The sequence below is a fragment of the Paenibacillus sp. 01T442 genome (assembly GCF_056398345.1).
Genome location: NZ_JBFTPF010000017.1, coordinates 57672 through 107814, shown reverse-complemented (window position 1 = coordinate 107814; position 50143 = coordinate 57672). Strand labels below are relative to the sequence as shown.

At 46.0% G+C, this 50143-nt stretch carries 34 protein-coding genes and 1 pseudogene (1 of these 35 running past the window's edge); 31 read left to right on the top strand and 4 right to left on the bottom strand.

Annotated features, from left to right (window positions below):
• Positions 1-16 precede the first annotated feature (16 nt).
• Positions 17-127: a YjcZ family sporulation protein gene (locus tag AC1DLM_RS16320; protein ID WP_171628410.1), complete on the bottom strand. Its 111-nt coding sequence runs from the start codon at positions 125-127 to the stop codon at positions 17-19.
• 955 nt (positions 128-1082) lie between these two features.
• On the opposite strand from AC1DLM_RS16320, the gene AC1DLM_RS16315 reads away from it, so the two are divergent.
• Entirely contained in the window at positions 1083-2348 is a 1266-nt protein-coding gene (locus AC1DLM_RS16315; protein ID WP_477570583.1) for an erythromycin esterase family protein, read from the top strand.
• 102 nt (positions 2349-2450) lie between these two features.
• Here AC1DLM_RS16315 and AC1DLM_RS16310 read toward each other — a convergent pair whose 3' ends face one another.
• A complete protein-coding gene (locus AC1DLM_RS16310) occupies positions 2451-2630 on the bottom strand; it encodes a VOC family protein (RefSeq protein ID WP_441987481.1) in 180 nt (59 codons plus the stop codon).
• Here AC1DLM_RS16310 and AC1DLM_RS16305 point away from each other — a divergent pair.
• The 21 genes and pseudogenes from AC1DLM_RS16305 to AC1DLM_RS16205 form a co-directional block, all read left to right on the top strand.
• Positions 2619-2855 (top strand): annotated as a pseudogene (locus AC1DLM_RS16305) (helix-turn-helix domain-containing protein); the annotation flags it as partial. The gene AC1DLM_RS16310 and the pseudogene AC1DLM_RS16305 overlap by 12 nt on opposite strands.
• Positions 2856-3064: 209 nt before the next feature.
• A complete protein-coding gene (locus AC1DLM_RS16300; protein ID WP_477570582.1) occupies positions 3065-4888 on the top strand; it encodes a sensor histidine kinase in 1824 nt (607 codons plus the stop codon).
• Positions 4881-6401, top strand: coding sequence for a response regulator (locus AC1DLM_RS16295; protein ID WP_477570581.1), 1521 nt, complete (start codon positions 4881-4883; stop codon positions 6399-6401). Before AC1DLM_RS16300 ends, AC1DLM_RS16295 begins: the two co-directional genes overlap by 8 nt.
• 172 nt (positions 6402-6573) lie before the next feature.
• Positions 6574-8052 carry an ABC transporter substrate-binding protein gene (locus tag AC1DLM_RS16290; RefSeq protein ID WP_477570580.1) on the top strand — a complete coding sequence of 493 codons (1479 nt, stop codon included), beginning with the start codon at positions 6574-6576 and terminating at the stop codon, positions 8050-8052.
• Between the two features lie 75 nt (positions 8053-8127).
• Complete coding sequence (locus AC1DLM_RS16285) at positions 8128-9066, top strand: ABC transporter permease (RefSeq protein ID WP_028553304.1); 939 nt, start codon at positions 8128-8130, stop codon at positions 9064-9066.
• A 29-nt stretch (positions 9067-9095) separates the two neighbouring features.
• Positions 9096-10016, top strand: coding sequence for a carbohydrate ABC transporter permease (locus AC1DLM_RS16280; protein WP_441987380.1), 921 nt, complete (start codon positions 9096-9098; stop codon positions 10014-10016).
• Positions 10017-10061: 45 nt separating this feature from the next.
• Positions 10062-11381, top strand: a complete 1320-nt coding sequence (locus AC1DLM_RS16275; RefSeq protein WP_477570579.1) for a glycoside hydrolase family 125 protein — start codon at positions 10062-10064, stop codon at positions 11379-11381.
• Positions 11378-14497 (top strand): beta-galactosidase, encoded by a 3120-nt coding sequence (locus AC1DLM_RS16270; protein WP_477570578.1) that lies wholly within the window; start codon positions 11378-11380, stop codon positions 14495-14497. Before AC1DLM_RS16275 ends, AC1DLM_RS16270 begins: the two co-directional genes overlap by 4 nt.
• 3 nt (positions 14498-14500) lie before the next feature.
• Positions 14501-17230: an alpha-mannosidase gene (locus AC1DLM_RS16265; protein ID WP_477570577.1), complete on the top strand. Its 2730-nt coding sequence runs from the start codon at positions 14501-14503 to the stop codon at positions 17228-17230.
• Between the two features lie 215 nt (positions 17231-17445).
• Positions 17446-19197, top strand: coding sequence for a sensor histidine kinase (locus AC1DLM_RS16260; RefSeq protein ID WP_477570576.1), 1752 nt, complete (start codon positions 17446-17448; stop codon positions 19195-19197).
• Positions 19197-20822 carry a response regulator gene (locus AC1DLM_RS16255; protein WP_477570575.1) on the top strand — a complete coding sequence of 542 codons (1626 nt, stop codon included), beginning with the start codon at positions 19197-19199 and terminating at the stop codon, positions 20820-20822. The genes AC1DLM_RS16260 and AC1DLM_RS16255 overlap by 1 nt, the downstream gene beginning before the upstream one ends.
• A 64-nt stretch (positions 20823-20886) precedes the next feature.
• Positions 20887-22392 (top strand): ABC transporter substrate-binding protein, encoded by a 1506-nt coding sequence (locus AC1DLM_RS16250; protein ID WP_477570574.1) that lies wholly within the window; start codon positions 20887-20889, stop codon positions 22390-22392.
• A gap of 31 nt (positions 22393-22423) precedes the next feature.
• On the top strand, positions 22424-23209 hold the full coding sequence (locus tag AC1DLM_RS16245; protein ID WP_477570573.1) for a tyrosine-protein phosphatase: 786 nt from the start codon (positions 22424-22426) through the stop codon (positions 23207-23209).
• 43 nt (positions 23210-23252) lie between these two features.
• Positions 23253-24953, top strand: coding sequence for a glycoside hydrolase family 3 protein (locus tag AC1DLM_RS16240; protein WP_477570572.1), 1701 nt, complete (start codon positions 23253-23255; stop codon positions 24951-24953).
• A gap of 42 nt (positions 24954-24995) precedes the next feature.
• On the top strand, positions 24996-25640 hold the full coding sequence (gene pgmB, locus AC1DLM_RS16235; RefSeq protein ID WP_477570571.1) for a beta-phosphoglucomutase: 645 nt from the start codon (positions 24996-24998) through the stop codon (positions 25638-25640).
• 230 nt (positions 25641-25870) lie between these two features.
• Complete coding sequence (locus tag AC1DLM_RS16230; protein ID WP_477570570.1) at positions 25871-26818, top strand: ABC transporter permease; 948 nt, start codon at positions 25871-25873, stop codon at positions 26816-26818.
• Between the two features lie 15 nt (positions 26819-26833).
• Positions 26834-27721: a carbohydrate ABC transporter permease gene (locus AC1DLM_RS16225; RefSeq protein ID WP_477570569.1), complete on the top strand. Its 888-nt coding sequence runs from the start codon at positions 26834-26836 to the stop codon at positions 27719-27721.
• Between the two features lie 25 nt (positions 27722-27746).
• A complete protein-coding gene (locus AC1DLM_RS16220; RefSeq protein WP_477570568.1) occupies positions 27747-29507 on the top strand; it encodes a sulfatase in 1761 nt (586 codons plus the stop codon).
• 42 nt (positions 29508-29549) lie between these two features.
• Positions 29550-31184, top strand: a complete 1635-nt coding sequence (locus AC1DLM_RS16215) for a sulfatase family protein (RefSeq protein ID WP_477570567.1) — start codon at positions 29550-29552, stop codon at positions 31182-31184.
• A gap of 330 nt (positions 31185-31514) precedes the next feature.
• Positions 31515-32546, top strand: a complete 1032-nt coding sequence (locus tag AC1DLM_RS16210; protein ID WP_477570566.1) for a LacI family DNA-binding transcriptional regulator — start codon at positions 31515-31517, stop codon at positions 32544-32546.
• A 51-nt stretch (positions 32547-32597) separates the two neighbouring features.
• Positions 32598-35759 (top strand): alpha-mannosidase, encoded by a 3162-nt coding sequence (locus tag AC1DLM_RS16205; protein WP_477570565.1) that lies wholly within the window; start codon positions 32598-32600, stop codon positions 35757-35759.
• 158 nt (positions 35760-35917) lie between these two features.
• On the opposite strand, the gene AC1DLM_RS16200 is transcribed toward AC1DLM_RS16205, so the two are convergent.
• Positions 35918-36478 carry a helix-turn-helix domain-containing protein gene (locus AC1DLM_RS16200; protein ID WP_441987363.1) on the bottom strand — a complete coding sequence of 187 codons (561 nt, stop codon included), beginning with the start codon at positions 36476-36478 and terminating at the stop codon, positions 35918-35920.
• 181 nt (positions 36479-36659) lie between these two features.
• Here AC1DLM_RS16200 and tdh point away from each other — a divergent pair, with 181 nt between their 5' ends.
• On the top strand, positions 36660-37748 hold the full coding sequence (tdh, locus tag AC1DLM_RS16195) for an L-threonine 3-dehydrogenase (protein ID WP_477570564.1): 1089 nt from the start codon (positions 36660-36662) through the stop codon (positions 37746-37748).
• Positions 37741-38922 carry a glycine C-acetyltransferase gene (locus AC1DLM_RS16190; RefSeq protein WP_477570563.1) on the top strand — a complete coding sequence of 394 codons (1182 nt, stop codon included), beginning with the start codon at positions 37741-37743 and terminating at the stop codon, positions 38920-38922. Before tdh ends, AC1DLM_RS16190 begins: the two co-directional genes overlap by 8 nt.
• Positions 38923-39361: 439 nt before the next feature.
• Here the strand turns inward: AC1DLM_RS16190 and AC1DLM_RS16185 are convergent, their stop codons facing one another.
• Positions 39362-39916, bottom strand: a complete 555-nt coding sequence (locus AC1DLM_RS16185; RefSeq protein WP_477570562.1) for a GbsR/MarR family transcriptional regulator — start codon at positions 39914-39916, stop codon at positions 39362-39364.
• A gap of 352 nt (positions 39917-40268) precedes the next feature.
• On the opposite strand from AC1DLM_RS16185, the gene AC1DLM_RS16180 reads away from it, so the two are divergent.
• The 7 genes from AC1DLM_RS16180 to AC1DLM_RS16150 all read left to right on the top strand — a co-directional run.
• On the top strand, positions 40269-41354 hold the full coding sequence (locus AC1DLM_RS16180) for a putative 2-aminoethylphosphonate ABC transporter substrate-binding protein (protein WP_477570561.1): 1086 nt from the start codon (positions 40269-40271) through the stop codon (positions 41352-41354).
• A gap of 89 nt (positions 41355-41443) precedes the next feature.
• On the top strand, positions 41444-42478 hold the full coding sequence (locus tag AC1DLM_RS16175; protein WP_477570560.1) for an ABC transporter ATP-binding protein: 1035 nt from the start codon (positions 41444-41446) through the stop codon (positions 42476-42478).
• Between the two features lie 13 nt (positions 42479-42491).
• The gene (locus AC1DLM_RS16170; RefSeq protein ID WP_441987351.1) at positions 42492-44192 is read left to right on the top strand and encodes a putative 2-aminoethylphosphonate ABC transporter permease subunit; all 1701 of its coding nucleotides are present in this window, start codon (positions 42492-42494) and stop codon (positions 44190-44192) included.
• A gap of 35 nt (positions 44193-44227) precedes the next feature.
• Positions 44228-45022 (top strand): HAD family hydrolase, encoded by a 795-nt coding sequence (locus tag AC1DLM_RS16165; RefSeq protein WP_477570559.1) that lies wholly within the window; start codon positions 44228-44230, stop codon positions 45020-45022.
• Positions 45012-45353: a DMT family transporter gene (locus AC1DLM_RS16160; protein ID WP_477570558.1), complete on the top strand. Its 342-nt coding sequence runs from the start codon at positions 45012-45014 to the stop codon at positions 45351-45353. Before AC1DLM_RS16165 ends, AC1DLM_RS16160 begins: the two co-directional genes overlap by 11 nt.
• Before the next feature lie 118 nt (positions 45354-45471).
• On the top strand, positions 45472-49584 hold the full coding sequence (locus AC1DLM_RS16155; protein ID WP_477570557.1) for an S-layer homology domain-containing protein: 4113 nt from the start codon (positions 45472-45474) through the stop codon (positions 49582-49584).
• 26 nt (positions 49585-49610) lie between these two features.
• Positions 49611-50143, top strand: partial view of an Ig-like domain-containing protein gene (locus AC1DLM_RS16150; RefSeq protein WP_477570556.1) — the 5' portion only. 526 nt of this gene lie beyond the right edge of the window; only the first 533 of its 1059 coding nucleotides appear in the window; its start codon is at positions 49611-49613; its stop codon lies off the right edge, out of view.

Sequence of the window (50143 nt, the reverse complement as noted above, 5' to 3'; positions counted from 1 at the left end):
GTGTAGGATTAAGGAATTACCATACAAAAGCTGACGTGATGATAACCAAAAGAATAAAAAGAACCAAAATAGCTGCTGCGCTTGAACCGTGACCTGCACAACTTCCACCATAACCTACTGCTCCCATGTTTACTCATTCCTCTCTGGTGATTTTTCACTACGGTATAAAATATGTTCGTTTTATAGTCATTGATTGGACGCACGAACCAATTTGTGTGTAGGAATTTCCGCCAACTGAGAATTTCACACAAAAAAACGGTCTTATCGCGAAGTAGATGCGAATACAGACCGTTTTTTTCGTTTTATAAATGAGGGTGACGATTAAGTTGACTGTGCTGGGTGGCAATATCAATATATGGTCAAGTGGATGGTTCCGCACTAGGTTGATACCCATATTTCGTGATTACTTACCTTCTAACCTGTCGTGAAATCTACAACGTCATCCACTTTTTTCTCTTATTTATCGTGTTTTAACAAATTCGATCGATAACGAGCAAAAAAAGCCGGATGTGATTATAGACGGTAACTCCAAAACTGGCTACGATAAACGTAACGACCTCATCGGCATTTGGGAGGAGCACATGCCAATGAAGGCAGCAGCGAAATCAAAATACTTCCATAAGATGATCATCTTCTCGATCTTCCTCATTTCATTCCCCATCGTCCTTATAGAGCAACTTGGATTAAATTGTGCTAATCGTAATTATTCTCAAATCGTATTTTGTGCACTGAGTGTAAACAATTTCAAATGTTTGATATCGCTTTCACTTTGCTAAAAATTTCATAGTTAGCCTGCAAAGCAAGTTGTCCGCGAATGCGTTGGACGATTTCGTGCACCAGGTCAAGGCGCAAAGCGGTAAGCATTTGACAAGCCAGGCGGCGCAATATTTACTGCGTGATGCCAACTATTTGTTATCCCGACCATAAGGTTGAATAGAGTATAGCGTCATTCGGAGCCGGCACAAGGCAGCGTATTGATAATTTTTGGAAAAAAAGCGCTTCCCGTGAAGTGCTTTTTTCTTCGTATTTTTGTGCATACTACGAAAGAAAACTCATTATGAATAGGAGTAACTCAAGTGAACATGGATGAACTCATCGTGGAACAGATCAAGAAACAGGCTGTGCCTTTGAACAGTACAGATGATTTAGATGTATTAATCGAAGCGATTGGCGATAAAAAGTATGTTTTACTTGGTGAGGCCACGCATGGTACTTCCGAATTTTATAAGCTTCGCATGGAGTTGAGCCGTAAATTGATTGAGACGAAGGGATTTTCTTTTATAGCAGTTGAAGGGGATTGGCCTTCCTGCTATGAGGTTAACCGGTATGTCAAGCAGTACAAGGATGCGAAGCCAAACGCCCGTGCTGTTATGGAAGGGTTCAATCGCTGGCCAACATGGATGTGGGCAAATGAAGAAGTTGKGGAATTAATGGATTGGTTAAAAAAGCATAATGAAGACAAATCGATGGCGCAGCGCGTCGGTTTTTATGGACTTGACGTTTATAGTTTATGGGAGTCATTGGAAGAAATCGAACGCTACTTGCACGAAAAAGGCACACCTGAGCAGTTAGCTTTAGCCCGTAAAGCCTTTGAGTGCTTCGATTCCTATGATAAAGAGGGGCAAAACTACGGAGTTTCTGCGGCTTTCTACGGCGAGAGCTGTAAGGACGATGTCGTGAAGTTGCTGAAGGAGCTTCACGTGAAACGAGTGCGGTACGACGAAGACAGCGAAGCCGCCCTTAGTGCAGAAATAAACGCGCTTGTTGCCGTAAATGCGGAGGATTATTACAGCACCATGGTCAAGCATGACGCGGAATCGTGGAACGTCCGCGACCGACACATGGTCGAGGCACTGCGCCGCCTCGCCATCCATCACGGCTCAGACGCCAAAGTTATCGTCTGGGAGCATAACACGCACATTGGCGATGCGCGTGCAACCGATATGCTGAACGACGACATGATCAACGTCGGCCAGCTTGTGCGCGAAGCGCACGGCGAAGCCGATGTGTGTGCCATCGGCTTCGGCACTTACCGCGGCACCGTCATTGCCGCGAAATCTTGGGGCGCGCCGATGGCGACGATGCAAGTGCCCGCTGCACAGCAGGGCAGCTGGGAAGAGCTCATGCATCGCGCTGGCGCATATGATCAGATCCTCCTGCTAAGCAAGGAGGATCCGTTACTCGGGCACGAGGTGCTGGGGCACCGTGCCATCGGTGTCGTGTACCGCCCCACTGCTGAGCGAGGGAACTACGTTCCCTCTGTGATGGCTCGGCGGTACGACGCCTTCGTGCATGTGGACGAAAGCCATGCGCTTCGTCCGTTAACTATAGAAAAAGTGCTTGTGTGAACACAAGCACTTTTTCTTATACACTGGTAACCTTAAGTAGGTGACCGGCGTTTTCATAATTTAGCGTTTCGGCATTGTGCTCTCATCCATGAACAGCAGGTTTCAGTGGCGACCGTCCAGGTCGGCAAATCCTGCGCCGTACATCCAGCCGTCAATTTCACTCGGCTTGCCAAAGATGCTTCCTCCGGCAAACTCTACTTTTTGAATAAAGGTATCTACTTCTTTTCTGCTTTCAGCGCCAATGGAAAATATTACTTCTGAGCTTTGGACTATATCCGGCATGTTTTCTGTAAGGAAGTAGGCATGCTTTTTGACGAATACCTTGCCCAGTACCGGGTACGGATTGCGAAAAAGTGGTTGACGGAGACGAGCATGAAGATTTCGGACATTGCCGAAAAACTTCAATACAATAATTCACAGAACTTTATCCGGTATTTCCGGAAGATGGAGGGTATGACTCCGGGGCAGTATCGCAACTCGGTAGACATTAGCGCAGCGGATCAGTAACTGATCTAGCTGCGTTTTTTTGTCTTTTCGCTTCCCTTACAGAGCTGTCATGGAATATGAAGCAGACGCTCAGGATTGTTGCTTGGGCAGTCACTTAACGGATATAACCGTCTCGACTTTTAGGTTTCTGTGCGAGTGGGCCTGAAATTCATCCCTTCGAGATTTTTATGCTATAATGTACCCGATTAACAGCAGGAGATGATAACTGGATGGTGCTGCGCAAGATATATCGGAATTATTTGCAAAATAATTTGTTTATGAGGCTGCTGCTCCTCTTTTCGATGATTACGGTTCTAACGATTATTTCGTTTTCTTATTTTATGTACTACTCGATGTCTCATGCGGCGATCAATCGAGAGTTGGATATCCAGAAGAAAGCGCTGACGAACGTTAACAATTATTTGGGTGGAAAATATGATTCAGCCCAGTCCATCCTGTTTGGCCTCTATCGGGATAGCTCGCTGGCTTCGGGTGTATCTTTTATGCTCCAGCACCCTTTTCAAGAATATGTCCAGCACGGTTTGGAGCAGTATAATTTAGGCGGCAACAGCATGTGGAGCGATGGGCTGCAATATTTTAAAAATCAGGTGGAAGACAACAAAGATATCCGTAATTTGCTGCTATACAGCGAGGATCAGCAGACGTTATATGTGCTGGGGCAAAATGGGCAGATGAAAATCGTTCCCACCAATCGCGCTCGCTCTTATATCCCGGATGTGATGGCTCTCGAAAGCAAGAGTGTGGAACTGCCAAATATTTGGGTGCGTGAAGCGATCGGTCAATGGGATTCCAACCTTTACGCGATTCGAACGCCAATCACGGACAAGTTAACGCTGAAGACAATTGGCCAGCAGGTCGTTTATTTTAGTACGGATGGGATTTGGAAGATTTTGCAGAACGATAAGGATGAGCTGAAAGGGATGATTCTTGTATTGGCACCGGACGGCGGTGTGCTGTTCGATTCTTCGAATCAATACGTTGGGAAGATCTATCCACATATGGATCAAATCAATGCGTTGTATGAGAATAGTGGTTCCAACCAAGGCGACTATGTGACGAAGCTTACGCAAAGCAAGGGGAATTTCAGCACGGTCAGCATCATCCCCCGCAAAGAGTTGGATGCTTCCTCGAAGAAAATCGGCAGTATGATTTTCCTCATCAGTGCGATATGTATCTTTTTCGCCATCCTGATTCCGTTCCTAGTCGTGATGAGTGTCGCCAAGCGGACCAATCAGATCATCCGATTCACGCGAAAGGTGAAGCAAGGCGATCTTAGTGTACGGATACCCGATGTGCGGGAGGATGAGATCGGGCAAATATCACGGAGCTTTAACGAGATGATTGAGGAATTGAACATCTATATTGATCGGGTGTATAAGGCGAACATTAAGCAAAAACAGACGGAACTTACGGCGCTGCAAGCTAGAGTCAATCCTCATTTCCTCTACAACACGCTGGAAGTGATTCGGATGCGGGCAATCTCGCAAGGCGCACATGACGTTGGGGAAATGATCTACAGCTTATCGGCGCTGTTCCGAAGTTTTGTCCAACAGAAGAAAATCTATACACTCAAACATGAGTTGGAAGCCTGTCGTCTGTATTTGGAACTATTTCAAATTCGATATAAGGATAAATTTACGTATGCCATGGATTGGGATCGACGGCTCGGGTCTGTGCGCGTGATGAAAATGTCGCTGCAACCGATCATTGAGAATTATATTGTGCATGGCTTGCGAAGCGAAAGCTCGGATAATGAGCTTCACATCCGAGTGAAGCAGGTAGAGGCGTTTCTACATGTGCAGATTGAAGACAACGGCAACGGGATTTCACCCCAGCGGCTCAATGAATTGGCGTTATTTCTGCAAGATGAGGAATTGGAAGGGGAGTCTTTTGGGTTGCGAAGCATCAATCAACGGCTTAAACTGCTGTATGGCAGTGAATACGGCTTGAAATTACATAGCCAACCAGGCCAAGGAACGACCATTGATATCTGGTTGCCGATGGACGGTGGAACGGAGGTGGACGATGTTTAGGGTCTTTCTTGCGGACGATGAACCTTTCATTATCGAAGGGTTATATGACATTATTGATTGGGCGGAAGTTGGTTTGGAAATTGTGGGGCATGCCAGCAATGGACAGAAGGCTTTAGACGCTTTGCAGGAAATATCCGTCGATATTTTGGTGACAGACATTTCCATGCCGATTATGAATGGGCTGGATTTGATTCGGCACGCGAGAGTGGTTCACCCGGAATTGAAAGTGATCGTGCTCAGTGGATTCGATGAGTTTGCTTATTTGAAAGAGGGCATGCAGCTAGGGATCGAAAATTACTTGCTCAAGCCCATTAACATCCAAGAACTCAAGTCGTCCCTGCAAAATACCGTTGAGAAGCTGAATACCATGAACGAGACACAGTTGGTTCAGGCATACAGCAAGCAAATTTTGAAGGACAACACGCTGCATCGTTGGTTGACGCAACAGATTGCKCCGCTGGAGTTCTATGAGCGTGCAGAACTTCTAGGCATCAACTTAGCAAGCGCCTATATGGTCGCGGCCGTTCTGCGAATGCCTATTGATGCAGATAAGGGCTTGGAATTTATCACTAGCCGGCTGGATGTCTACGAATGGGTAACCGTTTTCCGCGATCTGGACGGAGATATCTTGCTGCTTGCGTCCATGGATCACATGGAAGAGGGCAAAAAAGAACTGATAGCACTGCTTCATCAGCTTCATACCGCGTTTCAAGACCAATCGGTTCGCATCTCGATAGGGACCGTCGGTCACCTGCCGGATGGCGTCGCGCTAAGCTATGAAGCCGCCAAAAAAGCACAGGAGTATTTCTGGATTTATCCTGAACTGCCAATTATTGATTATCAGGAGCTGGCTATGAATCAAGACAATCCCAAGGTGGATTTCTCGATCATTGATTGGCCGGCCTATGCGAAGCTTATTATTGCCAAAGATATAGAAAATCTGCGTGCATGCATTCATAGCGACTTCAAGCGAATTCAAGCCTTGCCGGGAATTACGCCACACGATTTTCAGAATATCGCCTTTGAGATGGTCATTCATTTCAAGTTGGAAATCAAAGCAATCCGCCATACCGAAGAACTAGAGGTGTATCATCTTGCCTTTGATCAGATTCGCGAGGCGGTCGCGCTGGAAGAACTGGAAGCTGCCATCCTGGAGATTGCCGAGACGACAGTTGGCTTTTTGATTTCGGACGTTCGAAGTCCGATTGTGCAGCAGGTGTTGAAATATGTGCAGCAGTCCTATGCGGAGGAGCTCTCACTCAAAATGCTTGGCGCTCACTACCACATCCATCCTGTTTACTTAGGGCAATTGTTTCAGAAAGAAATCAATGAGACATTCACGGAGTATATGAACCGTTTCCGGGTTGAGAAGGCGAAAGAACTGCTCAAGACAACGCATGCGAAGGTTCATCAGATTGCCAAAGAGGTAGGTTACTCCGAATTGGGTTACTTTTATAAACAATTCAAAAAATATGTCGGTATTTCGCCAACGGATTATCGTGGACTGCTCTAGGGAAACTTAGAAGCAGTCTTTTTTTTGCGAAAATGATTTGATAGCGTTTTTTTCTTTATTTTAGACAGGGTTCATTTAGTTTATCGTCTATTTGTAATTGCTTTCATGCAGTACTGTAAATATAGCCCCTACGGGCGTAGAAAACGAGTATTCACTTGGGAGGACTCAAAAAATGAGAAAAATGAAAAAAAACTTGGTCACTACACTAGGATTAACGTTAGCTRTATCCTTGACGCTTAGCGCTTGTGGCAGCAAAGATGCCGATGATGCGAAAGGGAATGCGGCAGCGAATAAACCCGTTGAATTAATTTGGTATACAATCGGAACGCCACAGAAAGATGTGGAGCGCGTTATGGCTGAAGTCAGCAAGTACACTGCGGAGAAAATCGGTGTTACGGTGAAGATGAATATGACGGATTKGGGTGATTATGCTCAAAAAATGCAAGTAATGACCGCTTCCGGCACACCTATGGATATTATGTTCACGTCTTCATGGGCATTTGATTATGTGCAAAATGCGCGTAAAGGCGCATTCAAGCCAATTGACGAGCTGCTGCAAAAAAATGGACAAGGCATAGTCAAAGCATTGGACCCTGCTTTCCTTAACGGCTCCAAAGTTGATGGACATAATTACGGTGTTCCAGCTAATAAAGAGCTGCCAGCACAAGACGTATGGCGCTTCAACAAAAACCTGGCTGATAAATATAACCTCAGTCTAGATAACGTGAAATCGCTGGAAAGCCTAGAGCCGCTTCTTTCAGTAATTAAAGCCAAAGAGCCGAACACTTACGGATTGGCTGTTGATAAAAACTACATGCCTTATGTGCCATATGACTACATCATTGAGAAAATGCCAATGGCTGTTAGCGTAGACAATAAAGATTTGAAAGTCGTTAACATTCTAGATACACCGGAAATGAAACAAGCATTGAAAACAATGAATAAATATTACAAAGCCGGCTACATTCCAACGGAAGCGTCCACGCTGACATCATTGAATGATGTACAAGTGACGGGCAAGTGGTTCTCCGATAAAGCGACCAATCAACCTTTCGCGGACAACCTTTGGTCAGCAAGCTATGGATACCCCGTTGTATCCAAACCAGCAAGCCCAGCTTTAATTTATAACTGGTCCGTTATGGGCTCCATGCAAGCGATCTCGGCCAACTCCAAATATCCGGAAAAAGCGATGGAATTCCTGAACCTACTCAACACGGATCCTGTACTTCGCAACATGGTCGATTCCGGTATTGAAGGCGAGCACTACAAAAAAGTCGGCAACGACACAATGGAAAACTTACCGGCATCCAAAAACTATGATATGCCTACATTCTCCCTTGGTAATGTGTTGTTGACATACAGAGATGTCAAAGACCCTGAGAACAAATGGGAAGAATTCAAGAAATTTAACGATACAGGCGTACCTGCGCCGCTGCTTGGCTTTAACTTCGATCCTACCAAAGTAATCAACGAAATCGCCGCTGTACAGAACGTGAAAGAAGAGTTCTGGGCAACACTTATGACGGGTACCGTTGATCCAGATAAATACATTCCGCTTGCTAACGAGAAATTCAAAGCAGCCGGACTGGATAAAATTATGGCGGAAGCACAAAGTCAAATTGACGCGTGGAAAGCAGCTAACAAAAAATAGAGGCAAGTTTAAAGATGAGGTGAATGTTCTGCATTCACCTGATCTTTGTCTAAATATCAGCGAAGGGGTGATTGTATGAACAGAATAGGAACTTTTTTCAAGGATGTTAAACAAAGCAGAGTGCTGCTGCTCATGGCATTACCAGCAACACTTTGGTTCCTGTTCTTCTCTTATTTACCGATGGCAGGCATGGTTATTGCTTTCAAGCAGTACCGTTACAGCCGTGATGGTTTTTGGGCAAGTATTGTGGAGAGCAAGTGGGTTGGCTTACAGAACTTCAAATTCCTTTTTAGTACGAACGATGCTTATATCATTACGCGCAACACCTTACTATACAATATTGTGTTTATAATTGCAGGTCTGGTGCTGTCCGTTGGACTCGCCATTGTGTTATCTGAAATTACGAATAAAAAGCTTGCTAAGCTTTATCAAACAGGTATGTTCATGCCCTATTTCTTATCTTGGGTCATCGTTGGCTATTTCGTATTCAGTTTCCTAAGTGTGGATAAAGGAATGCTTAATCATATACTTCCCTGGTTTGGCGTGGATCCGATTCGTTGGTACAACGACAAGACGTATTGGCCGCTTATCATTATTCTCGTTTACCTCTGGAAATCAGTCGGCTACAGCTCTGTTGTGTATTTGGCGGCGATCATGGGAATCGATAAATCGCTTTATGAAGCAGCCATGATTGACGGCGCGAGCAAATGGCAGCAAATCCGCAACATTACCTTCCCGATGTTAAAACCATTAATGACGATTCTGACGCTGCTGGCGATCGGACGAATTTTTTATGCAGACTTTGGCTTGTTCCTGCAAGTGCCTAGAGACTCCGGGACGTTATACTCCGTAACCAATGTTATCGATACGTACGTATACCGCGGCCTTAAATCTACGGGAGAGATCGGGATGAGTACAGCGGCTGGTTTGTATCAGTCCGTGATCGGCTTCATTCTCGTGATGACTTCGAACTATGTCGTTAGAAAATTTGATAAAGACAATGCACTCTTTTAACTGAGGATTGAGGAAAGGAGGAACTGATAATGAATGCTGTCAAAGCGATGAAAAAACAAGACTTTCATAAATTGCCGCCACTTTTGAATGTGTTCGCTCATGTGGCCGCGGGTCTTTTTACCATTGCCTGTGTGTTCCCGTTTCTGTTTGTGACGATTATTTCGTTCACCGATGAGAAATCTCTGAATACGAATGGATATCGCATCATCCCGGAGAAATGGAGCCTGGAAGCTTACCGTTATCTCTTCAAAGCAGGCGATCAATTGCTGATGTCCTATGGGGTCACCATCCTTGTGACGGTCGTAGGTACGCTAGTCAGCTTGATTCTGACCGCTACGTTCGCGTACGCGATTTCCCGAAAAAGCTTTAAATTCCGTAATTTCTTCGGTTTTTTCGCCTTTTTTACGATGCTCTTCAACGGTGGACTTGTGCCGACTTATATTGTCATGACGCAATTGCTCGGGCTCAAGGACTCCCTGTGGGCTTTGGTTCTGCCATTAGCGGGCAACGCCTTCTATATCATGATTATGCGTACTTTCTTTAGTACATCTGTACCGGATGCGATAATTGAATCGGGCAAAATGGATGGAGCCGGCGAATTCGGCATCTTCGTCAAGCTCGTGCTGCCGCTGTCCCTGCCAGGGCTCGCGACGATCGGGTTATTCAGTACCTTGGGGTACTGGAATGATTGGTTCAATGCGCTTCTGTACATCGACACGCCGAGCTTGGTGCCGCTGCAATCGATGCTGATGCGGATTGAGAATAGCATGCAGTTCCTGCTTCAGAACACGAGCAACCCGTCGGTTGGCATTGGCTTGCTGCAATCGCTGCCGCAGGATACGTCGCGGATGGCTATGGTTGTGCTTGCGACTGGACCGATTATATTCGCATATCCGTTCTTCCAGCGTTACTTCATTCAAGGCTTGACGATCGGTGCTGTAAAAGAGTAGTGCCMTAACCAACTTCGTAGATTATAGAAATGTGGAGGATTCACCGTGGAACAATTCAGACTGCCCAAAATTCCGATGCCCAAGCTAGAACTGCCACAAGCCATTCAAGATGTCTTGTTGGAAGCCGAAGAAAAGCTGGCGCATCGTCCTAAACTCCTGCAATTATTTAAAAATTGTTTTCCGAATACATTAGAAACAACAACCAAGTTGATGCCAGATGGCACCACGTTTGTAATCACGGGAGATATTCCGGCGTCCTGGCTGCGTGATTCTGTCGAACAGGTCATGCATTACGTGCCTTTTGCCAAAGAAGATAGGGATCTTCAACGCATCATTAGCGGTTTAATTAAACGTCATATTCAGTATATTCATATTGATCCGTATGCGAATGCGTTTAATGAGTCGGCCAATGATTGGCATTGGAACAAAGCAGACCAAACAGAGATGTCGCCATGGGTATGGGAGCGTAAATTTGAGCTCGATTCCTTGTGTTTCTCGATGCGTCTGGCCTATGCGTATTGGAAGGAAACCGAATTGACGGATATCTTTGATGCTGGCTTTAAAGCAGCGATGGTTAAGATCTATGAGTTGTTCCAAACCGAGCAGCATCATTTTGAAAAGTCGCCTTACCGCTTTACCCGCAATAACGGGATACCAACCGATTCCCTCCGCAATCATGGCTTGGGCATGCCTGTGAATTATACGGGGATGGTGTGGTCAGGCTTCCGTTCCAGTGACGATGCGTGTGACTTTCATTACAACATTCCAGCGAATATGTTCGCGGTAGTCGCCCTTCGCCATATGCAAGAATTCGCGGAATGGGTATTCCGGGACATGGATTTCCTCGCACAACTCAAAGCGCTCGAAGCGGACATTGACCATGGCATTCAATTGTACGGGATTTATCGTCATCCGACATTTGGTCCTATTTATGCGTATGAAACAGACGGCTTCGGCAATTACTGCCTGATGGATGATGCCGGGACGCCGGGTCTTATGTCGATTCCTTACTTGGGCTATGTGACCGCGGACGATCCTATATATCAAAACACAAGACGCTTTGCGCTTAGCAAAGAGAACCCGTTCTATTTTGAAGGCAAGGTGGCTCGAGGCATCGGCAGTCCGCATACGCCGGACGACTACATTTGGCATATGGCTCTGTCCATGCAAGGCATTACGGCATCGACGGCGGAAGAGAAGCTAGAGATGATCGCGATGCTGGAAGCGACAGATGCGGAAACGGGATTCATGCATGAAGGTTTTCATGTCGATGACCCAACCATTTTCACGCGTAAATGGTTTGCATGGTCGAACAGTCTGTTCTCTCAATTGGTTTATCAAGCGATGAAGGATGGTCTTCTATGAGTCGTCCGGTCTTGATATTCCATGAACCCGGATTCCCGAGCAGTTCGTTTAGCGATGTGCAAATCGAGCAATTAACGGCGCAAGGGGCGGTTGTAGTAGGTGCCCATGCACTTGCAGAGGCATTAAGATCAGCAGTTGGCGGATGTTTCGTCAATTTGCATGCGCCGTATTTTCCGAAAGCGGCGTGGCCTGAGATTCTGGCGTTCTTGCAGCGCGGCGGCGGCCTGCTGAGTGTGGGAGGCGCAGCCTTCAAGCGTCCTGTCCGCTGGGAAGATGAGAATTGGCATGTGGAATCTGAGCAGACGGGCTACCACCAGCAGCTGCATATTCATGAAATTCTGCGAGTTGAAGGAACGCCAATCCGTTCCAATATCGCGTTAGAAACGTTACCGCTGCTGCAAGGGCAAGAATCTTTATTCGCGCTTGCGGATACTTGGAATATGGTGCCGCATACGACGCGAGACAGTGATTTGCCTCATCAGATGGGTGCGGCAGGTACGATGAGCACGCAGATTTATCCGCTGCTGAAAAGCATCGGAAAGACAGGCCGCGAAGTAGCGGCTCCTGTCGTCCTATGGGAGAATTCGCGCGGTGCGTTTATCGGTTCGCGTTGGATGTTCGTCAATGTGCCGCTGAGTCCCTCGTTTTGGAGCGAAGGCGGCGCGAAGAAATTGGTCCAATGGGCGAGATTCTGTGCCAGCGGTGTGACCGAGCTGTGGGTTAAGCCGAATTATGCCARCTATGAACCTGGCGAGCACGCGATGCTGACGATTCAGACGCAACGAATCGGGGATAAAGATGCCGCTAAGACGTGGACACTGGATTTTCGAGTCGAGGATGAAAAAGGTACACAAGAAGCTTGGACGCATCGTCTAATCGTTCAAGTCAACAAAGAATTTAATGTGGTGCGCATTCCGGTACCTATGGATATACAGCGTGGCTTGTATCGCGTAACGTGCAAAGCAGTCTCAGAGGACGGCGAGCTCCGCTTGCTTCGTCAAGGATTCTGGGGGCACGATGCTGGGCTCCTCGCAGATGGTCAGCCCATCACTTGCGGACGCGATTATTTCATCAAGGATGGTCGTCCATTACCCGTAGTTGGCATGACGTACATGACGTCGGATGTTGCTCGAAAGTTCTTATTCCTGCCGAATAGCGATGTCTGGGATCAGGATATGGCCCAAATGGCCAAAGCAGGCATTAACTGGATTCGTACGGGCATTTGGACAGCCTACCGCAATATCATGCAGGTGGATGGCCATGCTTCGGAAGAAGTATTGAGAGCCATCGATGCCTTCCTACTGACGGCCAAAAAACATCAACTGCAGGTGACGTTTACCTTCTTCTCCTTCACACCTGAAACTTGGGAAGGGGTTAATCCCTATCTCGATCCGCAAAGTGTGGAAGCTCAAAAGCGGTTTATCCGCTCCATTGTTTCCCGACATCAGGCGACGACCCATGTGGATTGGGACCTGATCAACGAGCCGTCGATGTTCGATCCAGCTCAGATTTTCTCGGATGGACCTCGTTCCAGTCGAGATAAGTATGAGAAAGAAGCTTTCATTGCGTGGCTCAAGCAGCGTCATGAGAGCATCGAACTGCTGCAAGAACGCTGGAATATGACGCCTATGCAGCTTCCGAATTATGAAGCGGCTGTCATTCCGGAGGCGGCTGACATCAATTTCGATGTGCAGGACATGCACCGGGCGAAAAAGGGGACACGCTGGCTGGATTACTGCTTATTCTCGATGGAGATGCACAACCAGTGGGCCAAACAGCTCTATGACACAATCAAAGAAATCGTACCTGGGCATCTCGTTGTGGTAGGCCAGGATGAAGCGCTTGGCGCGCAGCGGCCTTCACCGCTTTTCTACGAAGAAGCGGTAGATTACACAACTGTCCATTCGTGGTGGTTGAACGATAACCTCGTTTGGGATGGCATCTTTGCCAAAACTGCCAATAAACCGAATGTGATTCAAGAGACCGGTATTATGTATGTAGAGACCCCAGATGGACGTGCTAAACGTTCGGAGATCGAGCTGCGCAGCATGTTGGAGCGCAAATATGCTTACGCCTTTGCAACCGGAGGCGCAGGAGCTATTCATTGGATTTGGAACACCAATTTCTATATGGATAACGCGAACGAGTCGCACATCGGAGCGCTTCGTGCCGATGGCACGGAGAAACCGGAAGCGGATGTATCGTATGAATTCGGCCGCTTCATGGCCGAGATCAGAGATTTATTCGAGGAGCGGGAGCTGGAAGATATTGTGGCTGTATTCCCTTATTCGAATGATTTTTCCAATCGGAAACTGGCGTTCGATGCAACGACATCAATGACTCGTGTGCTGTCATACGAGATGAAGCTGCCGTTCCGCGCGGCTTCGGAATATCATTTGGAGGCGCTGGAGCAGCAACCGGCGAAGCTGATTTTACTCCCAAGCGCGCATAATCTGGATGAACAAGCATGGAATAAGCTTATCGATATTGTGAAGCGCACGGGTGCGACATTATTGGCTACAGGTCCAATCAGTCTGGACGCGTATTGGAAGCAAAAGCCGAGGCTCATTGAAGAGCTGGGTGAAGCAGAACTTCACAATGTACGCCGTGAAGAAATGCTTGAGCTGGAAGGCACTTCGCTTCAGGTCTCCTATAGTCGGCGCCGAATTGCTGAAACGTTGAAAGAAGTACGGCGTGGAGGTTTGGGAGCGAAGAAAGGCGCTGCTGGGGATCGTGTTGTCGATCTTCCTTTAGGCAATGGCCGATTGATTTGGAGTCCGCTGCCAGTGGAAGTAAACGACCGGATGGACACGGTAGCGGCACTTTACCGATATGCAGTGAATGCTGCAGGTTGCAACAACAGCAGCGGATTGCAGTGGCTTCAAGGCGATATTGCGGGGATTTACGGAAGGAAGCTGCGTTTCCAGGACGGTTTCTTGTATGTATTTGTCTCCGAATTTGCCTGGGATGTGAATGTTAAAGTTCGGGATACCGATAGTGAGACGACATATGCTTTCACACTGGAGAAAGAGCGTTCCGTGCTCTTTGCCGCAGATAGACAAGGGCAAGTGATTTCCATTTACCGCCCAGATGAAGTCCATATTGAAAGGAGCTAACCCATGAGTACCAAGCGAACGGCTCATATCATTTCCCATACCCATTGGGATCGGGAGTGGTATTTACCTTATGAGAAGCACCATGTGCGTCTAGTTAAACTCGTAGATACGTTATTAGATAAAATGGATCAAGATGCGAATTATCGCAGTTTCTTTCTGGATGGGCAGACGATTATTCTGGAGGATTACTTGCAGGTTAGACCCAAGCAGAAGGATCGCCTAAGCAAATTAATTCGGGATGGGCGTATTCTCATCGGACCTTGGTATATTTTGCAAGATGCCTTCTTGACGAGCGGAGAAGCCAATGTCCGCAATATGCAGATTGGACATCAAGATGTGAAAGCGTATGGCGATGTTTCGAAAATCGGTTATTTTCCCGACACATTCGGCTTAGTCGGGCAGACGCCGCAATTGATGCAGCAGTCCGGTATCACGAATGCCTTATTCGGCAGAGGCGTGAAGCCGACGGGTTTCAATAACACGGTTTCCGACGGTGATTTTGAATCCTCTTTCTCGGAGCTGATCTGGGAGGGGCCAGATGGTTCCCAGGTGCTGGGCATTCTTTTTGCCAACTGGTATTCCAATGGCAATGAGATCCMCGTTGACAAGGAAGAAGCAAAAGCATACTGGGAACGCAAACTTGGAGACGCTGAGAAATATGCTTCCACGGGCGAACTGCTCTTCATGAATGGTTGTGATCATCAGCCTGTTCAGTTGGATCTGCCGGAAGCGATTCAAGCTGCGAGCGAGCTTTTCCCGGATACAGCCTTTGTCCATTCGAATTTTAACGATTATTTGGCGGCGGTTCAGCGCTCAGGGAAGCAGGAACTTTCGACGGTCAAAGGTGAACTTCGCAGCCAGCGGACGGACGGGTGGTCTACGCTCGTCAATACAGCTTCGGCGCGCGTGTATTTGAAACAGATGAATCAGCTCGGACAAGCGATGTTGGAGAAAGTGGCAGAGCCGCTGGCGGCTTTCGCCCATGTCTGTAAAGTCGGGGAGAAGTACCCGCATCATCTGTTCACTTATGCCTGGAAAACCTTAATGCAAAACCATCCGCATGACAGCATCTGCGGCTGCTCCGTGGATGAAGTGCACCGTGAAATGGTCACGCGCTTCGATAAGAGCCGTCATGTTGCTGAAGCCATTATTGATGACAGCAAGCAAGCCATTGCGGACGCGATCGATACGTCTGACTTTACACTGGCGGGTGAAGGTGCACTGCCCGTAGTCGTGTTTAATACGTCGGGTTGGGAACGCACGGGGGTTGTAACTATTGAAATGGATGCTTTACGCCTCTATTTCCGAGATGGCTATACGCTGGAAGAAGCAAGCGCTTTTGCTAAAGCGGTAGATCTCACAGGACGAGTACTCGTGGATGCGTCTTCGCAGCCTCTCCCATGCACAGTCGAGGATCTCGGCTTGCAATTCGGTTACGATTTGCCGGACGACAAGTTCCGTCAGCCGTATATGTGCCGAAAAGTAAGATTGACGTTCGAAGCAGACAAGGTACCAGCACTAGGCTTGAAAACTTACGCTTGGGTGAAGAGGGAAACAGAATTGGCGAATTCCTCGTTGTTCACAGATGAGCGGGTTATGGAAAATGCAGCGATCAAGATTGAAATCGCGGATAACGGTTCATTCACGCTGACGGATAAGAAGAACGKCCGCACGTACCTGGATTTGGGGGTATACGAGAATGTTGGAGATATTGGCAACGAGTACATGTTCCGTCAACCGGATGGCGAAAAGCCGTTGACAACGAGCGGATTGCAAGCTCAAATCCGTGTGCTCCAAGATACGGCCTACCAAGCTTCCGTCGAAATCGTCCATGGTTGGGAAATCCCTGCATCGGGCGACGACATGCTGGACGTTGAACAACGTGATTTGGTTTACTATCCGCATCGCCAAGCACAGCGTTCAACACGCATGATTCCGATGCGGATCCGCACGGTGGTTAGTTTGAGCCGAAGCGGACAAGGGGTAGAGATCGAGTCATCCTTCAACAACCAAGCGAAGGATCATCGTCTGCGGATGTTATTCCCAACCGATCTGACTCCGCAAACGCATCATGTTGATTCGATGTTTGAAGTCGTGCAACGCGATAATACGCCAGCCGCAGAGTGGGAAAACCCAAGTAATACGCAGCATCAACAGGCATTCGTTGATGTCAGAGAAGCGGGGACGGGCTTGGTCGTTGCCAATCTCGGATTAAACGAATACGAAGTTCTACGCGATGGGCGGAATACGATCGCCGTTACGCTTCTACGCGCGGTTGGCGAACTCGGCGATTGGGGCCTATTCCCGACTCCTGAGGCTCAGTGTTTGGGTGAACATACGGTTCGATTGGCGATCTTCCCGCACACTGGTGATGGTGCACAATACGAAGCCTATAGAGCAGCTTACCAGTTCCAAATTCCTTGGACAGTGGCACAAACCGGCATCCATTATGGTCGAATTGCTTCCACATTTGCTCCTTTCCAATGGGAAGGGGAAGGTCTGGCTTTATCCTCGATGAAAATGAATGAAGCATCAGGTGATGTGCTGCTTCGTTGGTATAACATGCGTTCACAGCAAGCGGAGGTTAAGGTCCGTACGCAACTTCCCCAGCAGAATTTCTATAAGAGCACGATCTTGGAAACACAAGGCGAGCGTTTGGCCGTGGAGGCAGACGGCGGCTTGACGTTGCCAGTGGGTTCCTGTGAGATCGTGACGATCGGGATTCAGCGGTAGTCGTTACCAACTTGCAAAGACATGATTAGCTTAGGCTATTCTGGTCGAAATCGTACAAACAGAAAGTCGGAAACGGAGTAGCAAGTGACCAAGCCAAGTCACTATAATTAATATATTCTACTTGTTAAGTTGAGAAGCCAGCAGACTGCTGGCTTCTTTAATTCGTTCATTCAGTCAATAATGATTAGAGAAGAATATRAAAAGGGGGAGCAATTATGACAGGCCGATTTTTTCGAATACCTTTCAATTCCATTCGTTTCAAGCTGATCGTTGGCTTGGTGCTGATCACAGTGCCGTTAAGCTTGCTGCTCATTTATACCAACTACTATGCGATCGGCGTTGTTCGGAGTCAAGTGGCTGATTCCAACAAAAAAATGATGTCTTTGTATATGGGACAAATCGATGAACAATTAAGGTTCGCAGAATCGAATTTAATGGGCCTGACGATCGCCGAAGCTGACTTCACCGGCATTGAGAACAAGGTTTCGGAGAGTGACCGCATCTTCGCTTTAAGCAGATTATCTAAACGAATTACCGAAAATATATTGAATTTCAAATCGGTGGACGGCTTTTTTATTTATTCCTCTCCTAATCAATATTATATGAATGCATTTTCGGAAGTTACGAATTATGCGGAACGAGAATCGGTCAGAAACTTTATTGAGGATGAAACCGGAAAGGCAACGCCCAATTTACCGATCAATCGTTGGTACGTACAGGAAATAGGGGAGAAATATTACTTGCTGCGTACGATCAAGGTGAGCAATACGTATGTGGGTACATGGATATTGATCGACAATTTAATGGTACCGCTAAATCTCATCGGACTTGGAGAAAAAGGGGAGGCCTTATTTACGACGAATGAGGGTGTGCCTTTGGTGAATGCGGAAATTGTTAGAGATAATCGGCTAGATGTAAGTAAAAATATTCAACACTATTATTTAACCGGAGACCATAATCGTTATTTGGTAGTCGGCGAAAAGTCGGCTGTGGGGGATTTCAACCTAATTGCGCTTATACCGGATGAACAAATATTAAAAAATCTTCCTATCCTCCGAAACATTGTCAATTTCATTCTTATCGGAGTTTTCATTCTGTTGCCAGTCTGTTTGCTGCTTCTCCGAAAAACGTTGCTCATTCCGATCAATCGCCTGATTTCAGCGATGAAACGGATAAAGGACGGCAATTTGGACATGCGGATTCCATCGTTCAGGACATCTGATGAGTTTCAGCTTGTTTATGAAACCTTTAATACGATGATGTCACAAATTCAAGAATTACGGATTCATGTCTATGAAGAGCAGATGAACAAACAAAAGGCGGAGCTCCAGCATTTGCAGCTGCAAATCAATCCGCACTTTTATTTGAATTCACTTAATATTATGCACACGCTCGCTCGCGCCAAAAATTATGCGTTGATTGAAGAGATGGCGCTATGCTTAGTTGGCTATTTCCGCTATATGTTCCGAAGCAATCTGACTTTTGTTTCTGTGCAAGAAGAATTACAGCATGTTCGCAATTATTTGCGCATTCAGGAGCTGAGATTTCCTAGTCATTTACAGTGTACGATTCATGTTCCTGACTATTTGCTGCGCACCCCGATCCCGCCGCTCGTCGTCCAAACGTTTGTGGAAAATGCGATCAAGCATGCGGTAACGATGGACGAACCTGTTCTTTTGACAATCGATATGGAACTTGACGATGCGGCTGTAACTCCTACGCTCAAAATAACGATACAAGATACAGGGCCAGGTTTCCCGGAAGAAGTGTTGGTAGGCATTCGCAGCGGAGCCCAGATGACGAATACGCAAGGCGAGCATATCGGAATTTGGAATGTTCAACAAAGGTTGTTACTGCTGTACCAAAGCCGTGCTGACATTTCATTTGCTAATCAAGCTTCTGGAGGTGCTGTCATTGTCATTACGCTGCCATTACAGCCGGATATGGGAAAAGGAGAGCGATTATAATGCAAATGCTCATTGTGGATGATGAAATTCTGTTCGTGGAAGGACTCAAATCAGATTTGCACTGGGAGACATTTGGGGTGGCAACCGTTCACACGGCTTATAATATTAGGCAAGCAAAGGAGATTTTTGAAGCTCATCCCATCGATATCATGCTTTGTGATATTGAAATGCCGCAAGGCAGCGGCCTAGAGCTTTTGACATGGGTACGGGAGCATTATCCGAAAACGGAATCGATCTTCTTAACATGTCATGCCGATTTCAAATTTGCGCAGCAAGCTATTCAGCTTGGCTGCTTCGATTATTTGCTAAAGCCCGTTGCACTTTCACAGTTGGAAGAGGTGATTGTGAAAGCAAAGGCAAAGATCAATAAAGAGAGTGAGCTTCAGCAATACAGTCGTTACGGGCAATTCTGGGTCCAGCATCAGCCGATCCTGATTGAGCGATTTTGGCTCGATATTTTGCATGAAACCATTCCGTCAAATCTAGAAGCTATACGAGAGTCTGCCGCGGAACGCAATATTCCTTTTTCAGAGGAAATGAGGTTTTTACCTGTTCTGATCAGTGTCCAGCGCTTTTATAAAGAGTTGAGTTTGCGCGATGAGAAGATTATGGAGTATGCCATTCAAAATAGCGCTGAGGAAATGATCGTTGAACACAAAGAAAAGGGACAAGTTCTGCTGCTGGGCAGCCGTAATCTGCTAGCGATCGTGTCTTGGGATCAAGAAGCAGAGCCAGAGATGAAGCTATTGAAACAAAAGTGTGAAGCCTTTATCTCATCCTGCAGGCAATTTTTCTATTGCGATATTTCATGTTATATCGGGAATCGGGCGTCTGTACATGAACTGCCGTCCATGGTGCACAAGCTAACTCAGCTCGAGAAAAACAATGTTGCTTATAACAATACGGTGTTCATGCTATCCGGCAAAAAACAATCCTCCAAGCCTGTTACATTGCCCGATCTGCCTGTGTGGTCAGTCATGTTGAAAGAAGGTTCAATGTCAAAAGTATTATCAGAGGTTGAGCGATACTTGGAGAGCCTGATGCAAGCAGGGGAACTAGATGCGAAGGTATTGCATCAGTTTCATCACGATTTTCTGCAAATGTTGTATCACGTCATCATGCTGAAAGGCATTCAGGCACGAGAACTGTTAAGTGATGCTGAATCCATGGAACTTGCACCGCGTGCAACACGCTCCGTAACGGATACGCTTGCATGGATTAAGCACATTATGGAGAGATCCCTTCAATACGTAAACACGGTTGAACAAACGCAATCCGTCGCAGAGCGTGTAAAGAATCATATTGCGATTCACTTGAATGAACAAGAGCTGTCACGCGAAGAAATCGCTAATCATGTCTATTTGAATCCGGATTATTTGGATCGCATCTTCAAGAAAGAAACCGGTATATCCGTTACTGAATATTTGGTTCAGGAGCGAATGGGGATGGCCAAGGAGCTGTTGTCCAAAAGCGGTATGTCGGTCAGCAGCATCGCCGTGCATGTCGGGTACTCGAATCTTGCGCATTTCTCCAAACGATTCAAAAGTGTGACTGGTATGAACCCGAATGATTATCGACAGCTGCATGGTCGGAATGGTACAAGCGGAAAGTCGAAAACGGAGTAGTGACTGTTTTACCGGGTACTTATAATGAAATTGTTCGGATAACAACAAATAAAAGGAGATAACCATGAAGAAAAGAATGAGTTTCTTAAGTTCAGTTATCGCATTGACGGTCGTGATTTCAGGTTGCAGTTCCGATAATGATGCATCAAGCTCCAAGAAACAGGATGAAAAGAAGGCCGAAGCACCAGTTGAGCTCACGGTGGCGATTCCTGTGAAAGGCGCAATTCCGAAAGATATGCAGCTGGTGAATGACGAGATTAACAAAATTGCCAAAGAGAAAATTAATACTACGGTTAAGCTGCTGCCTATCAGTTACAGTGCCTATGTGAATCAAATGAATTTGATGATGACCGGTGGAGAAAAGCTCGATTTGATGGTGGTGTGGGGAGCATTTTACTCCAACTATGTTGCAAAAGGACAAGTACTGGCCCTTGATGATTTGCTTACCAAATATGGAAAAAATGTTTCAGAGTCGCTGGGGCCTGTATTTCTAAATGCACCCAAAGTGAAGGGGAAAATTTACGGCGTTCCGAGCATTCGTGATCTAGCACAAGATTACGGCTTTATCATGAGAAAAGATTTAGTAACCAAATACAACATCGATTTGAGTAATGTGAAAAAATTGGCAGATCTTGAAAGTGTACTAAAGACACTCAAAGAAAACGAGCCGAGCATGGCTCCTATGACGAATAAGGTGAATAGCTCCCTATACGGTACGTTTAGCACGAGAGATTCTTTGGGCGACGATTTAGGGGTGCTTCTGAATAATGGTCAAGGCGAGCTGAAAGTCGTGAACTGGTACGAGACTCCTGAATACGCCGATATGGTGAAGCTCATGAGAAAATGGAATCAAGCGGGATACGCGATTAAAGATGTCGTGACAAACAAAGAAAGTGAAAACACGATTATAAAAGCAGGTAAAGCAGCAGGGAATATCACGCACATGAAACCGGGCTTTGCTGAACAGCAGTCGAAAATAGTCGGAACTGAAATGACCGCGGTCAAACTTGCGCCAGCAGCTGCGAATACAAGTACGGTAAATAGCGTGATGTGGGGCATTTCTCAAGGTTCGAAAAATCCCGAGAAGGCTATGCAGTTCCTTAATCTGATGTACGCTGACAAAGATATTGTTAACTTATTCTCTTGGGGTATCGAAGGCAAGCATTATGTCAAAAAGCAGGATGGTTTTATTGGCTACCCTGCAGGAGTAGATGAGAATAATACAGGTTTCGCTTTGAATCAAGGGTTTATGTTCGGCAATTCGTTCCTTGCCGATGTTTGGGAAGGAAATGACAAGAATGTATGGCAAGAAACGAAGAAGTTCAACGAGAGTGCTACCCGGTCAAAAGCGCTTGGGTTTACGTATGACAACACTTCGGTGAAAACAGAAATTGCCGCGGTTACAAATGTCGTAAATCAGTACCGATTGGGGCTGGAGGACGGTGCCTTCGATCCGGATAAAGAACTGCCTAAGTTCATTTCTGAGTTGAAAGCTGCCGGAATCGACAAAATTATTGCTGAAAAGCAAAAGCAGTTAGATGTTTGGGCCAAAGAAAATAACGTGAAATAAGCGGAATATCAATGAAATTCAGGAGGATATCATGGAAACTGCCTACAAGCAAAGAGCAGAGGAAATAGAGCGCAGAACGAACTTGCGTAATTTAGGTGGATATCGCACGGCAGATGGAAGGACAATCAAGCATAATCTATTGTTCCGCTCCGCAGAGTTGGCGGAAATGAATGAAACGGATATTGCATACCTGCAAGAAAACGGTTTGCGCTATATCTGCGATTTCCGTTCGGAAGGTGAACAAATAGCTAATCCGAACCCAGTTGTCGCGGGTGCAGAAGACATCCGTATTTCCGTACTGGGTGGCGTTGTAAATCCACAGGAAATGTTTGAATTGATTATGAAAATGGACATATCTGAGTTCAAGGGAGATTGGCTGGAAAACGTGTATGTGCAGTTTGTCTCTGATCCAATTGCTAAGGCTGCATATCGTCGATTTTTTGATCTGATACTGCAGGCAGAAGGCAGTCCGCTGCTTTGGCACTGTGCAGCAGGTAAAGACCGAACGGGATTTGCTGGAGCCATCTTGCTTCTTGCACTAGAAGTGCCTATGGAAACCGTTATGGAGGACTTCTTAAGAAGCAACAATAACCGGAAAGAAGCGATTGAGCACGTGCTTAGTTCGATTCAAGAGAAGCTTGGAGATGACAACAAGCTTGCCAAGGTTAGGGAAATGATGGCTGTCAAACAGGAGTACTTGACTACGGCACTAAACGAAATCAAAAAGAACTATGGGACGATGGAATCCTATATGGAAGAAGTGCTCGGCTTGACCTCAGAAGCGCGCGAAAATCTGAAAAGCATTTATTTAGAGTAAAGGTGAGAATGCCAAATAAGTCATATGAGAAGAGGGACGATACATGGTTGATTTGCATGCAAAACCTTTTCATCTAGACGATAATGGGATTGGATGGGTTAAGGACACTTTGGCCGCCATGGATCTTGCCGCCAAGGTAGGACAGCTGTTTTGTCCGATCGGATTCACCGAAGATAAGGAGCATCTAGCGAAGCTGACGCAAAAGATGAGAGTCGGCGGCATGATGTATCGACCTGGTCCCGGGGAGAAAGTTCAGGAAACACATCGCTATTTGCAGGAAACTTCGGAAATTCCGCTTCTTATTGCCGCCAATCTGGAAGCTGGGGGCAACGGCACCGCTGTAGATGGTACTTTTTTCGGCAAGCAACTACAAGTCGCAGCTACGGACAATACGGACATGGCTCGCAGGCTTGGCGTTATTGCTGCTCGAGAAGGCAGCGCAGTAGGTGTAAACTGGGCGTTTGCGCCAGTCGTGGATATCGACGTCAACTTTCGCAATCCAATTACGAATGTAAGAACGTTTGGGTCTGACCCAAAGCGCGTTGCTAGCATGAGCAAAGCTTATACGGCTGCAGTTCAGGGACATGGCGTAGCTGTTTCGATTAAGCATTTCCCAGGCGACGGCGTGGACGAGCGCGATCAGCACTTGTTAACATCGATCAATTCGTTATCGGTCGAAGAGTGGGACGCCACTTTTGGCCATGTGTATCAAGAATGCATTGATGCCGGAGCCATGAGCGTTATGGTTGGCCATATTGCTCATCCTGCTTACAGCAAGCAACTTCGTCCGGAGCTCAAAGATGCGGACATTATGCCGGCGACTTTGGCGCCGGAGCTACTGAACGATCTGCTGCGAGGCAAGCTCGGATTCAATGGACTTATTACGACGGATGCTACGCCTATGGCCGGTTTTATGATAGCGATGAAGCGCGAGACAGCCGTTCCCGCTTCGATCGCTGCAGGTTGTGATATGTTCTTGTTTAATAAGAGTATTGAGGAAGATTTCTTCTTTATGATGAAAGGGATCGAGACGGGCATCTTGACCGTTGAGCGGCTGGATGAAGCGGTGACACGTATTCTCGGTGTTAAGGCTTCGCTTGGTCTGCATACAAAGAAGCGGGAGGGGACTCTTGTGCCTGGCGTAGAGGCGCTATCCGTTCTGAAGTGCAATGAGCATATGAGATGGGCCGGGGAATGTGCGGATCAGTCCGTTACACTCGTGAAGGACACGCAGCAATTACTGCCGATCAATCCAGAACGTCACAAGCGCATTCTACTCTTCTCTCTCGGGGGCGAGGAAGGCTTGTTCAAATCAACAAACATAGCGCCTTACTTTATCTCCAAACTAGAAGCGGAAGGCTTCGAGGTCCATATATTTGATACGAAAAGTTTCGATTTAAGGACGATGTTTGCTGGGGTGAAGGCGATGACGGATCAACATGACGTTGCTATTTACTTCTCCAATTTTGAGACTCACAGCAACCAAACGACTGTCCGGGTCAACTGGGCACCTCCTTTTGGCTTAGATATGCCATGGTTCATTCAGGAGCTGCCAACGATGTTTATTTCCGTAGCTAATCCGTACCACCTGCTGGACGTACCGCGTATACCAACGTTTATTAATGCGTATTCAGCCAGCGAGCATGTCGTGGACGCGATTATCGAGAAGCTGCTGGGACGCTCCGCTTTCAAGGGGATCAATCCTGTAGATCCATTCTGCGGCTTTTGGGATACACGTTTATAAGTATGAGGTGCAAGTTGGACTATGAAAAGGGGAATTTCTAACATGTCGATACTTGCCGTCATTTTTGATTTGGACGGTGTGCTTGTGCACACAGATCAGTATCACTACCAAGCATGGAAGCGAATGGCGGACGAAGAAGGCATTGCATTCGATGAATCCGCGGGCAACAGACTGCGTGGCATTAGCCGGATGGACAGCTTGGAAGTTATCCTTGAAAAGAGCAGCAGAACGTATACAAGTGCGGAAAAAGAAGTTTTGGCTGAGAAGAAGAATGGCTACTATCGTGAACTACTGAATCGATTGACTCCCGCGGATGCGGCCCCTGGTTCTCACGAGATCATCGCTGCCTGCAAGCAGCAGGGGACGAAAGTCGCGATCGGATCATCGAGTCGGAATACGCCGATCATTCTAGAAAGGCTTGGCTTTACGCACTTGTTTGAAGCTGTGGCGGATGGTAATGAGATCGTTAACAGTAAACCGGATCCCGAGGTATTTCTACTCGCGGCGAAAAAGCTTGCCATAGATCCCGAATGTTGTCTCGTCGTAGAAGATGCAGAGGCTGGTCTTATCGCTGCTAAGCGTGCTGGAATGAAGTCGGCCGCCATTGGTACTGTGATAAACAGCCCGACTACTGCTGACTACCGGCTTTATCGTTTGGAAGAGCTGACGGCTGTCATTTGGGGTTAAATAAACATAAAAGGAAGGGGCAGACGGCTCCTTCCTTTTTTATATATACAGCGTCTCGATTTTACCTAAGGAGAGATCTCTCATGATGACAAGCATAGACGTTCATATTACTAGCAGGTCGGAATCGTACAAACGGGAAGTCGAAAACGGAGTAGTGGCGGTTCCGCCTAATTCCTATAATGAAAGTGTAAGCAAACAATAGATGCCATGAAGTGGAGGAAGTGAGTAGTATGACACAAGCAATAACGAATAAATCCTCAACGAGTAAAAGGCTGAGTAGGTGGAAAAATTATTATCCACTTTACCTTTTGATGATCCCAGGCGTGCTTTACTTACTCATTAACAATTATGTACCGATGTTCGGTGTTATCATCGCGTTTAAAGATATCAATTATCAGGCAGGTATACTCGGCAGCGATTGGATCGGGTTTGAAAATTTTGAATACTTGTTCAAGACGAAAGATGCCTTCATCATTACACGCAATACAATTCTGTACAATTCGCTTTTTATCATTGTACACACGGTCATAGCTATTTTTGTAGCAATTTTGCTAAATGAAGTGAAGAAGAAATTTTTATCCCGTTTTTATCAAAGTGTCATTCTGCTTCCCTATCTGATTTCGATGGTCATTGTCAGCTATCTCGTCTATTCCATGTTAAGTGTCGAATCAGGCTTGATGAACAAGGCCATTCTTCCGCTGTTCGGAATTGACGGCATTTCTTGGTACTCGGAGGCGAAATACTGGCCGTACATTCTGACACTGGTGCATATTTGGAAAGGTGTCGGATTCTTATGCGTCGTTTATTTAGCTTCCATCATCAGCATCGACTCGGAGTATTACGAGGCTGCGACACTGGATGGCGCTTCAAGATGGTATCAGATTCGCTCCATTACTATTCCTTTGATCATGCCTGTCATTATTATGATGACCATGCTGGCGATTGGGCGCATTTTTTATTCGGATTTCGGCTTGTTCTATCAAGTGCCAATGGACTCGGGCGCGTTGTCCAAAACGACAAATGTCATTGACACCTACGTCTATAGAGGTCTGATGAACCTCGGGGATATCGGGATGTCATCGGCAGCCGGTGTGTACCAATCGCTTGTCGGATTCGTGTTGGTTATCGTATCCAACTATGCGGTGCGCAAATTTAGCAAAGACAATGCCTTATTTTAGAGGGGGAAAAGATTCATGGCACAAGATAGTAAAGCGCTGCAGTGGACTACTCATATTGTTCTAATCGCATTATCCGCTGCAAGCCTTCTGCCTTTTTTACTGCTCATCATGTCCTCCATTTCGAGTGAGACAAGCATTATTCAACATGGATACTCTCTGTTTCCGCAAGAATTTAGTTCCAAGGCGTATGTGTATTTACTGGATCACTGGGAAGAGTTGGGACGCGCGTATGGGATTACCGTGTTCATTACAGTAATAKGTACCATTGCCAGTTTAGCCATCACGTCGATGCTGGCGTATCCGATTTCTCGCCAAGATCTGCCGTGGAAGAAATTTTGGGCTTTCTTCGTTTTCTTTACACTTTTATTTAACGGTGGCCTTGTCCCGACGTACTTGATTTATACACAGGTTCTACATGTGAAAAATACAATTTGGGCTTTGCTTATTCCTGGGCTGCTCATGAACGGATTTAACGTCCTACTCGTCCGCACCTTCTTCATGACGTCCATTCCGCCAGCGCTTATTGAAGCGGCCAAAATCGATGGGGCGGGTGAGATTAAAACGTTCTACAAAATTGTTCTCCCGCTGTCGGTTCCGATCATGGCGACCATCGGTCTGTTCGAGGCCATCCTGTATTGGAACGATTGGTTTAACGGATTAACTTATGTGACTAACCCGAAGCTGTTTAGCATTCAAAATATTTTAAATCGGCTCATTCAAGATGTCCAATTTTTGAGCAGCAACTCCGACATGGGATCGGGCGCTGGGGCGAAGGTCGCAGAGCTTCCGAGCACATCAGTGAAAATGGCGATTGCTGTTGTCGGTGTACTTCCAATTCTGGTGGCGTATCCGTTCTTCCAAAAGTACTTTATCAAAGGAATTACAATTGGTTCTGTGAAATAGTGGGAAATATCAGGAGGGTACGGCTATGAAAGCAGTCATGATGATGTTCGATTCTTTAAATAAGCATATGCTGCCGAGTTACGGCTGCGACTGGATTCACGCTCCCAACTTTCAAAGACTGTCTGAACGGACAATGACGTTCGACAAATGTTACGCGGGCAGCTTGCCCTGTATGCCGTCACGGCGCGAGATTCATACAGGACGTTACAACTTTTTGCATCGAAGCTGGGGGCCGCTTGAGCCATATGACGATTCGATGATCGATTTGCTTCGAAAAAGCGGCGTGTATACGCATCTAACGACCGATCATAATCATTACTTCGAGGCCGGGGGAGCTACGTATCACACCAAGTACAATTCGTGGGAGTTTGCCCGCGGTCAAGAGGGAGATCCATGGAAAGGAAACGTCGAGGACCCGCACATTCCGGAAAGCTTAAGCGGCCCTAAGCAGGGCGATTTATGGAGACAGGATTGGGTGAACCGACCCTATTTAGATAGCGAAGAGAAGATGCCGCTGGCGGTAACGGTCAATCGGGGCATTGAATTCATCGAGAAAAACCGCGATCAAGACCGTTGGTTTTTGCAAATCGAAGCTTTCGACCCGCACGAGCCGTTTTTTACCCAGCAAAAATATAAGGATTTGTATCCGCATGATTATCAAGGCAAGCATTACGACTGGCCGGATTATTCGAAAGTCACGCAGCAGCCGGAAGAAGTTCAGCATATGAAATACGAATATGCGGCGCTTGTCAGCATGTGCGATGCATATTTGGGTAAAGTGTTGGATGCATTCGATCAGTACGATCTTTGGAAAGATACCCTGTTAATAGTGAATACCGATCATGGATTTTTGCTAGGTGAACATCGCTGGTGGGGGAAAAACATCCAACCGCTCTATCAAGAGATCTCGAATCTCCCCCTTTTTATTTGGGATCCCAGATACGCTGTAAAGAGTAAGAGAACGGAAGCTTTAGTTCAAACGATCGATCTACCTCCAACGCTGCTCGAGTTCTTTGAAGTAGACATTCCTGCCGATATGCAAGGCAGCTCTATCCGACCGATAATCGAATCGAATCGGACCATTCGTGAAGCCGCTTTATTTGGCATACATGGCGGTCACATCAATTGCACGGATGGAAGATATGTCTACATGCGGGGACCGAAGGACATAAGCAACGGGCCGCTGTACGAATATACGCTGATGCCGACGCACATGCATACAATGTTCGATCCGAAAGAGTTTACAGGAATGGAACTCGCCGCTCCATTTTCGTTCACGAAAGGCTGTTCCGTGATGAGGCTCCTGGCTGCAAACTTTTTGAACCCGTATCTTTATGGTGATTTGTTATTTGATCTTGAAGCTGATCCGTCACAAGAGATCGTCATTGCAGATCCGGAAGTAGAGGCGACCATGATCGACCATATCGCCAGGCTGATGCGGGAGCATGATGCGCCAGCCGAGCAGTATGAGCGTATCGGCATTCCGAAGGACGGTATCGTGAAGGCTGAGGAACTCGAACGGGAAAAAGAAACCAAGCGGAAGCAAAACGAAGTTGATTTGGGGCTAGAAGAGCGATGGATCGGGAAATCGAAAGAAGCCTTTTTCACCCTGAGCTGCCTGACGCCGAATCCAATGCGATCGATGCTGAAAGCGAAGCTGGCTACGATGGTGCAAAGCAAACCATCGCTGGAAGTGTGTGAAGATGACATTGTCCAGCTTGCGATGAGCTTGTTTGGCAATCACGCGCCGAGGCTTGTCGGTTTTCTGAAAATGCTTTTGGTGTAAGGGATGGCGGAGCGGTTAATAACATATAAAGGAGTTTGTKGGATGAAGGATGAAGGACGAAAACCTAATTTCTTGTGGATTACGTTGGAGGATACGAGCCCAAGAATGGGCTGCTACGGAGATCCTTTGGCGCGTACACCCCATATAGATCGCTTAGCCCAAGAGGGCACTTTGTATCAGAACGCATTTGCCACGGCGGGAGTATGCGCTCCCAGCCGATCCGCGGTCATTACGGGCATGTATCAAACCGCGATAGGCACGCATCATATGCGAACCGCACATACGAATGTGCACACACCAGAGCTGCCGACACCTTATTATGCAGTTCCCCCTGCTCATGTCAAAACGATTCCCGAAATCATGCGTGCCAACGGATATTATTGTACAAACAATGCTAAAACAGATTATCAGTTTGAGGCGCCTTTAACAGCATGGGACGAAAACGGCAAAGAAGCCCACTTCCGCAACCGGGAAGACGGTCAGCCCTTCTTCGCTGTATTTAATTATGACGCTACACATGAGAGCGGCATGTGGCCCGCTGAGTTTATGAGGCAATTTGCACCTAACTATGAGGAGAGACCGCTCACAACCGACCCGGATCAGGTCGTTCTTCCACCCTACTTGCCGAATACACCGAAATCGCGAGCAGCGCTTGCCAAACACTATGACAATCTGGCCAGTGCTGACGAGTTTGTAGGTCGCATTCTTCAACAGCTTGAGGAGGATGGTTTGACGGACAATACGATCGTCATGTTATGGAGCGACCACGGAGAAGGGCTGCCGCGTGCCAAGCGGTGGACGTATGATGCGGGAATCCGCGTGCCGCTTATCGTCAGGTGCCCCGAAAATGTGAAAAATGGACAAGTCAGTGAACAACTAGTCAGCATGATCGACCTGGGACCAACGGTGCTCTCCTTGGCTGGGATACCCGTTCCTCGGCATATTCAAGGCCAGCCGTTCATGGGAGCGCATGCGGAATCGAGAGACTTTGTATTTGCCACGCGTGACCGGTATGACGAAGCTTATGATAAGGTTCGCGCTGTAAGAGATGCACAATTCAAATACATTCGTAATGATTATCCCGATCAGCCTTACCTTCAGTGGATCCCGTTTAGTCATCTTCATCCCATATTCCAAGAGCTGTGGAGATTACAATTGGCAGGCGACTTAGAAGGCGATAAGCAAGTTCTCATGCAAAATAAGCGCCCTCCTGAGGAATTGTATGACTGCGTGAGCGATCCTCATGAACTTCATAATTTGGCGGACGATCCATCTTATCGGGAACTACGGATACGTCTGCGCAAGGAGCTTGACAATTGGTGCGGGAAATACGACGTTTGGGGGGATATACCAGAGACACAAATGGTTGCGACCATGTGGCCCAATGGCATTCAACCACAAACTGCTAAACCGCTCTTTATCCCGATCAATAGCCAGTTGCCGGGTAAGAATGCAGTGAATGAGGGAATCTTCAAAGAACCGACAGCGGTTATGCTTCATTCAGCAACACAAGGTGCTTCCATAGCATATACGACCAATGAAGATGTGAATCCTCGTTGGAAGCTGTACACAGGCCCGATAATCGTAACCGATTGTATAGCGCGTATTCGAGCGATTGCGGTGCGCATTGGCTATAAGGATAGTGAGGAAGCGCAGGCTACCTTTGTTGTTGAATGAGGACGGGTACGGAAGATTACTTTGGCGGCGCTTGAAATATGTATAGATGGCACATCATGGACATGCAGGTTTAGGGCAGCGTGGGATTATCGACGAACTTTAAGATAAGTAGTGAAGAGCACTGCAGATATTGCCTGTATGATGGGCGAGGTCTGCAGTTTTTTCGAACATGGTCAGATTTGAAGATAACGATTGAAGTTTGGGGCGTTGATAAGAAACTAAACTTCAAAAGGAACGCCAGCAAGCATAGAGTTTGCTGGCTTCTTGCCCATAAACGAATATTGACATGTGTTATAACACGTGTTATTTTGTTCTGGAGAAGGTGATTGAATGGCAAAGCGCGTAACGAGTTTTGACGTCGCTAGACGTGCAGGGGTGTCCAGAAGCATTGTGTCAGCGGTTCTTAACAACACGCCCGGTATCGGAGTCGGTGAAGAGAAGCGAAAAGCGGTTCTGGACGCAATTGAGGAGCTGAACTATCGGGTTGATGCGCAGGCAAAGGGAATGAGAACCGGCCGAAGTTACTGTATCGGTGTGCATGGGGATTTAAGCAACCCGATGTTTACTCAAATGCTGCAGGGGCTTCAGGAAGCCTGCAAAGAGAGGGGGTACCACGTCCTTCTGTGTGGTGTGGAAAACCGAACTGAGCTGATCGAGCTGTTCATGCACAAGCGAATTGACGGCATCGTGACCAAAGACACGACGGGCTACGCGGATGAGAGTTGGGAGAAGGAGCTGAACGATCAGCAAGTTCCCTTCATTTCGGTTGAAGGATACCCAGAGAGTTTGAGAACTTCTTCGATCCTCATGGATTATAAGCAAAGTGTGCATGATGCACTGAACGCCATGTGGGCGCTAACTAAACTGCCTCCAGTTTATCTGGGGGTTTATAGAGGGTCTGAGTATAAGCCGAATTGGGGAGACCGTGAACGACTGCAAGGTTATCGGGAGTGGATGAGCCAACACGGCTGCGAGGCTTCTATAGAATTGCGCCAGGAAGAGTCTTGGCAATCTGCACCTAAGGATTGGGAGAAGTGGCTGGAGATGCTGCCTAAGCCTGTTTCTATCCTTTCCAATTGGTCGAGAGGGGCTATATATATATACCGTGCCGCCAAAAAGCTGGGCTTACTCATCGGTGAAGATGTGCATATTATGGCAGCAGATAACACAGAAAGTGTTAATGCTTTCTTGGTTCCCGCATTAAGTGCTGTAGAGGTTCCCTACTCAGATATGGGCCGAGCAGCTGCAAGCCGAATTATCACGTACATCGAGGGGAAGCAAGCGATAGACAGCAAGGAGAAGCAATGGGTACCAGCAAAGCTATCGATGAGGGATAGTGTAATGACAGGTAGGAGCAGGTAGACCTACCCTTTTTTATTATCTTACATAACACGTGTTATAGGGGGAATAGGCATGTTTTGGATCATGGAAAAGCTGGAGGCAAGACTAAAGGAGTTAAGCGGTTACAGGTATCGTGGGGAAAAAACGCTGACACATATTCGCAAGCAGGTGGATCATGAGGGAATAGTGGGAGCCTACCCTTCATGCGAGGGAAAGTGGGAAGAAGTGAGCCTAGGAGATCGTTGGACCGGACGTGATTACTACGTTTGGCTATCGATCGATGTTGAGATTCCTTCCGCGTGGGAAGGACGTAATGTGCTCGGCCGATTTAATTTCGGTCAGACTGGAGGAGGCAACAACAGCGGTTTTGAGTCCTTGCTATTTGTGAACGGCAAGCCCTATCAAGGTGTGGATTCCAATCACGAGGAAGTGTTCTTCACTCCCGATTTGATTGGAACGAAGGTAAGCCTTCAATTCCGGCTTTGGTCCGGCTTGAATGGCTATGCTCCTGAAGCTCCTATAGAACATACACTGCGCCTAGCGCGTATAGGTTGGTTGGATGAAGGAGCTGATGATCTTTTCTTTACTGCTCGGGCAGCTTTAGATACGGTGAAGGGACTAAAAGAGAATTTGCCGGACTATCACGATTTATCGAAGGCGCTAGATCGTGCCTTTCTGCGGATTGATTGGTCCTATCCGGGCTCTGAGGATTTCTACACCTCAATCTCAGAAGCAAGAGATACATTGCAAAGTGAACTTGCGCAGTTAACGAATCGGCACCCCGTAACAGTGCAATGCATAGGTCACACGCATATTGACGTAGCTTGGCTATGGCGCCTAAAGCATACACGTGAAAAGGCTGCTAGATCGTTCTCGACTGTACTCCGTCTGATGGAGCAATATCCGGAATATGTTTTTTTGCAAACCCAGCCGCAGCTTTATGACTATATAAAAACGGACTATCCAGAAATTTACGAACAAATCCGAATGAGGGTGAAAGAAGGACGCTGGGAGGCCGGAGGCGCGATGTGGCTTGAGGCCGATTGCAACCTAACGTCGGGCGAATCCCTCGTCAGGCAGATGATGTACGGGATGCGTTTCTTCAAAGAAGAATTCGGTGTTGATTGCAAATATTTGTGGCTTCCAGATGTGTTCGGTTATAGCTGGGCGCTGCCACAAATTTTGCGGAAATTTGGGATCGATATGTTCATGACGACCAAAATCAGCTGGAACCAATACAATCGGATGCCCCATGACACCTTCCAATGGAGAGGAATTGATGGCAGCGAGGTACTCACTCATTTCATTACAACACCTGACCCAGGTGGTAGTGAGGGTGCCTTCTTCTATACATACAATGGAAAGGTGACGCCTCATTCTATACAAGGGATTTGGGAAGCTTATCGTAATAAGGAACTTAATCAATCGTTACTGCTTTCCTACGGTTATGGGGATGGTGGAGGCGGCGTGAACCGCGAAATGCTCGAAATGCGACGTAGACTTGAGAACATGCCGGGTGTGCCGAAGGTGACGACAGGGCGGGCGGATGCTTATTTTGAACAATTAAAAGAGACGGTCAATCAGACAGATCAATATGTGCACACATGGGATGGGGAGCTTTACTTGGAGCTGCATCGCGGGACTTACACGAGCCAAGCATACAATAAGCGGGCGAATCGCAAGCTGGAGCTTCTATACCGGGAGACAGAATGGTTAAGTGCTTTGAACAGCGTGCTTCGTTCCGATTGGACCGAATATGGACAATCAGATCTTGCCGAAGGTTGGAAAATTATTTTGCGCAATCAGTTTCATGATATTATTCCAGGATCTTCCATTCGTGAGGTGTATGAAGATTGCAGGCTGGAATATGCGGAAGCATTCGAGCTTGGTCATCGCGTGTGGCATCGTGCAGCAGAAGCCATGGCTGATCCAAAGAGAGAGCTTGACGGTATCAAGAGCTACTTGGTATTCAACAGCGCCATTTGGGATCGTGATGGGGTTGTATCTCTGTCAAGCGATTCATTGCACGCGACGGGATCATGGACTGACCATGAAGGCGTGAAGCTCGACGCAACCCATTCGGGTGATCAGTGGTTGATCCCTGTTAGACAAATTCCGTCTATGGGTTACTCTACCATTTACTATTCGACTAGCCCTGATGCTCTTCAAGATGATCATAAAGATGTTTTCGAACATGGTGATGACTGGATGTCTACTCCTTTTTACAAGCTTGAGTGGAATTCCGCCGGTCATCTCACACGGATTTATGACAAGCGTGAGAACCGTGAAGTGCTCGCTGAAGGCGAAGCCGGCAATGTGTTTCAAGTGTTCGAAGATAAGCCGAAGGGGCGTCATGAAGCTTGGGATATTGATTTGTTTTATCAGCAAAAAATGCGCGTGATCGGAGATCTCCAATCGGTTCGTCTAGTGGAAAGTGGACCGTTTCGCGCGATCCTTCGTTTTGAGTGGCTTTATGGGAGATCGACGATTACACAACAGATGATCGTATATGCCGACAGCCGAAGAATCGACTTCGATACGAAAGTAGATTGGCAGGAGCGTCGTCAATTGCTTAAAGTGGCCTTCCCGGTGAAGGTGCGCAGTACGGAAGCCACCTTTGACATTCAATTTGGTAACGTAAAGCGGCCAACGCATTGGAATACGAGCTGGGATTATGCGCGTTATGAGACAGTTGGCCAACAGTGGGCTGATTTGTCAGAACGTGGTTATGGAGTCAGTTTGCTTAATGATTGCAAATATGGCTATGACATTAAAGACCATGTTATGCGCTTAACGCTTATTAAATCGGCGATGGTTCCAGACCCGACGGCAGATTTAGGTGAACATTTGTTCACCTATGCCTTATTTCCGCATCGAGGAGATTGGCTTGAAGGCGGCACCGCCCAGGCTGCTTGGGATTTAAATAATCCGCTTCGCATCACACCAGGAACTGCTCATACTAGGGAGGCTTTGTCCCTGTTCAAAGCTAAGGGTGGACATGTGCTGGTGGACGCTGTGAAGAAGGCAGAGGACCAAGATGTACTGATCCTGCGTCTTCATGAATATTCAGGTGCGCGCAATGAGATTATTCTGGAAAGCGCAATGAAGATCATTTCTTGGCAAGAATGCGACCTGATGGAGCGGCCTCTAGAGGAGCCTAACTATGGGGAAGCGCTTCGTTTTGAAATTAAACCGTACGAAATTAAAACATTTATTATTGTAATTACCAAATAATCGTTATGCTAATCCTTTGATGAGTATATGTGAGATAAACCCTTAAAACCGAGGGATCGAATAGTAGCCTGTAATAGTGAATACTTACATATGTCAAAGAGCTTCTACACGGCAGAACAATCTGCCTGTAGAAGCTCTTTCTTTTCTCCAGAATCCCCTTACAAAGGATAACAAATGATCGTGTTATACATTGTTTTCTCATCTGCGATGTTCTCATAAACATGGGGCTGATCGGCGGAAAAGTGAATGGCGTCTCCGGCCTTCAACTCGTAGGTTTCATCCTGAATACGGAGTCGAAGCTCACCACTGATCATCAAAATGTATTCTTCAACGCCATCATAGTGAGCTTCCGAGGCATGGGTACAGCCGACTTCAATTTCAACGGTGTAGATTTCAAATTGTTTTTTCTGCTCAAAGGGAACGATGGGAAATGCCCGATATTTCCCATCCTCCTCTAGAAAAGGTTCAATTTCATCGAGGTGGATATGGGTCACCTTGGGGACATTGTCCTCGATGAGCGAAGTAAAGGAGATATGAAGTCCATTTACGATTTTCCACAATATCGAAATCGTTGGATTGGAATCACCGCGCTCGATCTGACCGAGCATCGCCTTGCTGACGCCTGTTAATTCTGCGACCTGATCCAGACTGAGTGATCTTGCTTTGCGTATATTTTGAAGGTTTTTCCCGATCTTCTTATGAATTTGCTCCTGATCCATTGATTTCTCCTCTTCCTACAAGTACCTCAAGTATAAACCCAATTTAGCATAGCTGCGAAATATTTTCAAACAGATATGTACAATATACCATCCGTATGTATAATATATTGTATATGCAAGATAACGCACAAAAAGTCATTATAGTAAACTTTATTCTATTAAAATAAGGGGGGCATACAACATGAGAGAGACGATGATCGGACTTGTAAAAGAGGTTCGTGGACCTGGTGCGGTTTTACGTGAAGTTCCGATACCACGCTGTGGGCCTGACGAAGTGCTGGTTAAAGTAAAAGCTACCTCGATTTGCGGGACAGATGTCCATATCTATAAATGGGATGATTGGGCGGAAAGCGCAGTCGTAACACCGAATGTATTCGGTCATGAATTCGCTGGCGTGGTCGAAGAGATAGGATGCCAAGTGACCAATGTGAAGGTCGGAGATCATGTGTCAGCAGAAGGCCATATCGTATGCGGTGTATGTAAGGCTTGCCGAACCGGCAACGCCCATGTCTGCCCGAATACGGTTAGCTTCGGGATTACAGCGCCAGGCTGTTTTACGGAATATGCGGTCGTTAAGGCATCGAATGTCATTCACAATAGGCCGGATATGCCGTTCGAGCTGGCCTGTTTGCAAGACCCGCTGGGTAATGCGGTGCAGACCGTATTGTCGGGAGAAATCGTGGGGAAGTCGGTCGTCGTCATCGGTACTGGGCCCATCGGGTTGATGGCGGTTGCCGTTGCCAAAGCGAGCGGCGCTGGTGTCGTGATCGCTGTTGACATTAATCCGTATCGCTTGTCACTTGCGAAGCAGATGGGCGCTGACTATACCATCAATAGCCGAGAGGAATCTATGGTAGCAGCTATTCGAGCCTATACCGATGGTGAAGGCGCTGAAGTCGTTCTAGAAATGTCAGGATTTCCCGATGCGATTCGTGGAGGTTTTGAGGCAGCGGCTTCTGCCGCACGAGTATCCTTACTCGGCATTCCTACACAAGAAGTGCCGCTTGATTTATCACGCCATATTATTTTCAAAGGCTTACGTATTGATGGGATTACCGGTCGGCGTATGTACCAGACTTGGTATCAGTTGAAAGGTTTGCTAGATCAGAAACGAATCGATTTGAAACCGCTTATTACTCACACATTCTCACTGCAAGATTATGAGAAAGCCTTTGAATTGATGATATCAGGGCAATGCGGTAAAATCGTTTTTTTACATGACACGGAAGTTAAATTACCCTCAATGAAGGAGTGTGCGATTCATGGCTAATTGGAACACATTGGAGAAAGAACTGGAGCAATTGCAAAAGGAGGGCCGTTACCGTCCACTGACCGTATGGGAGAGTGGTTCTGGTGCATGGATGACATTGAAGGGGCGTTCGGTACTGCAAATGTCCTCTAACAATTATTTAGGGCTTACCGATCATCCTGGCATGAAGGAAGCGGCTATTCGTGCGGTTGAGAAATATGGCGTTGGCAGCGGATCGGTACGAACAATCACGGGGACGCTTGATATCCATGATCAACTGGAACAAGAGCTTGCCAAATTTAAGGGAACCGAAGCGGCGCTTGTATTTCAATCCGGCTTTACGGCGAACCAAGGTGTTCTAGCTTCGCTGCTTGGACCTGATGATGTCGTAATCAGTGATGAGTTAAATCACGCCAGCATTATTGACGGGATTCGGTTAACGAAAGCGCAGCGGAAAGTATTTGCACATAAAGACATGGATCAATTGGAAGCAGCGTTAAAAGAGAGTGCTGGATTTCAGAAACGTATTGTTGTGACGGACGGCGTTTTTAGCATGGATGGAGATATCGCCCCGCTGCCAACTATTGTGGCACTTGCTGAGAAGTATGATGCCTTTGTCTATGTAGACGATGCCCATGCGAGCGGTGTACTTGGTAAGAACGGTAAGGGATCGACGGATCATTTCGGTTTACACGGTCGCGTGCACATTCAGATCGGCACCCTTTCGAAGGCGGTTGGAGCCGTTGGGGGTTACGTGGCTTGTGAGCAAGTTGTCAAAGACTACCTAATCCATAAAGCGCGTCCTTTCTTGTTCAGTACATCTCAAACACCGGCGGTTGCGGCTACTTGTCTCTCGGCCATTCAAGTATTGCAACAAAGCAGCGATCTCATCGCGAGACTTTGGGAGAACGCTGCCTATTTCCGCTCAAAGGTGCAAGCACTTGGCTTCGACACAGGAGCAAGCGAGACGCCAATTATTCCTGTTATCGTGGGGAATCCAGCAGAGACGATGCAGTTTTCTGATTTGCTCCTGCAAGAAGGTGTCTATGCCCAAGGGATCGTCTATCCGACGGTAGCTATGGACAAAGGGCGTGTGCGTTTTATTGTCACGGCTCAGCATACACGGGAAGATCTTGATTTTGCGCTGCATGCGCTGCATAAAGCGGGGAAACAGCTCAATCTTTCCATGAATTAAGCTGTGGAGACCTTTTTGAAGCAAAAAGTGGACAATTGAACAAATTAGTTTAGTCTTTTACATTAATAACTTTGAAAGAAAGCGCCTTATTTTAATAAAAGGATCGTTGAGCGTGAGAAGGGGAATGCTCGACATTTGGGAAGGTTAGCTTGAAAGGAAGGGCTGGATGTAAGGAACGGTTATATGAAAAAAGGAGCAGTCTCTGACTGGTCGGAATGGAGTGACATTCGGAAGTTTCGAATTGAGTGTTCCGTTTCTCGTTCCTACTGTCGATCAGTTGATAAGCAAATGAGATTTTAAGTAAACAAAAATGGGTATAGGGCCTTACGAGAAATCGTAAGGCTATTTGAGTTCTCAAGCTAATTGAAAATGCTTAGTTTAAACGAAGCGCACTTCTCTCAAAATGTTCTTCCAGGCTTCAGTTGGGTAATCGTATTCATCAATCACGCGGCGAAGAAATATCATTAAAATATTCTCCACGCTTCAGGGCATCGACAAATCGCTGGAGCCATTCGTAATAGGTATGCCCATGCCGAAGTTTATATAGATCTTGAAGAGCGAAATTACGCTCCTCGTCTGTAATATGTTMGTCAAGAATCAATTCAGTCAACTTAGGAAGAGCTTTACTTATTGCTTCTGTCATTACATTGATTTCGCGCTGGAGCTTTAGCGTGAAAAAGTTTTGAAAAGCAAGAAAAAAATCGACCTCAGCAGCATACAATTCTTTTCGCTCCTGTTTTTCCTCTAGTTTTTTGACCATTTGGGATTCTACCAATGATCTAACCGCATAGCTCATATTACTTTTACTCATATTCATTCGAATCTTCATCTCATCGAGAGTCATCGGCCGATCTTCAAAGAACATAATCCCATACAATTGACCAGATGAATGAGTTGCTCCGTACAAATCCATCGTTTCTGCGATAGCATCAATGATGTCTTGTCTGATACGTCCCCTTTGTTCTGCTGCGTGATTTTCTTCTATTTGTGACATTAGAATGCTCACTTCCCTATTCTTGATCGACTAATAGATTCAATAGATTTTGTTTGAATTACAACTATTATAGCAAAAAAACACTTGAGACAGTCGAGAAAAATGAAGGGGGGCTTTTACATAATCTTAATGATGAGTTTACGTTCAGTTGACACAATGAAGAAATTACTAGTGTACAATAATTATTGTACGAAATAGATAAACGGAATAAAAAAGGTTATAAAATCTTAATAATTCAAAAATAATTGAATGTAACGAGATTTTCTTTTCTGCTTAATTAGTTTCGTATCGTCCATCACAATCGAAATAGAATCGAATCAAAACTATGAAATTAGGAAAAGGGGATTTAACGATGAAAACGAAATGGAAATCACTTACGTCAATGTTACTTATTACAGGTTTATTAGCAGGCTGTGGTACTGCGAAGCCGGAAAACGCAGCTAGTAGCGGCCAGCCGAGTCCAACAGCAGCCGCAAACAAACCAGCGGAAATCACCGTTTATTCCGCAATGGAAGAAGAACAAATTAAGACCTATCTTACTTCTTTTAAGTCTCAGTATCCTACGATTAAGGTAAACATTGTTCGTGATTCGACAGGGATCATGACAGCTAAGCTAATTGCAGAAAAGGAAAATCCTCAAGCTGACCTCATCTGGGGATTGGCCGCCACAAGTTTACTAGTTATGGATGATCAAAAAATCTTGGAGCCTTATGCGCCTAAAGGTGTCGATCAAGTGCTCCCTGAATTTAAAGATAAATCGAGCGTTCCCAAATGGGTCGGTATTGATATCTGGGAGACTGCCATCATTGTAAACAAGGTGGAGATGGAAAAACGTCACTTGGCTATTCCCCAATCGTACGAGGATTTAGCTAAGCCGGAATACAAAGGGTTAATTGCTATGCCGAATCCCGCATCTTCAGGTACAGGATACTTGACGGTTAATGCACTTATTCAATTGTACGGTAAGGATAAAGCTTGGACTTTTATGGATAAATTGCACGATAATATGATGATTTATACCCATTCTGGATCCAAACCGGCGAAAATGGCAGCTTCAGGAGAAGTTCCGATTGGTATCTCATATGGATACAGCGGCATTTTGGAGAAGAAAAAAGGGTCCCCGATTGAAGTTATTTTCCCTAAAGAAGGATCAGGTTGGGATATGGAAGCCAATGCATTAGTGAAAAAGAAAGATATTAAGCCGGAAGCGAAGTTGTTCTTGGATTGGGCGATCAGCGCTGAGCCTATGAAGGAATACAATAAAAATTACGCTATCTTAAGCATTAAACAAGAAGGAAACCAAATTCCTGAAGGCTACAGTAAAGATCCGGTATCCCAATTGACCAAATTGGATTTGTATCAAGCCGCTAGAGACCGTGAAGCTGTACTGGCAGATTGGGCAAAGAAATATGATTCCAAATCAGAGCCAAAGAAGTAGAAAGTGGATTACTGTGGGATGCCGATGTTGGCATCCTTCCCATTTTCAGGGATTTATGTAGGGGAATTCGGTAAAAAGGAGCATTAGATATGAAGCCAGGGTATTTATCGCTTCGCAACCTTTCTAAGCACTTTGGGAAGCAAACTGCGTTGCAGGAAATAAATTTAGATATTCATCAACATGAGTTCATCTGTCTGTTAGGGCCAAGCGGATGCGGAAAAACAACGTTGTTGCGCATTCTTGCGGGTCTGGAAAAAGCAGATGGGGGCAATTTGACCATCGAGGGAAGAGATATCACTTCTGTACCAGCTGGAAAACGGAACTTCGGCATGATGTTTCAATCGTATGCGCTATTTCCTAACCTAACGGTTTCCGAGAATATTGCGTACGGACTTCGCAATCGTTTAACCAAGTCCCAAATCATTGATCGCGTGGACGAGCTTCTAGGATTAGTGGAATTAAAGGAACAGCGCCATAAAGTACCCTCACAATTATCGGGGGGCCAACAGCAACGTGTAGCTCTTGCGCGAGCGCTCGCATTTTCACCAGATTGTTTGTTGCTAGATGAGCCATTATCAGCACTTGATGCAAAGGTGCGGGTCAAGTTGCGACGTGAAATTTGCCGATTGCATCAACAATATGGGATGACGACAATTATGGTGACGCACGATCAGGAGGAAGCCTTAACGATGGCTGATCGCATTGTCGTTATGAATCAATCGCGAATCGTTCAAATCGGCAGCCCAAATGACGTATATGAACGTCCGAATAGTCCCTTTATTGCCGATTTCATTGGAGCCGTCAGCTTTATCGAAACGAATAACGGAAAGCAAGATAACCCAATACTGGCAATTCGTCCAGAGCATGTTCAATTGGTTCGGGAAGGTCATGAGAAAGGCAGACAGGGGATCGTACGGGAAATCGAATATCGAGGGACACATTATCGCTTGGTTCTAGAATTAGTGGATCATCAGGATTCTCCGCTTAGGCAGTTTCTTACTGTTGATCAGCAGGCGCAAGCTATGAAGACTTTTAACATCAAACTAGGTCAGAAGGTTACTTTTAACTTGCTGCCTGAACACGTCATCCGATTTGATACGGAATCCGATATTGCGGTTGGGTGAGGAGGTGAATGGTATGGATACGTGGTTAAAAAGAGTACGTCCGAATGCAAACGAATGGAGTCAAAATAGTATCATTTTTATAATGATTATCGCCTTATTCTTTACGATCCTAATGCCGCTTGGCGAACTCTTAATCAAAGCAGTTAGTAATCAAGATGGGAATTTTGTTGGACTTGCTAATTTTTCCAAATATTTTTCTACACCGACACTTGTATCTTCATTATGGAATTCTATAAAAGTTTCATTCATTACGACTATAGTCGCTGTGACACTCGGATTCGGATTTGCCTATGCGCTTGAGAGAAGCGGAATCCGAGGGAAATGGTTTTTTCGTTCCGTAGCGTTACTTCCACTTTTTGCACCTTCGATGCTGCACGGATTAGCATTAATCTATTTGTTTGGCAATCAAGGCCTTATTTCAACTGGGTTCTTTGGTTTGCTGCCTGAATTTCGAATCCAACTTTACGGGCCGATCGGGATTGTTTTATCTGAAATTTTATATACTTTTCCACAGGCATTTCTGATGTTATCGGTAGCTTTTGCAAGTTCGGATTATCGCTTATATGAAGCAGCAGAGACGCTTGGTGCGTCGAAATGGCGTACGTTTTGGACGGTGACTGTACCAGGTACCAAGTTTGCGCTCATTAGCACGGTATTTGTTTGTTTTGTCCTGACGTTCACTGACTTTGGAGCACCTAAGGTTGTAGGCGGACAGTACAATGTTCTTGCAACCGATTTGTTCAAGCAAGTGATTGGTCAACAGAATATGCAAATGGGTGCTGCCGTCGGTGTGCTGCTGCTAATACCAGCGGTGATCTCGTTTGCTATTGACCGAATTTCCCAGCGAAAACAGAGCGGATGGCTAAGCGCCAAATCAATGCCTTATCGAATTGAAGCCAATAAACTGCGCGATGTCCTATTATTCCTACTTTGTTCAATTGTATCTGCTGTCATTCTAAGTATTATTCTTGTGGCGCTCTATGGATCAATCGTGAAAGTATGGCCATACAACTTACAGCTATCTTTGTCCCATTACGATGGATTTCTTGACGGGGCAGGACCGTTTGTGAATAGTTTGATCATTTCGGCTGGTGTTGCTCTGATTGGCAGTGTAGTGACATTCCTATTTGCCTATCTCATTGAAAAATCTCGCGGTTATGTCGTATTGCGAAATAGTGCATATTTTCTGTCCATGCTGCCACTTGCCTTGCCGGGATTAGTGCTAGGTCTCATCTATGTATTTTTCTTTAATAACCCGAACCAGCCCCTAAATGGGTTATATGGGACCATATGGATCATGATTATATGTAATATTGTACATTTTTATTCGGTTTCATTCTTAACGATGACCTCAGCGCTTAAAAAGCTGGATAGCGAGTTCGAAGCAGCCTCAGAAACGATGAATGTACCTTGGTACAAGACACTTGTCAGAGTCACGCTGCCGATGTCATTGCCGTGCATTGTGGAGATTGGAATGTATTATTTTATCAACAGTATGGTGACGGTGTCGGCAATTATCTTTTTGTATGCGCCAGACCTGAAACCGGCTGCCGTGGCAATTGTTAACATGGAGGACTCAGGTGATATCGCTCAGGCGGCAGCCATGTCGCTGTTAATTATTTTGGCAAACCTGATTATGCGAACAATAGTCATGTTATCGTCTGGGAGAATGCGTCGGAGAACGGAAGCATTATTGGTTAAGAAAGATAGTTAGTATTCACCTATATGAGGATCTCGGGAGCGATTGGAATGCCAAAATTGATGGTTAACAAGAAAAGTTATTCGGTAGAGGGTGTGTTATTTGATAAAGATGGCACAATACTCGAATTTATAAGTCTTTGGGGATATTGGAGCGAATCGTTGTACCGGAATTATGCAAGTAAAGTATTGTCTGTTGCAACGGACGGAGTCATCGATCCCATCTCAGATTTGTGGGGGACGGTTTATGATCATGCTGGGCATATGATTGATTATAGTAGAAACGGGCCACTGGCCATGGGATCGATTGGCGATTTGCTTGCTATATTAGCATGGCAAGGCTATCGGCTAGGACTTCCCTGGAGTGAATCCATGCGGTTAGCAAGGGAAAGTAAGCGACTGGCAGATGCAGAAATGGAACAGATTCGGCCCGTGATTCCGATGCCAGGAGTTATAGACTTTCTGAAGCAATGCCATGATCACAAAGTGCCMATAGGCATTGTAACGGCTGATGAGACAGCGGAAGCGGAAAAACATTTGCAGTGGTTGGGCATTCGCCAGTTTTTTAAAGTTATTGTCGGGAACGATCTGGTGGAACAAGGTAAGCCTTATCCAGAAATGGTCTATAAGGCCTGCAAAGAGCTTGGATTAGCACCAAACCAAGTGGCCGTGATAGGGGATACCAACAGCGATATGCAGATGGGGAAATCCGCAGGGGTTGCAGTCACTATAGGGTTAATGAGAAAGGATGAGCCACAATCTAACGAATGCTGGCTAAAAGATGCAAATGTGACAGTCTCATCGTACGCGGAACTTCATTTGGAGGAATCCGCAAATGAAGGGTGAGAGCGGATTGGGATGGGTACTTTTAATACTTGCCATCCTCTTTGAATTATCGGGAACGACGTCCATGAAGCTATCCGAAGGTTTCACCCGATTTTGGCCGTCTATTTTGATGTTTATTTTATATGGCTGCAGCTTTACCTTGCTCAATTTTGCTCTTACTTACATTCAAGTTGGCGTTGCTTATGCGATTTGGTCAGGTGTCGGTATTGTTCTAATTACACTTGTGGGACTTGTGCTGTTCAAGGAATCATTTAATATGACCCAATTAGCTTGGATATTACTCATCGTTGTCGGTGTCATCGGTTTGAAGTTAAGTAGTAAAGTTCATTGATAGGGATGAAAGATTTGTAGGGGGTGGTGCTTAAGGATCGAAATGGCCTTCTTTCTCATATCAGACTGTTTCCTTTTGAGCAAACTCTTAAAAACTTAACGTATGGAGGTTTTCTATAGTGAAAAGAATTATATCCTTAACCCTCGCATTATCGATGATATTCGCTATGTTTTCGGTCACGGCGGTACAGGCAGATAGTGATGTATTAAGTGACGATTCCCTTATTGCATCGATGAAATTTGATAATAATTTAAAGGACGATGTTAATCCAGAGCATTCGTTGATAGCGAATGGAAACTATAGTTTTGTAGACGGTATATTACCTGGGACCAAAGCGCTGCACTTAGATAGTGGAAATGGCAATTATGTTCGTATGCCAGATAGTTTGAATTATGGTGAAGAGAGCTTTACCGTATCCTTCTGGTATAAGGGTGACACGAACAATAAACAGGTCATTGTATCCAACAAGGATTTTAGTAACGGCTCTAACGCAGGCTGGGCGATTTACACATCACCCAATTCGGTCAACATGAATTTGGGATTCCCGACCGCCAAAGTAAAGAACATTTCCTTTGGGCGCAATACGTTTGTAGCATCCGATTGGCGTTATGTGACCTATGTTGTAGATAGGGATAAAATGCTATCGTCGCTTTATATTGATGCTTACAAAATGGCTGAAACTTCGCTTAGGCACGGATCTTTAGATACGTCAAACCCCTTGCATATAGGTAGCGATGGATTGGGCAATCTCGGCGGGAATTCATTCGATATTGCTGATTTAATGATTAGGAAAGGCGTAATTAGCAGTGATGCAGTTCAAGCGAGCTATAATAGCTACGCTGGTAATAAAGTTGATATGGACGCACTGAACACTGCGATATCAGAAGCAGACGCACTCCTAGCAGGAGGACTCGGCAACGGTTTCAGCCAAATCGATTTCGATTATTTGAAAAAGGTTAGAAATTATGCCAATACGGTTTCAACAACGCAAAAAGTAAAATTTTATACACAGGAAACCATCAATTATTACGATCGTGAACTAAACAATGCCATATTCATCTATCAAAAAAGCAATAAAACTTTAACGCCTCCCGGTTTAAATGTAACGGTGAACAGTGACACGGAAATCAGTGGTAATCCCGCAGCAATTGCGCGCGTGGAAGAAGATTTCAGAAAAGCCATGGGCGTATTCCMTCAGGCTGATGTCATGTTGATTCCTGGCGACGTTACCGGCGGTAACCAAGCCAGTGAATATGTGTGGATGGGTGAGCTTACCAAAGTACACCAAAAACTTAAAACAGAAGGTATATTTAACAAAACTGAATTATTAATGGTAAGAGGCAACCATGATATGGGCGGCGCCGAGAACTTAATCCCGATCGGTTCGGCAGGCGCGTGGAACGAAACTACGCAATCTTACGATAACAATTTCTTTAACAATGCTTATCGTGTGAAGGTAAAAGGTTATAACATTGTAGGTTTTGACGCCAATTATAACAATCAAAATACGGTGGGCAAAACCCAAAATTTCCTCAACACAATTACAAATGAAGCGGATTATGATCCAACAAAACCGATATTTGTCATGTCTCACTATCCGATAAGCGGTACCGTGTGGTCTGAAAGATGGAGCAGTGCTGGAAGCAATGCTGTAGGTAAATATATTGCCGACAATAATTTGTCGCAGGTCGTTTATTTTTCAGGCCATACACAATACGACCCGACCGACGAACGCTCACTCTATCAAGGTGCGGCTACATATCTCGATTCCGGTGCGTCATCATATTCCAGTTATATTGATCCCGGCCCATACGGCGGTTATCTAGAAGGCGCTTATATTAATTATCATACCACGCCTCGCATCGTGAATTTCTTGGAGGTTTACGGTCCGAAAATTATTATCAAACAGTATAACTTAAGTACAAATGAATTTGTAGGCATCCCTTTTGTAGTAAACGCTGGTAGTGGCAGAAATGCCTTTACGTATAGCAAGAACGATATTAGAGAACTCATACCTCCGCAGTTTGATGAGGGAATTAAGGTTGACTCCATTAAGAGCAACGAAATTAATTTTACAATGAAGCAAGCCAATGATAATGTTCGCGTTCTCGAATATAATGTTGAGCTTCTTAACAAGCTCACTGGTGATGTGGACAAGTCGTTCAACAGCCTTTCGCTGCCGCTAGACCAGCCATTCGATGTATACAGACAATATCAGATGACAGGCTTATTACCGAAAACGCCGTATTTACTCAGGGTGTTTGCAGCGGACTCCATGTATAACCGTTCATCACAGGATATTGATATTATCACGAAGGGTGTTACTTTAACCAGAGTCACCGTGCCTGCAACGATATCTGCGGCCATCGGAACGGACAAGACAGCGGCAGCACTTAAATTGCCCGGAGTAATTGCGCTTGAAACCGATGGAGGAAATGTGGATGCAAATGTAACGTGGGATATAAGCGGCATTAGCTATGATCCGGCGATGAAAACGGTACAGACCTTCTCGGTGCCAGGTACGATAACCCTGCCGAACGGAGTCGATAACCCAAACAACGTCCMATTGATAACAAGCATTAATGTAACCGTCAATAGACTTCCTCAGTCTCAGATGACTGCAAAGGCGACAAGCGAGGAAACGATAGGTGAGAATAATTCAGCAGCGATGGCGATTGACGGAAATCCACAAACGTTTTGGCATACCAAGTGGGATAAGTCTGATGTACTTCCACAATCGATCATTTTAGATCTCGGAGGAACTTATAGCATTAATAAGTTAGCGTATTTGCCGCGATCAGCAGCCCTTAATGGGATTATTACGACTTATAATCTCTATACAAGTACGGATGGCGTGACCTTTACGAGGGTTGCAAATGGAGATTGGGCTAAGGACAATGCTGAGAAAGCAGTGACTTTTGATCCAACGGATGCCTCATTTATCAAGCTCGAAGCAACAGCAGGTGCTAATGGATGGGCATCGGCTGCGGAGATTAACGTATTTCTGGAACCAGCACCAGCACCTTCGGAAAAGCCGAACACGGTGATTACTGCACCGAAACAGGTGAGCGCTAATAAGAGGTTCGATCTGACGATGGGACTAAACGGCGTTACCCAAAACGTATACCAATCGGTGAATGCGCAAGATTTGACGGTTCACTATGATCCGATGATTTTACAGCTCGAGTCGATTTCATCTCTGAAGGAAGGATTCCAAGTCATCGCTCAAAAGGAGACAGCGCCAGGCCAAATCCGGATTATGGCTGCAAGCATGGGGGCGAACGTCCCGGCACAGGGCGATTTGCTTGCATTCAAATTTACAGCCAAAGCTGCAACGCAAGCTTCTACGAAGACGAACGTATCATTCGATCATGTTGTAATTGCAAACGAAAAAGGGAAAGAGCTGGAGGTTTCTAGTGCTTCCTATGAGATAACTGTGTCCGTTGAACCAACGCCAGAGCCAACACCAGAACCAACGCCAACACCAACACCAGAACCAAAACCTGAACCAAAACCTGAACCAAAACCAGAGCCAAAGCCTGAACCAACACCAGAACCATTGCCGACAGATCCTGTATTCGACGGCAAGATTGTTCAAGTAGAAAAATTAATTGAATCCATCAAATCGAAAGTGGAGGAAGCCAAGAACGCTATCGAAGAGCTTGTCCTGGCTGACATGAAAGGACATTGGGCCGAAGTGACCGTAGATACGTTCGTTAAATTGGGAATTATCGATGGATATGCAGATGGAACGTTTCATCCGAACGACAAAATCACACGTGCTGAGTTTGCAACGATCATCTCTCGCCTATTCGATGCCATCGGCAGCAATAATCAGGTGGTTGAACTGAACGACATTAACAGTCATTGGGCGAAAGACGCAATTAATCAGCTTGCAAGCGCAGGAGTAATTGCCGGATACGAAGACGGAACCTTCAAGCCGGAAAAAACAATAAGCCGCGAAGAAATGGTCATCATTCTGTCTCGAATTGTGGATTTAAGTAAAGTGGACAAAGATGCATCGAAAGCAAACTTTACGGATATAGCAAATGCAAGCCCTTATGCGGCTAATCTAATCAAAGATGCTGCGGCAGCAGGGATTGTCAGCGGCCAAGGCAATGGCGTATTCGATCCGCAAGGTGGTTCTACACGTGCGGAGGCACTTACAATCGTTCTGAATGCACTGAACCTTCATCCTCAATTGAAAGCACTTTTGGAAGGAATAAGATAAATTATGGTAGAAATGGAGATTGCCAAATGAACAACAAACGAAATCGAAACATGTTGCGTCTAGTCGTTTTTCTTGCTTCAATCATGATATTGATTTTCAATGTGTCCGCCGCATCTTTCAATCCTATCGCTGAAGCAGCTGCCAGCAAGACGTTAACAATGGACAATCTCAAGTACCTCAAGACCCAAGCCATCACGCTATCCTATTCAGGTGCTGGTGCAAGTGGGTCGGACTGGGTCGGCATTTACAAAACCGGAGATACGCCTCCAGGTGCCGGTGTATCCTTGAGATGGGCTTATTTAAAATCGGGAGATGGGAAAGTTAGTCTCAGCAATGGGCTAGCCCCAGGCACCTATGATGCGCTTTTCATGCTCAATGACGGGTATGAAATTGTGGATCGCAAGACTTTCGCGGTCGTTGATCGAGTTGCTGTTGACGGGGTGACACTTGATCAACAGAACGTCGTCATGACTGAAGGTGAAACTAAAACATTAACAGCTACGGTTACGCCGGCTAATGCGAACGATCCCAAAGTTTCGTGGATAAGCAGCGACCCTGC

What these genes read in the sequence shown, in the direction of transcription:
- AC1DLM_RS16320 (WP_171628410.1), bottom strand. Translation starts at nt 127, where the DNA reads ATGGGAGCAGTAGGTTATGGTGGAAGTTGTGCAGGTCACGGTTCAAGC.
- AC1DLM_RS16310 (WP_441987481.1), bottom strand. Translation starts at nt 2,630, where the DNA reads ATGCCGGATATAGTCCAAAGCTCAGAAGTAATATTTTCCATTGGCGCT.
- AC1DLM_RS16300 (WP_477570582.1), top strand. Translation starts at nt 3,065, where the DNA reads ATGGTGCTGCGCAAGATATATCGGAATTATTTGCAAAATAATTTGTTT.
- AC1DLM_RS16285 (WP_028553304.1), top strand. Translation starts at nt 8,128, where the DNA reads ATGAACAGAATAGGAACTTTTTTCAAGGATGTTAAACAAAGCAGAGTG.
- AC1DLM_RS16280 (WP_441987380.1), top strand. Translation starts at nt 9,096, where the DNA reads ATGAATGCTGTCAAAGCGATGAAAAAACAAGACTTTCATAAATTGCCG.
- AC1DLM_RS16260 (WP_477570576.1), top strand. Translation starts at nt 17,446, where the DNA reads ATGACAGGCCGATTTTTTCGAATACCTTTCAATTCCATTCGTTTCAAG.
- AC1DLM_RS16255 (WP_477570575.1), top strand. Translation starts at nt 19,197, where the DNA reads ATGCAAATGCTCATTGTGGATGATGAAATTCTGTTCGTGGAAGGACTC.
- AC1DLM_RS16250 (WP_477570574.1), top strand. Translation starts at nt 20,887, where the DNA reads ATGAAGAAAAGAATGAGTTTCTTAAGTTCAGTTATCGCATTGACGGTC.
- AC1DLM_RS16245 (WP_477570573.1), top strand. Translation starts at nt 22,424, where the DNA reads ATGGAAACTGCCTACAAGCAAAGAGCAGAGGAAATAGAGCGCAGAACG.
- AC1DLM_RS16240 (WP_477570572.1), top strand. Translation starts at nt 23,253, where the DNA reads ATGGTTGATTTGCATGCAAAACCTTTTCATCTAGACGATAATGGGATT.
- pgmB (WP_477570571.1), top strand. Translation starts at nt 24,996, where the DNA reads ATGTCGATACTTGCCGTCATTTTTGATTTGGACGGTGTGCTTGTGCAC.
- AC1DLM_RS16230 (WP_477570570.1), top strand. Translation starts at nt 25,871, where the DNA reads ATGACACAAGCAATAACGAATAAATCCTCAACGAGTAAAAGGCTGAGT.
- AC1DLM_RS16220 (WP_477570568.1), top strand. Translation starts at nt 27,747, where the DNA reads ATGAAAGCAGTCATGATGATGTTCGATTCTTTAAATAAGCATATGCTG.
- AC1DLM_RS16215 (WP_477570567.1), top strand. Translation starts at nt 29,550, where the DNA reads ATGAAGGATGAAGGACGAAAACCTAATTTCTTGTGGATTACGTTGGAG.
- AC1DLM_RS16210 (WP_477570566.1), top strand. Translation starts at nt 31,515, where the DNA reads ATGGCAAAGCGCGTAACGAGTTTTGACGTCGCTAGACGTGCAGGGGTG.
- AC1DLM_RS16205 (WP_477570565.1), top strand. Translation starts at nt 32,598, where the DNA reads ATGTTTTGGATCATGGAAAAGCTGGAGGCAAGACTAAAGGAGTTAAGC.
- AC1DLM_RS16200 (WP_441987363.1), bottom strand. Translation starts at nt 36,478, where the DNA reads ATGGATCAGGAGCAAATTCATAAGAAGATCGGGAAAAACCTTCAAAAT.
- tdh (WP_477570564.1), top strand. Translation starts at nt 36,660, where the DNA reads ATGAGAGAGACGATGATCGGACTTGTAAAAGAGGTTCGTGGACCTGGT.
- AC1DLM_RS16190 (WP_477570563.1), top strand. Translation starts at nt 37,741, where the DNA reads ATGGCTAATTGGAACACATTGGAGAAAGAACTGGAGCAATTGCAAAAG.
- AC1DLM_RS16180 (WP_477570561.1), top strand. Translation starts at nt 40,269, where the DNA reads ATGAAAACGAAATGGAAATCACTTACGTCAATGTTACTTATTACAGGT.
- AC1DLM_RS16175 (WP_477570560.1), top strand. Translation starts at nt 41,444, where the DNA reads ATGAAGCCAGGGTATTTATCGCTTCGCAACCTTTCTAAGCACTTTGGG.
- AC1DLM_RS16170 (WP_441987351.1), top strand. Translation starts at nt 42,492, where the DNA reads ATGGATACGTGGTTAAAAAGAGTACGTCCGAATGCAAACGAATGGAGT.
- AC1DLM_RS16160 (WP_477570558.1), top strand. Translation starts at nt 45,012, where the DNA reads ATGAAGGGTGAGAGCGGATTGGGATGGGTACTTTTAATACTTGCCATC.